Genomic DNA, 57,671 nt, shown 5'->3' with positions numbered 1-57,671 from the left:
TTTATGCCCAACAGATGAAGATATAATGCATCAATTATCTCACAATTCAGAACTTTATCCAACATTTTTTCATTCTATTATTTAATAAAAGATGCTTTTTAAATACATCTTTTTATAGTATGATAAGAAATAAAGATGAATATTCATAGATTTTTACTAGAAAGGGGAGATGATGAATCGTGAAATTACGAAATTCATTAACTTTTCAACTTGGAACGATCATTGCTGGTATCTTAGTGGTGATGCTAGGAATTACATCGTTCGCTACATACATAACTGCTTATAATAAATTATATGATGCGGCGGGAATCGAGGCATATGGATGTGCCAATATAACAACGGGCTTGATTCGCCCAGAAGATATGGAACAAGCACTGAGTGGGGAGCAAGCGGCAAAAGAGCGAATTGGCAAGGATTTAAATTGGACAACAGGACACAAAGATATCTTTCAAACTCAATATATTTTAACGCTAGATGGTACGTTGTTAGCCTTAGACGATCATTTGGCAGAGAAGGGCTTTGCACCTGGAGATACGTTTTACATGGACACAGAGGCAATCCAATTATTACTTGAGAATAAGCACCCAACTTACTCGGAACCTTATACATATGGTGGAATGGAGCGATTATCAGGCTATGCACCTATTTTTAAGGATCATGACACAAGCAAGGAAATCATTGCCATCAGTGTCATTGATTTCGATGCTACTATTGTGAAGGAGCGAACTTGGGATGTTGTGCGGAGTGGTATTTTAATTAGTATTTTTCCAATGTTAATTGCTTCAATTATTACAGGACTTTTAATCCGTCGTAAGGTTAAGCCTATTACCTTACTAATTCATCAGGCTAAGCAAATAGCAAATGGTAATTTAGCAGTAGAAGAAATGAAGGTAAAAAGGAATGATGAGGTAGGAGATTTAGCAAGCACATTAGATCGTATGACTGTAAACTTACAAAATATGATTATGACGATGCGCGCTACTTCTATTACATTAGCCACGAACGCTGATGAAACCGCTAACACATTAAATGTTATGTCAAATACGATTCAAGGCGTTGCGCACAATATCTATGAGGTAACAGCGACTGTAACGGAAGGTCTGCACCATGCGGAAAATGCAACAGGTGTACTTACATCCCTCGCAGAGGATTTACAAGCTATAAAAGTGAAAGCAGATACAAGTGTTGAAACCTCTCGAGGGACAATGAAAATTGCCGCAGAAGGAGAGCAGCTTGCTAAAGATATTAATAATGATATGACTTTAATCCGTAATGGCTCTGATATGGTCAGTAACACCGTCAGCAATTTAGTCACATCAGCAACGCGAGTTCAAGCTATTACGACATCCATTGCTGGTATTGCTGAACAAACCAACTTGCTGGCTTTGAATGCCTCCATTGAAGCAGCAAGAGCAGGCGAACATGGCAAGGGCTTTGCAGTCGTAGCAGAGGAGGTTCGAAAACTTGCAGAGCAATCTAATCAAGAAGTATTAAAGGTTGACCAGCTTATACAAGAAATTATGGGGCATATTCGGCAGGTTACTTCTTCGACGCAGGATAATACAAAATATATCGAAAAGGGAACAAAAACAGTTCGTTTAACTGCTCAATCATTAGGAAATATTTCAACAGCTGTTTCACATACTGTAGAAGAAATCATTGAAATATCACATGTTATGACATTGGAAACAGACAAATCAGATCATGTTGTTCAGATGATTCAACAATTAACGCAGTCTATTCAAGAGATTGAGGAAACATTGAATACGATTACAGCGGCAGCCCAGCAAACAACAGCAAGTATTGATGAGGTAGCGCATAGCTCAAATGGAATGAATCAAATGGCACATACACTAGAACAACATGTAAAATCGTTCAAATTAAAAGAATGTTAAAAGTTTTTTTAGCCTTTGTATTACATGATAAGCACTCCTTTTCTCTCGAAAGATGGTAAACTACCAATAAGACTTTTCTTTTGGTGAAGGTGAGGATTTTTATAGTGAAACAGTTTGATGAGCAAGTCCAACAGATTAATGAACTATTTGTAAATGGGAGCGTGAAGGAAAGCTACCAGTTAGCCAAAAAAGTTGTAGCTGATAGTGCATTTGCAGAGCATGCCGCATTTGCGATGATTCAGCAGCATGTTGCGTTATTGGAGGCGAATGGCTATGCGAATATGCCTACTCCTACAGGTGAAAAGGTCAAGCAAAGTATGGAACGAGCAGATGGCTCCTATCCAGAGCGCGATGTCCTTTCGGCTTATACGGGAAGCCAGGATGATGAGCAGTTTGGTAAAGTGGTGGATGAATTGCTAGCTGGGTCAATTGAGGCACAGGCAAATGCTTACTATACGATGGCTGAATATTTTGTTTTGGCGAAAGAGCATGATAAGGCAATGATCCAATATGCTGAAGCAATCAAGCTACAACCGAATAAGGCACTTTACTGGGGAGCTTTCGCTCAATTTCTGAATCACACTGAGGGCAGTCCATATTTAGCACTTCGTCTCATTGAAGAGTCGATTCAGTTAGATAGCATGAACCCACGCTGGTATTATATTCAAGGTAATATTTTTTTACAGCTTGTTGCAGCTACAAAAAATTTAAGCTATTTACCTGCTTTAGAGGACGCATGGGAAAAGGCTAAGAAGCGTTGCTCTGCTAAGCAGGTAATATTAAAGATGGACATAGCAAAATCCAATGACATTCTGGCTCAGTGGAAAAAGCAAATGCTTTAAGGGAAAAGGGCATCTCTTACCTGAGGGATGCCTTTTTCACACTAGAACAGGTTATGAACTAGCATCCTTTATATGTATAGCGATATTAGGCTTATTTAAATTTTCATTTTCAAAGCTTACAACCCAGTTATTTGTTTGTTTTTCATACTCTATTTTTGTTAGAATTGGGGAATAATAATGCTCTCCAGTGATTATGTTAAGCTCGTTTACAGCTTGCTGAATAACTTCTTTTTCCGTTAACACCGTCTCTTGTTTTTCTTGTTCTTCTACAACAAATTTAGTAGCATCTGCATGTCCTGGATACGATAAAAAAGAAGCTCCATACCAAACATACATATAATCTCCAATTTCTACACCTTCACTTTCCTCTGAGGAAAACCAGATGGCATCAAAATACTCATCACCGTTATCTTGATACTGTGGCTCATGATCCACGACTAAAAATCTTCCTTCCTGTAAAGCTGTTACATATCCAGAAATGGATGCAGATGAATAATCTTTTTTTATAGATTTTTCAGGGTGAGAACAGCTGCTCAAGCCTATTAGGACCATCAACAATAGCATTCTTTTCAATTCAAATATACCTCCTACATACATACATATAGTTTTAGTTTATAGTGGAAGAGGAAACCTCTATTGATAGAAGATTACTTTATTGAGAATAATATGAAATATAGTTTTGATTTTCAATATTATTCTATAAAGATGAATAATTATTAATAATACCTTACAATGTCGTATTTTTATGCTATAATCAAACAAACGGACGTATGAAGCTTATTTTATAGCATGAAAGAAGTGTTTGTTTGAGTTTATATGTAGCATATGTATTGGTAGGACTTGCGATTGCCATGCCAGTTGGGGCCATCACCGTCGAAATGACGAAGCAGGGTTTAAAGAATGGCTTTATCCATGGCTGGGCAGTTGGACTCGGTGGCATGACGATTGACGTAGTATTAGTATTTGCATTGTATATGGGATTAGCCTCGATTTTAGCAATGCCGATTATTCAAATTCCAATGTGGATAATAGGGGCAGGCTTTTTATTCTTCTTGGGGCTGGATTCAATAAAAAATGCGGACCATGATATTACGCTAGCAGGCGAGAAAGTAACGAAATCGTTTTTTACTTCTTATCGTAATGGACTACTAGTAGCTATTTCGCCTGGAAATCTCGTATTCTGGGTGAATGTTTTCGGTGTGGTTCTAGCCAAATCATATGGTCAAGGCGAGTCAACCAGCTTTTTAGTCATTGCAGCAGGTGTTCTGAGCGGTATATTATTGCATGATATTGGCTTAATGGCCATTGTTTCAGTGACCCGTAAAGCGATGAGCCGTAAGGTTATTAAGACCCTTACAATGGCGGCAGGTGTCTTACTAATTGGCTTTGCAGGATATTTTATCTATGAATTTATACAAGCTATTAAGGTCTATATATGAAAAAAAGTGCGATTCACAAGGGTCGCACTTTTTTGTAGAAGTCAATCTGGGTTATGCGGAAACTTCTGTACGCTCCTTGATACAAGCGATAATTTCCTCAGCTACTTGGTGTGCTAACGTAAGCTCAGAAGTAAAGCCTACACAAGAACAATTCATCTCACCTAAAATATAGCAATCTTCTCCAGCTGCATCTGTATCTAACATAAAATCAGCCGTCCATATTAGTGGTAAATCATAGCCACCAAGCAGATTAGTTACAAGAGGTAACTGTGTTAAGAAATTTTGTACCAGCTCTTCCCAATCCTCTGGAGAATCATAGCGGTACTTCGCGCCAGAAAATAATGTAGCGCTAAAGGCATCCTCAGAATCAGCAGGTTTTTTATGTACGACGTGTACGGGTTTATCACGTAGCATAAATAAGCGAATCTCACCCTCTGTAATACGTGGCAGGAAGCGCATATCTATGAGCATGCCATTTGTACCTGTAATGTACTGCTCACAAAACGTCATAAATTCACCAAGCTTCCAATATTCTACATGATTATCCTTGGCTTCCGTACATTTAATTTGAGCATCAAGTGGTACTTCTGTGACTCCTTCTGCAAGAGGTTCCACCAATTTTACTCGCCAAATACCTTCTCCTGTTGAACCACGATTTTGCTTTAAAACGCGTTCTGTGATAGCAAGCGAGCTAGGGAATTGAGCTTTAAATGCTTCAATCGTATAATAGGCAAATGTATCATCAGGCACTAAATTGGTAGAGACCAATTTTGATAAGACATCTTTTGAGCCATAACCAATCATGGCATCAGGATGTGGCATACCGATGACACCAGCATGACATAAGTCTCGTAACATTGCAAAATATTCTTCCTCATGCTGTAAATTTCCAGGATTGATACGTGAAACATAAGCGATTCCATTTTCTTTCACATAATTAAAAATTTCTTCTTTTCTTGTCACATCAAAGAAAATAACCTCCGCATCCTGACCACGTTGTTTTAACGCATCCACCATTGGCATTGTATCTTTCCGATAGCCATCTGGTCCCTTATCTGAACCACCGCGAACCTCAAAAAATATAACTTTTTTATCCATAAAAATACCTCCTTAGTATGATGATAGTTTCAGTATAATTGACTGTTAGGGATAAAAGATATATAAAATATGTAAATTTTATGTATTAATTTGAATTTTATCCCGTATAAACAGACAGTAAGAAGAGTAAAGCAATATGCAGCCTATGTTCCTCAACATTGAAAATTTATTAATCACCATTAGTTTGTAATGGTTGTTGCTTTTTAGGGAAGACCGTGAGATATAAAATCATACAAAGGATTAGCATCGTTCCAAGCAGTTGATAACCTCCAAAGTTTATTTTGAGCCATAATACACTTGTGATAACAGCTGTTAAAGGTTCTAAACTTCCCAATAAGCTTGTTTCTTTCGGAGTTAAATAATGCAGGCTAGCAATATAAAACCAAAAAGCCAGCATCGTTCCAAAAATAACGATAAACAAAAAATACACAATAGTTGATAATGCCCAATTAGATATGTTAATTTGCCATGGCTGATGAAATAGGCTCATCACAATACCGCCAATAACCATCGACCAGCCTACTACTAACAATGAATGAAACTGCTGTAAAAGTGGTAAAGCATATAACGTATAAAAAGCTGCAGAGAGACCAGATAAAATACCCCAAAACACTGCCATACTTGGAACAGAGAGGGTGGAAAAGGAGCCATTTGTAAGTAATAAGAAAGTACCGACCAATGTCAATGTGACAGCAATACCATCCTGTCGTGTTAATTGACTATGCCTCGTTAGTAAATAATAGCCCATAATAAAAAGAGGGGCTAGGTATTGAAGTAATGTCGCAACAGCTGAATTACCGATTGAAATCGACATCATATACGTATATTGAACCGCAAGCATGCCAAGTAAACTAAATACTATTTGTCTTACTGCATTTTGCTTTGTACGGAACATAACAAAAATAGAATTTCTCCAATGTGTTAATTTATAGATACCGATTAATAATAGGCCTGCTGTAAGAAGACGACTTGAAACGAGCCATCCTACTTCGATATTTTCCTGCTGAAAAAGCTTTTGTGCAACAGTCCCGCCAATGCCCCAAAAGCTTGCCCCCAGAATGACGAGAATAAAACCAAAAGTACGTTTGTTAAGTTGTGTTTGATTCACTTTGACATCTCCTAAACTATCAATATAAAGTAATTATAAGGATTAATTAGTGTAATAAATATCGATTTAATGGTTAAAAGTATCAATATATTGAGGTGAACAAAGAAATGGCCTTAACACATATAAAAATTGCAAAGGATTTACAAGAACTAACCTCACATGGAACGAAGGCATTTCCAGTTGCTTTGTATGAGACGACTTTGCGACTAGAAAGCTTAGATTTTTTGCCATTGCATTGGCATAAAGAAATTCAATTCGTTTATGTGAAGAATGGTCGTATAGAATATCGAGTAGGAGCGGATGTTTTTATACTTGAGAAGGGAGATGGACTATTTGTCAATGCTTTAGGGCTGCACGAGGCAAAGCCATATGAAATAGATTTGGCAAGGATTTACTGTGTGAATGTGGATCCAATGTTGCTAGGAGGGCATGAGGGGAGTATAGTTGCCGAGAAATATGTAAAACCATATATTACAAGTAATCGCTTACCTTATGTGAGGCTTTCAGGTCCGTTATCGCAAAAGGTAAAAGGAATCGCATCCATATTACAAAAGAAAAATGATTTTTATGAGTTAACAGTTTGGCGAGAACTTGTAGCCATTTGGGAAGCAATGCTAACACAATCCATGCTGACAGTAGAAATGCTAGAACCTGCGAAAATTGTCCAGCATGAACGAGTGAAGGAAATGTTGGATTATTTACATGTGAATTATGCAGAGAAAATAGTATTGGAACAATTAGCTGCACATGTTTATTTAAGCAGGGCAGAATGTAGTCGTTTGTTTAAAAAAATGGTGGGAATGTCACCATTCAGCTACTTATTACAGTATCGTCTTCGTAAAAGTTTGCAGTTATTACGAGATAGCGAGCAATCTATCACTACCATTGCAGCAACAACAGGTTTTAGTACAGTTAGTTATTATATTGAAAAATTTAAGGATTATACAGGATTTTCTCCATATGTCTATCGTAAAAAATTTTGTAAAAGTTAAAGATTAATTAATATGAAAAATTTTTGACAAAATAGTAGAGTAAAAACATCCATTTTCGCTGAGGCTATTGACAATAATAACCATGAATAATAAGGTAATATTAATAGTGAAGATGACTTTACTATTAATATTACTTTAAGGATTGAATGAAAATGATAAAAGATGAAGAGCATCTGTATCGTCTTGTTCAGGAGATAGATGAAGCGGTTTATTCAATGGATAGTCATTTTATCAAGATACATCAAGAATTATTGACCGATGATCTAACGCCTAAACAAATGATTTTAATCGATTTTGTTGATAAAAATAGTTCTGTAACAATTGGACAAATTGCTAGTTATATGAATATCACTTCTAGCGCAGTGGGACAATTGGTTAGTAAATTGGAAGAGCAGCATTATGTTTCTCGAAGCATTAATCCTGAAAATCGTCGAGAAATAATTGTACAGCTGGGTACAACAGGTATGAAGTATGTTGAAAGGGAAGAAGAAATCAAACGGTTTATTATTTCTAAATATTATTCAAAACTTGAACTGGATGAATTAGTGCAACTAAAGGTGATTATTCAGAAATTAAGTCAAATTGTGTTAGAGGAAGGATTAATGGATGAATTTCAGGTAACTAAAAAAAGGAGTGATAAAGAATGATTGCTTTAAAGAAAAAGCAAAATGTATGGCTAGCTTTTTTATTAGTTGTTCTTGCCAGCAATTACACACTTTATAACACGGGATTTGGATTATCCATTTTACCAGCAGAGACTAAAGGAGTAGTCATCGGCTCATTAATTGATTTTGTTGTTGTTATGCCGATTTTGTATATGCTGTATAAAGGTAAGTATTCTGTAAAACAAACAATACTGTTAGCTGCTGCTGGTTGTATTGCAGCCCGTTTTATCATTCCAATCGATCATCTTCAGCCATTTGTAGCCATTACATGGGTTGGGTTTGCGATTGAAGGTTCAATTATTCTATTAGAAATTTTGCTTGTTGTAACACTTGTCCGTTATATGCCTAAAATTCTAGCGGATGTAAGATTAAGTAATCTACCAGATTTATTCTCCTTTTCGAAAGCAGTTGAGAAACATGCACCAAAGCATCCGATTATCCAAATGCTGTGCACAGACTTTTTGATGTTTTATTATGCTTTTGCAAGCTGGAAGAGAAAAGAGGGCCCAGGTTTAACCTTGCATAAGAGCTCTAGTTATATCGCCTTTCAAATTATGCTTATTCATGGCATAGTTATTGAGACAATTGGCATCCATTGGTGGCTACATGAGAAGTCGATGCTACTCTCTATTCTTTTGCTAATTTTAAATATCTACTCCGTTATATTTTTTATAGCGGATATGCAAGCTGTTCGTTTAAATCCTGTGTACGTTACATCTGATAAGTTATATCTATCATTAGGTCTAATGAAACGTGCAGAAATTCGCTTTGATAATATAAAGGAGCTTATTGAGGATAAACATGTGTTAGAAGGAAAATTATCGAAAGATACTATTGATTTTGTGGCCCGTGATTTCGATGTGGCATATCCTCAGTTTATCCTAAAGCTGAAGGAGCCAATAGAGGTTACATTTTTGCTAGGCATTAAAAAGAAATATCACAAAGTAGCTATTAAAGCAGACCAAAAACAAGAATTTAAAACAATTCTTGTACAAAGAATGGGTGTAAATTAATAGTTCTACAAACTTTAACTTCTTTCAGCAGAAGTCTCCCACCTCTATAGATGGTGAGATGAATGCGAATTTAAGCTACTTTTCAGAGGGTGTCCAAACACCCGCTGAAAGAAGTTAAAGCCTCCGGCGGATGTCACGGATTTTCAAAGGAATGAATTGTGCGGGCACAATTCAAAATCCGGACGCAATTACGCTAAGGCGAAATTGATTTTTGTTTCTAGGCTGAACGATAATAAATCGTTCAGCCTTTTCTATCTATCTTTATACATAATGAATATTCTTTATGACGTTCAATTGATATATATCATAATTTGCCTTCTATGGATATATTCTCATATCATTTAGAAAATTTACATACTATTTAACCAGATTTTAACCTTCATCTTTTATAGTGATTTATGTATAAAAGTAGAGGAGTGTTATTTTTGAAGGTAGTTAAAACAAACATTGTTGATTTACAGGAAGGATTGGTTCTTGGGCAAGATTTACATGTCGAAAACCGTCTGTTGATGAAAAGTGGAAGTGTATTAACATCGAGAATTATAACATTATTGAAAAATCACCATGTTCACGATGTTTATATTCAGACACCGATTGTAGAAACAGACCTTCATGCTGAACAGGATGTATTGTTAAGGGAAGATTACGATAAACAGCGTGATAATACCTTAATAAGTAGTAAGCCAGACAATTCTCTTTTTCTACAGGCATTAGGAGAATTGAGCACGGAGATTCGGTATGGTCATGTATTAAAAAATATGGACGATATACAGTTTATACGTAATTTATTTCAGCGCTATATGGAAAATAGCCATAATCGAAAACTGCTTACTGCGCTAAAAAATTATGACACATACACATATATGCATGCTATTGACGTATTTACATTATGTACTCTATTTGCTAAAAAAGAAGGCATACAAAATTTAGAACATTGTGCCTTGGGATTTTTATTTCATGATATTGGGAAGCTGAAAATACCGCTAGCTCTTATAAAAAAAGAGGGGAGACTTTCACCTAGTGAGTTTGAAGTCATGCAGACGCATACACAGTTTGGCTATGAATTATTGTGCGATTTAGGACTTGAATCTATTGCCTATCTGGCTAAGTCACATCATGAGCGAATCGATGGCTCAGGATATCCAGAGGGGCTAGAGGAATCTGAAATACCTAGGGAAGTATTCATATTACAGCTAATCGATATATACTCAGCAATTACCTTAAATCGACCATATAAATGCGAGGTTGGAGCCGCAGAAGCAATGGCAATTATCTATAAAGAAAAGCATCTTCTTGATGAAAAGCTTCTTGCCAGATTTGTTGATTTTATTGGCATATATCCAGAAAATTCAATTGTGCTACTATCAGATGGTTCTCATGCTCTAGTAGACAATGTCAATAATATGTATCCACTTCTACCTATTGTGAGAAGGTTAGATACAAATACAGTCTTTAGATTACCATTTGATTTCCAGCTTAAAGTAGTCAAGTTAATTTCCTATTATGTTGAAACGCCAGAAAAGCTATTTCAGAAATTCTCTGAGTATCTCATGAATGGTGAAATTAATTTGATGGAAAAGTACTACCATCAGTTAATGGATCAGTATACGTTATATGAGTGCTTTACTAAAATATATATTCCAATCTACCAAATTTTTGATGTCATTGAACATCAACTAGTGATGGAGGATGTGCGCTTAAAGGCTATGCGTGAAACTCTAAAGGTACTGTTGCATAATATGCTGCTTCAATTACGAAGTGAAACAAGAAAAAAGGATGCTATACTTTTTATGGTAGACCAAGATTTACGAACAAATATTTTTATTCAGTTATTAGAAGGTTTATTTTATGCAAAAGAAATTTATCCATTTGTATTAGAGAGCTCAACTAGTAAGGAGGAGCTATTGAACATCGCAGATTATTGTGAGGCATCGGCAATTTGTGTATTTAGTAATGAATGTCTTGACCTTCATGGAACTACTCGAAAATTAGTGCAGTATCATATCACTCCAGAGAGGTTAGAGAGCTTTGTCTTCAGCTTTGCTGGAGAGTCACATAAAGAAGTAAATTTAAAAGATAAATTACAAAAATATAAAGCGGTTACAAAATTAATCGCCACATAAATGAATAAGGGAGGTACATACTGGTGAATGATTGCATACTTTTACAAACGAAAGAAGATTGGAATTTGCAAAGAATGTATATAAATAAATTCAATAATTTAGTACTAGTAAAAAGTATTCATCATAATTCAGCTGAAAAGAGAGCTAGGCTGCAATATGAATTTTCATTGTTTGCGAACGAACAAAATCATTGGTTGTTAAAGCCAATAGCCATTGATTATATTGACAATCAATACGCAATCATTTATGAAAATTTTAATGGAGTACCCTTACATGAGTTTAGAAATAATCATATTTCTTTACACCAATTTTTACAAATTGCGCTTGAACTTGTGAATGCCTGTATTAAAATGCAGCAAAGTGATTTACTCTATCTTGATTTTAATCCTAGCCAAATTTTAATTAATCCAAATTCATTAAAAGTAAAATTACTGAGTTCTGAATTCAGTTTAAAATATGGTGCAGAATCTCCCGTCATTATTGAAAATCCTTATGAACGACTTGAACAACTGCCATATTATTCACCAGAACAAACTGGAAGAGTTAATTTAGAAATTGACCATCGTTCTGATCTATATGCGCTTGGAATTATTTTTTACGAAATACTCAGTGGTCAATTACCTTTCCAAAAAAAAGACTCTGTTGATCTTATCTATGAAATTCTGACAAAAGTGCCGTATTCATTGGTAAATCTTCAGCCTTATTCCCATCCTATTATTTGGAGTATAGTAGAAAAATTATTAGCGAAAAATCCAGAATTACGCTATCAAAGTGCAGTTGGATTAAGAGAGGATTTATTACAAATTCAACACAAACTGTTAACTGATGAACCACTTCATGACTTCCAGTTGGGTACATATGACATTCATTTAAATGCGGTGCTTTCTACAAAGTTGTATGGTAGGAAGCAACAAATCACAGAACTTGCTTCTATGTTTCATCAAGTGGCAAATGGCGATAAAAAAATAGTAATGATTTCAGGCAAAGCTGGGTCTGGAAAATCTAAACTCGTTTATACATTAAAGGGAGACATTGCTGCTGCTAAAGGGTATTTTGTAGAAATGAAGTATGAGCAATTACAACTAGAAAATGACTTTACACCTGTTGTACAACCTTTAAGAAATTTATTGAAGCTCGTTTATGTCGAAGGCGAAAAATCTGTTCAGACATTACGTAAACTATTTCATGATGTAAAGTTAATGGTAACAGATCGACTCGTTTATTTACTACCGGAGCTTCGATGGTTTTTTAAAGAAGAAGTAGGTTTTCAGACAGATGTACGTGAAAATGCCATGCAGCTACATACGTATATATTTAGTTCATTGCAAAAAATTTTATTAGCCTTTGCTATGCAAAAGAAACCGATCGTATGGTTAATGGATGATTTACAATGGGCAAATGGTAGTACACTCGAGATGATGACTCAGCTATTTGAACAACATCGAGCGGGTTATTTTATGTGGGTAGCTACGTTTCGTTTGAATGAGGAGGGAGATGTAAAAAAGAACTACAAGTATTTAAATAATTTCCAAGCAAATCAGCATATTGAGATAGATTTTCTTGAGGAAGAAGATGTACAGTTATGGCTGGAGGATTCATTACATGCTAAGCCAAATACTATTAAACTGATTTCTACACAATTATTTCGTTTGACAAATGGGAATCCGTTATTTGTGAAAGAAGCTTTTCGCTCCTTACAGCAAAATAATACTATTTATTTCAATACAGAAACAAAAGAGTGGCAATTTAGTATTCATAAATACAATCAGTCCTTTTTTAATAATGAATTACTGACTTTTATCGAAAATAGAATGGCTACACTAGATAAAGACGCCCAACGGATTTTGAGAATCATCTCTTGTTTTGGTCAAAGCTTTGAGTTTAGTTCCTTATTAAAGCTAGTTTCTATCTCAGCCCAAAATTTACTGAAGCTTTTGGGTGTACTTGTAGAGCATGGCTTTATTGTGCCAATGGATGCCCATTTTAAATGGGCTAGTAAGTTCGAACATGAAGGTATTTTACATACATTTCATATGAAGTTTCAATTTGTACATGATCGTATTCAGCAAGTAGCTTATCAAGATTTATCTGAAAAAGAACGGACAAAGCTTCATTATCAAATCGGGAAATTACTAACCAGAAATATCCCGAATATAGTGGATGGCTATCATTTAAGTGAAGTAGTGAAACATTTTAACTATGGTCAGCAATTGTTGAATGCTGACGAAAAACAAAATTTAGCAATATGGAATTATAAGCTGGGTATTGAGGCAAAAAGAATTGGGCTGTTTGACAGTGCCATCTCCTTCTTAACTACGAGTATAGAGCTGCTTCCAGATAATCATTGGAAGTCTTTTCGTGAAATGTCTGTAAAAATATATGCTAACTTAGGAGAGTGCGCATATTTAGTTGGACGTTATGATATATCAGAAATTCATTTATCAGAAGCATTACAGCATTCAAAAACAGTTTTAGAAAAGCTATTAATTTATAATTTAAAAACCTTGCTATATATCGAATCAGATAATCCCTCAGTAGGAGTTGAGGCTGGCATAGAAGGTCTGCAAATTACCAATATGAATATTGCAGAACATCCCTCAAAAATTCAACTTTTAAAGGAATACCTATTATTAAGAAAAGCTTTGCACAATAAGACTGATGTAGATCTTTTAAAGTTTCCACCAATTCAAAATAAAGAAATGGATACGTTAATCCATTTAATTATCAATATGACGGCAAGTACATTTTTGCTCAATCCTAATTTAACGGGTATTTTATTAATGAGAGGGCTGCGACTACAGCTTAAATATGGGAACGGAACTAAAAGTGGTGTTGTGTATATTAACTATGCCATGCTTTTAAATGCTGGCTTTAATAATATTCAAGATTCTACACGCTTTGGAAAAATGGCAATCGCCTTTGCTGAGAATCAGAATAATATTTATATCAAAGGCCGTATATATTTTGTCTATGGCATATTTATTAATCATTGGACAAATCCATATGAATCCAGTCTTCAATATATTCAAAAGGCTCAACACAATAGTCAGGAGATTGGCTTGCATCATTTGGTCTCTGCTGCTTCTTGTTTTATCGTAGCCATCCAATTCATTAATGGAACGCCTATTCAGGATTTACAGCAGGAAATTCAGCGCCAGCAGCAGGAGTTTTCCATTCATGCAAGTGCATTATCAATAGACTTTTTAGCTGAAATGGGGTTATGGATGAATGTGCTTCAAAATCCTGACTATCCTATTAACTGGTCATATCCTTTTGCTATATTAGACCAGCCCGTTATTAAAATGATGCATTATTCTGTTCGATTGCAAATGTCATTCTTATTGGGTGATGAACAGCAAGGGAAAGAGTTACTGGAGATATTGAAGGTGATAGAAAAAGAAATGTATACTTTGCCAATCACGCCTATTTTTTATTTTTATCGTGCTCTATGGCAATTTCATTTTATTCATCAAAAGCTATATTCCTCGAAAACAGAATTAAGAGCATATAGAGTGGAGATCAGTAAAAGTATTCGCGAATTTAAAAAATGGGCTCAATATGCACCTGAAAACTATGAACATCTCTATTGTTTATTAGTAGCCGAGAATTATCGAATGAAAAAACAGAGTGAGAATGCCATTCTTTATTATGATCGGGCAATCCAGCTTGCACAAATGAATAATTTTCTTCAAGATGCAGCTATTGCTTATGAACGAGCAGCTAACTACTATCATTCTATCCATAATAAAAAAACGGCCAGACATTATATTTTATGCGGTATACAGCTAATACAGGAGTGGGGAGCCAATACGATCGCTAGGCATTGGGAAAAGGTGTACCATGCCAATCACGTACCAAAAGGCCAAAGTAGTGGAACCGTATCATTTGATATGATGACTGTTTTCGAGACGACTCAGTCCTTAGCAACAGAAATCCGGATGGAGGATTTGCTTCGTAAAATATTATTTGCCTTATTAAAACATGCTGGTGCAGATATCGGGTATTTTATCTATAGACATCATGAGCAATTACAAGTGTTAGCACAAGCTGAGGCCAATGAAACTAAATTTACGATGTTTCATGACCAAAAGATTGAAGAATTCAGTGAAACCATGCAATCCATTGTCTATTTTGTTTTACAAAGCGGAGAACAACTGATTATTCAAAATACACAATCACAGAGTGTTTATCTGAGTGCATTTTCAGCGGCTAAGTCTATCTTATGTGTGCCGATTCATCTTAAAGACGAGATTATAGCCATTTTATATTTGGAGAACACATTAATTACTAATGCCTTTCATCCAACGCATGTAAATTTGTTAAAAATGATCTCTGGCCAAATTGCAGTATCGATTGAAAATGCAAAAATATATGGTGAGTTAGAAAAACGTGTTCTTTCACGGACAAAGGAATTGGATGAAACAAATAGTCATTTGAAAAAGGTCAATGACCGATTAGAGAAAAATGAATTAGAAAGGAAAAAATTATTGCATAGTATTTCACATGAACTACGCTCACCTATCACTTCAACCCTAGGTTATATCGAATTAATATTAGACGGGGTTATTAAAGAGGAATCAGAACAAGAGAAATATTTAATCCGTAGTAAGGAAAGGCTACTATCGTTAAATTTATTAATTCAAGATTTATTTGATTTAGCTAATCTAGAAGCGGGAAGAGCAGAATACACCTTTACAGAAGTAAGGGCTATTAATTTATTTCAACAATTTCGATTTCGCTTTGAACGAGAGATAAAGCAATTGGGCTTAGACTATTATGCCGATTTTTACGGTCATCAGGAGGCTCAGCTGCTAATCGATCGTGCTCGAATAAATCAGTTGATGGAAAATTTAATGACAAATGCCATGAAATATACTTCAAATGGCAGTATTCAATTTTTAATGTATGTGGAGGACACACATCTAATCTGTTCCATTTCAGATAGCGGCATAGGTATCCCACAGAGCGATATTCCCTTTATATTCGATAGTTATTATCGAGCATCCAATGTTGATAAAGTAGATTCACACGGAATTGGCCTAGCTATTTGTAAGCAAATTGTGGAACAACATAATGGGGAAATATATGTGGAAAGCATAGAGGATGAAGGGTCCATATTTAGCTTTACATTGCCATTAGTAACAGAAAAGATAACTGTTTAAAAATAAAGTGTTGAGCATTTTACGCTGCTCAGCACTTTATTTTTTATAAACAAATTGGTAACCGAAGCCCCGAACAGTTTGAATCCACTTAGGCTTAGCTGGAACGTCTTCGATTTTACGTCGGAGTGTACTTATATGGACAGAAACCGTTTTTGAATCAGTCACACCATCCTGTCCCCAAACGTTATCTATCAGTTGGTCTACACTAATTACCTTATTAGCATGTTCGATTAGGAAAAATAATAGTAGCTTTTCTTTCGTAAAAAGATTTAAACGTTTACCGTTTTTATAAACATTTTTTTCATCAAAATGAATAACTAAGTTATCAATATGTAATATAGGATTTCTTATGGACGTTGTCTTTCTTTTTAAGTTTGCTTGTATACGAGCAAGTAATTCTTTTGGAATAAACGGCTTTGTTATATAATCATCTGCGCCTACTTCAAAGCCTTCTAGTTTATGGTCAATTAAGTGATTGACAGTCACAAAAATAATAATGGCGTCCGAAACTTCACGAATCCTTCTCGCCAATTCAAAGCCATTGCCATCAGGTAAATTGACATCCAATAAAATTAAATCAGGCTTTTGCTTTACTGCTGCTTCCCAACCTTCGTAAATGGTTGATGCCTTGAAAACTAAATAATTTGCATTTGCAATAGTAAGAGATAGAACCTCCATTATGTCAATATCATCTTCTACGATTAAGATTTTTTCATTTACCACACCTATGAATCTCCTTTCTCTATCTTCTAATATATCAATTTTTAGATAGAAAGGGAAAGAAAACTTCTAGGACATTCGTTATTTTTGACTAGGAAAAATCACATATGAAATACTTATGACGGCATCAATAGTTAATACGATGCTCCAAATTTTCATCATTTGAAATAGGGAAGATGTATCAGTTTGAGGTCCGATATAAAGACTCATTATATATAAAAGTCCAACACCAATGAGAAAAGCTATAACATGTCGAATAAGCATTTTTATCTCATGTTTACCTTTAGCAGCTCCTACAAGCCGTACTTTCTTGTCTTCGGTTTTGAAAAACCAACGCTGAAATCGCTCATCTGCCCAACTAATCATAGTTTTACCATAGGCAATAGAAACACCAATATAAATAGCAGCAATCCCATGTGATATAGAAGCGGGAGTTCCTTTTTTTAAATCTACCGCAGTTAGCAATATCAGTAAGAAATCGATAACTAGTGTTAAAGATAATAAGAAGAGACTTAGCTTTGGTTTTTTTAAAATATAACGGGCTATCAACCCGAGTAAAATGACAATCCAAAAAGCAATTTCTGCTGCAATAATCCATGCAATCATAAAAAACCTCCGACATTTAAAATAAGAAAAACATAGGCTTTTAACAACTAAGAAGAGATTCCGCTCATGATGTATCCATGCAATTGCCACCTCTTTAATCAAGGTGGGCAATTGCAAGAAGTATATCTTCACTGACAGCTTCCCAAAATTGCTGCTGTACAGTACTACAATACATATATAGCTCTTTATTTTGAAGATGATTAAAGAGCTCGGCAATCACTTCTTTTTGAAATTGAAGTCGGTGATTTAATACCTCTCGCTCTTCTTCCAGACAAAAAGATTTATATATATCTGTTAGACGCTCCAGCTTTGCCAGTTTTTGTTTTGTTACATCATATTGAGATTGGTGAAAGCGTCCCACAGCTGTAGTCATGGATCGCTTTGCACGATGCTCAGCATTTAACGTTCGATATTCTTCTAAACGCAACGCCACACGATACCAAAATTCGTAACGGCTAGGTAAGTCTCTAAGTTCATAGGTGAGCAAGGACTTTAAAATAAAAGCTACTTGTTCATATGTATCTATCAATTTTTCTGATTCTTTAAAAAGGCCAAACATACAGCCACCCCCGTTTAGTTTAATACAACAAACAAGCAGTGAAATCCTCTAAATTATTAATAGTATTCGTAAATAAATAAACAGTTCTAATAGACTTCAGCAACAATCACTGTGTTTTACGGGTAGCACTTTCTTTGTTATTGCAAAATTTCTTATTTTCTGCAAAATAATAACGTGTTTTGGAAGAAATATTGAAATAGCATTTACAAAATAAAAACATATGTGTTAACTTAAAATATGTTAATGGTTAACTAAAAAGAGGGGGAGGTTAACGATGCAACATTTTTGGGTTGTTGGAACAGATACTGATGTTGGTAAAACAGCGGTCACCACATTGCTGATGCGTCAATTACAGCGGCAGAACCTACGCGTCACACCTTATAAGCCAGTACAAACTGGTGAAGTGCATGAAAATGATTGTTGCTATTACTATGATACAGCAATATATGAAAAGTATTCTTTACAGGTGCTGAAGCAAGAAAATTTGAATGGATATTCGTTTAAAGAGGCTGCTTCACCACATTTTGCTGCGCAACTGGAGGCGCAGGAAATAAATGTGAGCTATTTATTGCAGCAAATACAGTTGTTACAGCTATCAAACGACATAGTAATTTGTGAGGGAGCTGGAGGACTGTTTGTGCCCTTAGATTTAAAAAGTGAATTAACGCTTCTTGATGTCATTGTTCAAAGTAAGCTTCCAGTTGTTCTTGTTACTCGAACAACACTTGGAACAATTAACCACACATTACTTACAATTGAGGCCTTGCTTACTCGGAATATTGATATTCTTGGCATTGTATTTAATGGAGATTCAGGGAGTTTGATAGAACAAGATAATATGAAAACCATATTACAGTTTCAAGATTTGCCATATGCAAGTATTCCGCAATTCCAAGAGATTTCGCAGCTTGTTGATTATTCCATTTCGCATACTTCATTGTTTGAAAGGTTGGTCAATTATGAAACAAGTGCTAACTGATCTGCAGGCAAGAGATTTACGGCATGTTTGGCATCCTTGTTCACAAATGAAGGATTATGAGCAATTTCCACCTATCGTCATTAAAAAAGGACAAGGTGTATGGCTCTATGATGAAAATAATCATCGCTACTTAGACGCTGTCTCTTCCTGGTGGGTAAATTTATTTGGACATGCAAATCCTAGAATAAGTCAAGTGTTAAGTGATCAGGCATTTACATTAGAGCATACAATCTTTGCAAATTTCACACATGAACCAGCGATTAAAGTAGCTGAAAAATTAGTAGCTTTAACGCCAGAGGGTCTGAATAAAGTATTTTTTGCAGACAATGGTTCGTCCGCAATAGAAGTCGCATTAAAGATGAGTTTTCAATATCATATGCAAACTGGAAAAACGGCGAAAAAACGCTATTTAGCTTTAACGGATGCCTACCATGGTGAGACACTTGGTGCATTATCTGTTGGGGGAGTTGGGCTTTATAATGAAGTATACCAACCATTGTTATTAGATACAGTACGTGCACAAGGACCAGATTGCTTTAGATGTCCTTTTCAAGACAAGCTAGAAAGCTGTCATGCTCAATGTATTCAATTTGTTGAAGAAGAGCTTAACACGCATCATGAAGAAATTACAGCTGTGATTATTGAGCCGCTTATTCAAGCAGCAGCTGGCATGAAAATGTATCCGCCAATCTATTTAAAGCGATTACGAGAGCTTTGTACAGCATACGATGTTCACTTAATTGCAGACGAAATTGCCGTTGGATTTGGACGAACAGGAACCATATTTGCCTGTGAGCAAGCGGGGATTGCACCAGATTTTATGTGCTTGTCTAAAGGTTTAACAGGTGGCTATTTACCGCTATCGGCTGTATTAACCACTGATGACATTTACAATGCCTTTTATGATGATTATGGAACAATGAGAGCTTTTTTACATTCTCATAGCTATTCTGGAAATCCGCTTGCTTGTCGTGTAGCACTTGAGGTATTGACAATGTTTGAAGAGGAGCAGGTTATCGACATGATTCAAAATAAGGGAGAACGAATGCGTGCGTTAGCATTGGAGGCATTTGAGAGATTACCCTATGTTGGAGAGTATCGACAGATAGGATTAGTAGGTGCGATTGAGCTAGTAGCCAATCATCGAACAAAGGAGCCATTTCCAAGTGAGGCGCGTATTGGCTATCAAATTTATCAACGTGCTTTAGCAAAGGGCTTACTGATTCGCCCGCTTGGCAATACATTATATTTTATGCCGCCTTACATTATTTCTGACGATGAAATGCACTTTATGGTTCATACAACAAAAGAAACGATTGTACAATTTTTTGAGGAGTGGGAGGGGTTAAATTGTTTAAACGACAATCAACACAGTCACTTGTCATGATCGCGATGTTTGCAGCTTTAACGGCAATAGGTGCATTTATTAAAATACCCTTACCTGTAGTGCCCTTTACACTACAAATTGTCTTTGTTTTTTTAGCTGGAAGCTTACTTGGCAGTCGTAATGGATTTCAAAGTCAGCTCGTTTACATAGGGGTTGGTTTAGTTGGATTACCTGTTTTTACACAGGGGGGAGGCATTACCTATGTATTGCAGCCGACATTTGGCTACCTTATAGGGTTTGCACTAGCAGCATTCATAATAGGTTTCATCATTGAAAGAGTAGATTCGCCAACGAAAATACATTTTATTGGTGCAAATATTGTGGGGCTTATTATTATTTATGCGGTTGCAGTACCTTACTTATATTTATCATTGAATTTTTGGCTTCACATGAAAACGAGCTGGTCTCATATATTTGTAGTCGGCTTTTTAAATAGTATTGTTGCAGATTTTTGCTTAGCCATTGCTTCTGCACTGCTAGCCGAACGCTTATATAAGGTATTTCAGTCAGTTAGAGCAGCGAAAATTATGCAAATAGAAAGGGAGAATGTTTAGTGGATTGGTTACAGTTAGCAGAGGGCGTTATTGCAGGAAAGATGATTAGTAATGACGAGGCTCTTGCCATGTTAAATAGTGATGATGATGAGCTTTTAAAGATAATAGATGGTGCATTCGCCATTCGTAAGCATTATTATGGCAAAAAAGTAAAATTAAATATGATTATGAATGCGAAAAGTGGTTATTGTCCAGAGGATTGTGGCTACTGTTCACAGTCATCCAAATCATCTGCTCCGATTGAAAAATATCCATTCATTACGAAGGAGGAAATTTTAGAGGGTGCCAAACGAGCATTTGACAATAAAATTGGTACCTATTGCATCGTGGCAAGTGGACGAGGACCAACACGGAAGGATGTCAATGTTGTAAGTGAAGCAGTCGCTGAAATTAAAGAGAAGTATGGCTTAAAAGTATGTGCTTGTCTTGGCTTATTAAAAGAAGAACAGGCACAGCAATTAAAAGAGGCGGGGGTAGATCGCTACAATCATAATTTAAATACTTCAGAGCGTCATCACTCATTCATTACAACATCGCATACCTATGAAGATCGTGTGAACACGGTAGAGATTGCAAAAAAGCATGGTATTTCACCGTGCTCAGGAGCAATCATTGGGATGAGGGAGACTAAAGAGGATGTCGTCAACATTGCGCGTGCACTCCATCAATTAGATGCTGATTCGATCCCAGTCAATTTTTTAAATGCTATTGACGGCACGAAGCTGGAAGGAACAAAGGAATTAAATCCTCGTTATTGTTTAAAGGTTTTAGCATTGTTCCGCTATATTAATCCAACAAAGGAAATTCGTATTTCTGGTGGTCGTGAAGTCAATCTTGGGTCGCTTCAGCCACTTGGGATGTATGCAGCAAACAGCATTTTTGTCGGAGATTATTTAACGACAGCAGGTCAAGAGGCAAATAGCGATTATCGTATGCTTGAGGATTTAGGCTTTGAAATTGAATTAACAGAAAAGCAGGAAGAAGTATTCTGCTAAGTACATGCTTCTGAAATAAAAATCTACTACTACAATTTAATGGGCATGTATGTGATAAACTGTATGGACGTTATGGAAAAGCGTCCATACGGTTTTTCTATTTGAGACAAATTAGCAGGATGAGACGTAAGCAATTTCTACATATTGAAGTTCCACTTTATGCCTAAAAAACATGGCTTTTCACAGAATGTTCAATGAAAGCGTTTTGAAATTGAACAGTTTGTGAAGGGCTTCACATAAGGCTTTATTTTTATAAAAATCAGCGTAAAATAAGAATCAGGTAAGGCAATGATAAAATATAGTTTACAGGAAGTATCACATTGTTCGGTGATTGTTATAGTAAAAAACAAGTTTGAAGGGAGATTTTTCTATGTGGGTTATTACAGTATTTGATAAAAAGGATGTTCGAATTTTTGAATACACAAACAAAAGTGAGGCTACACAAGCTTTGGCTAAATTCAAAAAAAATGCCGTATTAACATATACAAAATAAATTTGAGGTAGCAACCCTTTTCGACGCTATAGCGTACGAGAAGGGTTGTTTTTTGCTAAGATTGAACGAGAATTGAAATCGCACTGTACACCAATAAAAGAGCCATGATGATATTAAAAGGTTGTCGGTATTGGTGAAGAATTTTTTGAAAAGCTGAACCAAACAGAGCCCAGCTGCATGTACTGAGTATGCCGATGATTCCTAAAAATACAGCGAAAAGAAAATAGCTGAAATAAGATGAATAATAAGGGAGAATATAGGTTGCTACTACAGTAATACCAAACAATATCCCTTTAGGATTTATAAATTGTAATAAAATACCTACTAAAAATAAATGTCTGTTGTTGTCTCCTTCTTTGTCAAGATCACTGGCTTTGCTTGTTACTATTCTAAAGGCTAAATACAACATGTAGCCAACTCCAAATAGGGTCAAGGGTAACTTTATAATGGGCATAATATTTGTCAGGGCAATATTAAATAAGCTACATAAGCCAATCAGCATAAAAAAGCCTGCACCGACACCTAGAGAAAAGGGAATCGTTTTTGTAAAACTTTGTTTATTGGCAAATAGCATGGCCATAAAGTTATTAGGACCTGGGGTAAAACTTGTAATGACAACGAAAGTTAAAAAAGAAAATAATGGCACTGTAGTTCCTCCTTTTGATTGTATGTTATAATGTTCGAAATAAACAATATAACGTTTATACTTTTTATTATACAAAACGTACGTTATATTGTACATTTTAAAGGGGTGATTAGTCATGGAGGAAATTCATCTTGTATTTGCAAAAAATTTAAAAGCTATTCGAGAGAAGGAAAAGCTAAGCTTAGAGAAAGTTTCCCAGCTTTGTGGGGTGAGTAAGACAATGATAGGGCAAATTGAACGAGGGGAATCGAGCCCAACACTTACAACCATTTGGAAGATTGCAAATGGTCTAAAGGTTTCGTTTACGACGCTTATTAATCAACCACAACCTGAGACGGAGGTAATTTTACAAGAGGATATTCAAGTTTTAAAGGAGGATAACGGACGATATAGGGTATATCCTTATTTTCCTTTTCAAGAGGATAGCCGTTTTGAAATTTATACTGTGGAGATTGACCAGGAAGGAAAGGTAAGTGCAGAGGCACATAGAGACGGGACGGAGGAAATTATCACTGTTTTTGATGGTGAATTAGTGTTGACTATCATTGACAAGCCATATATCTTAAAGGCTGGTGACTCTATTCGATTTAAAGCAGATCGGCCACACACCTATTATAATGCAGGTCAGTCTTTAACACGGATAAGTATGACAATCTATTATCCTGAATAAACAAAACCTTATGAGCGAAACTAAATAGCTCATAAGGTTTTGCTTTGTCTGTGGATTATAAAATGCTACCTAATCGTTTAATACCTTCACGAATAATTTCAGGGGTTGCATTTGTATAATTAAGACGCATTGTACTTACTCCCGTTTTTGCTGTATAGAATGGGTCACCAGGGACAAATGCTACTTTTTGCTCCATTGCTTTGTGGAAGACATCAAGAGCTGATGCACCATTGTTCATCGTAGCCCAAATAAACATACCACCCTCAGGTCTTGTATACTCCACATGTGCTGGAAAGAATTCCTGCATCGCATCTAGCATTGCTTCAGCTTGATTTTTATATAATGTTATAATTTTCTGAACATGCTCAGTATAATCATTGTTTGCTAGATAGTCATAAATTACATATTGAGCAAAAATATTTGTGTGTAAATCAGTCGCTTGCTTTGCTGTTTCAATATGCTGCATTAGTTCTTTATTTTTTGTAATGATAAAGCCTAGACGCATTCCTGGCGTAATTGTTTTAGAGAAAGAACCAAGTAAAATGCTGTTCTCTAATTTGCCGGCACCGATGTATGGCAGTGGCTCGCCCTGAAAGCGCAATTCTCCATATGGATCATCCTCAATTAACGCCACATCATATTTTGAGATGATGTCGTAAATCTGCTGACGCTTTTCTTTAGAATACGTTAGCCCAGTTGGATTTTGGAAGTTTGGAACTGTATAAATAAATTTTACATTTGGTTGTTGTAGGGCTTTCTCTAACTCTTCTAAATTTAAACCATCATTTTCAAGTGTTACACCATGGAATGTTGGCTCACTTAATGTAAAGGCTTGAATGGCGCCTAAGTAACCGGGCTCTTCAATAATGATGCCATCTCCTTTGTTAATCAGTACTTTTCCAATTAATTCTAGAGCTTGCTGTGAACCTGTAGTGATAAAGACATCATCAGCGTTAACGTCTAATCCATGTAGACGTTGGTATTTCGCAGCAATGTACTCACGTAATGGTGCATATCCCTGCGTAGAAGAATATTGGAATAGTCGGCTACCATTTTCTGTGATGGCATGATCGACAGATGCTCTTAACGCATCAATAGGGAAAGAGATTGGGTTAGGAAGCCCCCCTGCAAAGGAAATAACGTCCTCTGCGTCTGTTACTTTCAAGATATTTCGGATGAATGAAGATGGTGTTTTTAAGATTTTTTCTGAATATTGCATAATTAATCGTTCCTTTTTTCTGATTTTTTAAAAATTATAGCATTGAAATCATATGCATACAATATTATCATTGTATGCAAGACAATTAAAATATTGTATGCAAAAGTGACGAGAAAAGGAGCATAGAGAATGCCAGTAAATTCATTTGAAGAGTATCCAATGAGCTGGAGACCAAATATCAGCAATATTTCTGCACCATTATATATAGCCATAGCTGAACAGCTTGAACAAGATATAAAGGACGGGAAGCTCTTACCAGGGACAAAGCTGCCCCCACAACGGGAATTAGCTGACTTTTTAGATGTTAATTTAAGTACAATCACAAGAGCATTTAAACTTTGTGGTCAAAAGGGGCTCATCTATGCTTCAATTGGAAGCGGAACATTTGTGTCATCCGATGCCGCAACCAATAAAATTTTATTGCCCACTAGTCATTCCCCTCATATGATTGAAATGGGCTCTGTTCTGCCAGATAACTATGTAAATGAAGACATTACCCGTTATATGAAAAAGATGATGAGTGATTCTAATTTTAATAAATTATTTCAATACGGAAGACCTGAAGGGAATGCCTGGCAAAATGAGGCAGCATTGAAGCTTTTAGAAAAAGTCAATTTTCAAACGGATCAGCCAATTTTGCTTGGAGCAGGAGGACAAAATGCGATTGTTGGAACATTAGCTGCATTGTTCCAAGCAGGAGATAGAATTGGCACAGATCCTATCACATATGCTGGAATAAAAACAGCTGCCAATATGTTAGGTATTCAATTAGTAGCAATTCAGCAAAGGAACGGAGAAATGACAAAAGAGGGGCTACTATATGCCTGTAAAAATGAGCATATTAAAGGTCTCTATGTGATTCCTGATTTTCACAATCCTACTACCCATACAATGTCTTTAGAAACAAGAAAAATGATTGCCGAAGTGGCGAGGGACAGAAGTTTAGTTATTATTGAGGATGCCATCTATAGCTTTTTGAAGGAGCAGCCTCTTGCACCAATAGCTTCCTATGCACCAGAAAAAGTTATTTATATTGCCAGCTTGTCTAAAACCATTTCACCTGGATTACGATTATCTTATATTGTTACACCTCCAGCATTGCGAAAAAGAATAATGGAGACGCTTTATAATATTAATATTTCAATATCGCCAATGATGCTAGAGCTTGCCACAAGATTGATTCATGATGGAGTAGCAGAAACGATATTAGAAAAACACAAACTGTATGCAAAGCAACAAAATGCATTGGTTAATCAATACTTAGGTGATTACAATATTTTAGGTGATGAAGCTTGTATTTTCAGATGGCTTATACTTCCTGATCAATTTACAGGTGTACAGTTTGAATTGCTTGCAGCAAAGGCTGGTGTTCAGGTGTACGCTGCGGAGCGTTTTGCAGTGGGCAATGCAAAGCCGATTAATGCAGTTCGATTAGCCATTACTGCACCAGAGAATCAACTTGAACAGGCACTGCTTATTTTGAAGGATTTACTTGAAAGCAATGGAGATTATACATTTGTTGATTAAAGGAAAGAAGACTTATAATAAGGCTATGTAAGGAAAAGTGGTGATCGGATGACGCATAAAGGGCGTATTATTTTTCATGTAGATATGAATAGTTTTTATGCTTCAGTTGAGCAGGCACATGATCCAAGCTTGAAGGGCAAGCCAATAGCGATAGCTGGAAACCCAAAAGAACGTCGGGGCATTTTAGTAACCTGTTCGTATGAGGCAAGGGCTCTAGGGATTTACACAACAATGACTGTTCATGAGGCAATGCGAAAATGTCCTGATTTATTGTTATTACCACCAGATTTTCAAAAGTATCGTGAAGCATCTAAGCAGATGTTTACCATACTACGTAGCTATACCGATTTAGTGGAGCCTGTTTCCATTGATGAAGGGTATATGGATGTAACTGAATTAAGTAAAGAGCAACATGCACTTAATATTGCCCAGGAAATACAAGAGCGAATTCAGACAGAGCTTGATTTACCTTGCTCTATTGGCATTGCGCCTAATAAATTTTTGGCGAAAACAGCCTCTGATATGAAAAAACCAATGGGTATTACCATATTACGAATTCGTGATATTGAGCAAATTCTTTGGCCTCGGGAGGTTGTTACTATGCATGGCATTGGTGCTAGTACAGCCAAAAAATTAAATGCACACAGTATTTTTACAATTGGTGATTTGGCTAAAGTTGAGGAATATGCGATAAAGCAGATTTTAGGAAAGAATGGCGTACGTCTCCGAGCGAGAGCAAATGGAGAGGATTCAAGAATGGTGGATCCAGATGCTATTTTTGATACAAAAAGTGTTGGCAACTCCACAACCTTACCAGAGGATGTAGTGGACATTCGGATTCTTCATAAAACAATCAATGGACTTTGTCAAAAGGTTGCAGAACGATTAGATGCCAAACGTCTGGCGAGCTCTACAGTGAGCATACAAATTCGAGATGCGGATTGGCATAATCATACACGCTCAAAAACGGTGTCTAATGCCATTTATCGTTTTGAAGATATTTATCAAGTTGCCTGTGAACTTTTTGATAAGCATTGGGATGAGACACCTGTTCGATTATTAGGAGTAACCGTGTCAAATGTTGTGGATCGTAAAGATTTTTCACAGCAGCTTTCCATTTTCAATTTTGAAGAGCATGTCAAGGATGAGCCTATTATTAAAATTGTTGATGAAATCGAAGCACGCTTTGGGAAAGGTATTATTAAGCGAGGGGTTGATACAGTCAAACGCTCAACCTATCAATCGCAAACGAGCTTTAGTAAAGATTTTTTAGATGATCATGAGTAGCGATTATTATGAGGTGATTAAGTTATGGATTATCAAGAATATGGTAGTGATCATAATAATTTTATGATGTTTATTCATGGTGGAGGTGTAGGAGGATGGATGTGGGATAAACAAGTCAAATATTTTTCTAACTTTCACTGTATTGTGCCAGAATTAATAGATGATGATATTGATTTTTCAATTGAAGAGTGTGCAACGAAACTACTAAAAATAATAGAAGAAAAAGCACAGGGTAAACATGTCACAGTAATTGGTTTTTCTTTAGGTGCACAAATTATCGTAAAAATGCTAAGCTTAAATGCTCAATTGATAGATAATGCGATTATTAATAGTGCTTTAGTAATACCTTCTCCAATTACAATTAAACTGATGGGACCATTCATTACATTATCTTTTCCTTTAATAAAAAATAAATCGTTCGCAAAACTTCAAGCTAAAACATTGTATATAAATCAAGATTATTTTCACCAGTATTATCAAGATAGTTTAAAAATGAAAGTAGAAACACTTACGAATATTCTGCGAGAAAATATGTCCTTTGCAATCCCTGAAAATTTTTCTCAAGCTAGCTGTGAGATTTTGGTAACTGTTGGTGAAAAGGAAAAGGGGATCATGAGAAAATCTGCTAGACTGCTAGTCAATCGTAATCCCAATTGTAAAGGTGTGGTGCTATCTAACGTGGGTCACGGTGTATCTTTGGCAAATCCTACGTTCTTTAATCATTTTGTTGAGAATTGGATGAAGGAGGGGCGATTACCAGAAGGAAAAATTATTCATTAAAATGAACCTACATAACTTTTAAAGCTAGTAGATTCAGCAAAGTTCTTTATTTAAAATAGTGAAGGTATAAGTCTTTATGTGCCCTTATCCAATGCTTCATTTCAAAGACCATCTCTTCATAGCTAGGGACAACAAATGAAAAATCGTTTCGAGTATTGACAAGCGTTTTATCAACATTTAGATGCTGACATGGAAGGATGGTTACTTGATTGTCCTTAAAGTGTTTATTGAATAGCTGCAAAAGATCGTACTTCGAAATACTCTGATTGTTAACAAGATGATATATGCCTGTAATGCATTCAGATGTAGCATGCTCTATCGCCTTTGCTAGCGTAAGGGTAGTAACTCCTGTCCAAATCGCACCAGTATAGCCGCTTATCATGTCATGCTGTTTCATAAAGCAGTTGAAGAGTCCAATACCTTCCACCTTCATATCCGGTCCAATAATAGAATTACGCAGTGTTAAATGTTTTGTGTTTTCGATTTCTCCTAGTGCCTTCGTACGATCATAAAAGGTTTCCCCATCGCTAAGCTATTTTCCTGATACGGAGATGTCTTTCCTGAGAATACACAATCCGTGCTTAGATGAATAAGCTTTGTTTGACGATTTTCCAATAATGAAACAATGGCATGAGGTAAATAGCTATTGATATAAATACTATCTTTCTGATTCACCTCACAGGCATTATTTAACATACCAATACAATTGACGATAGCATCATAGGAATCTTCTAGTAAAAGTGACTGTAAAAAAATAGGATCTGTTATATCTCCTATCCTATTACTTCCATATGGAAAGGCAGTTCTAGAATAGGTTGTCACATCATGCCCTTGTTCACATAAATAGATGGAAATAATGTGACCAGCTATTCCAGTAGTACCAAGTACTAAATACTTCAAGGCTTTCCTCCTGTCCAATGTTGTAGTTCTTCTTGTAGGAGAGGGAGCTTTAGTAATTTTTCTTTTATTTCAGCTACTTTCATTATTTTTGTATTAGCAGAGTTGTACTCATCCGATAATGTTATTTTCGGAGAGCCTTCTTCTAAGTACTTTCCATAATTTAAATCGCGATTATCAGCAGGGATTCTATAAAAATCGCCCATATCGATGGCCTTTGTAGCCTCTTCCTTTGGGAGCTGCTGATATTACCCATCATCAACGATTCGGTACGATTTATCCAACGCATGATTGGGAAAGCGTAGCACAAACATTACAGCAAGTAACAAAACAGGAGCAATTACTAGCAGATACATGTGAACAACTCCAAGCATTTGCAAGAACAGAATTAAATTGGGAGCATATAGTGAAAAGAGTTGCTCAATATTTACAGGAAAAACCCCTCTAACGTGATATTCGCTCGAATTTGTGAAGAATTCTTTTCTTTATCCGATTATTTCCTTTATAATGAGAGCTAGATTCATATTTTTTGACAATCATGGGTAGACATAAGGGGAGAGCAGCATGAACATATTTCAAGCAACAATGAATGAATTAGAAGAGGTAGCAGTACTTTTTGATGAATACCGCCAATTCTATGGTATTGAATCAGATCAAAGCAGTGCTAAGGCATTTTTACAATTACGAATGGCCTTAAAGGAATCTATTATTTTTATAGCTGTAGAAAATGACAAGGCAGTTGGATTTACACAATTATATCCTACTTTTTCTTCCATTGCTTTACAGCGTGCATATATTTTAAATGATATATATGTGAATGAAGATGCAAGGGGCCAAGGGGTGGGCACGGCATTAATGCATAAGGTATTTCAATATTGTGAGCAGCAATCTGCTCGTTATGTCACACTTCAAACAGCCACTGATAATATTAATGCAAGAAAGCTATACGAAAATCTTCATATGAAACAAGATCAATATTGTAATTACGTAAAGTATTTTGATTAAGAAATAAGCATCTCGCCATGATAGGACGAAGATGCTTTTCTAGTTTAATTGGTGGTTTCTGAATTAAATGCAAGAAAAAACGCTAAGGTATGAAGAAAAAAGCTCGGCTCCTTCTAATAAACGCTGAGGTGCAAAGATAAAGAACTCAGATTCCCCCAAGAATCGCTCAGGTGAGAAGACAAAGAGCTCAGATTCCCCCAAGAATCGCTCAGGTGAGAAGACAAAGAGCTCAGGTTTCCTCAAGAATCGCTCAGGTGAGAAGAAAAAGAGCTCAGGTTTCCTCAAGAATCGCTCAGGTAAGAAGAAAAAGAGCTCAGGTTTCCCCAAGAAATGCTCAGGTGCGAAGGCAAAGAGCTCGGGTTTCCCCAAGAAATGCTCAGGTGAGAAGAAAAAGAGCTCGGGTCCCCTCAAGAATCGCTCAGGTGAGAAGAAAAAGAGCTCAGGTTTCCCCAAGAATCGCTCAGGTGAGAAGACAAAGAGCTCAGATTCCCAAAGAATCGCTCGGGTCCCCTCAAAAAACAGCTCAGATACAGATCCTCAAATCTGCTCAATCAGTTTCTGTAAATCATCCTTTGAACGAGGTAGCTTAATGTTTTCCTTCAATAGTTTTTTACTCTGTAAAGCAAGTGTCATTTCAAAGACCCAGGGACGTTCCAGATGGGCTCGTTGAATTAACTCCTCCTGATAAAACATCTCAACAGGGTCCCCGTTATAGATGATTTTGCCACCTTCCATAACGATAATTTGATCTGCCCATTCATAGGCTAATGGGATGTCATGGGTCGCCATTAAAATGGTACGATCCCCATTTTCTAATTTGGCTAAATACTGTAAAACTTGTGCAGCATAATAATTATCGAGTCCAGCGGTTGGCTCGTCTAATAATAAAACAGATGGTTCCATCGCTAGTACACCTGCCATGGCTACTCGTTTTTTCTGACCCACACTTAAAAAATGTATTGGTTTATCGAGTAGCGCTTCCACCTCTGTTTGTTCTACTGCCCAAGCAATTTTCTCTTCAATTTTTTCAGTTGTCCAACCGAGGTTCAAAGGTCCAAATGCAATATCCTGCTTCACTGTACCCGAAAATAGCTGATTGTCTGCATCCTGAAAAACAATGCCAACCTGTTGACGTAATTCTTTTAATGCTTTTCTGCTATACTGTAGCTCCTTGCCGCAAAAGGCTATATTTCCAGTAGTTGGCTTAAGAATCCCATTGAGGAGCTGAAATAATGTAGATTTTCCCGCTCCATTATGACCTAGTAGGGCGATTTTTTTGCCTTTCGGAATTTGGAGTGTAATATCTGTTAGTGCGTGTGTTCCATCTACATAGTCGTAAGAAAGCTGATTTAGTTCAAAGTATAAGTCTGTTGTCATTAGAAAAAACCTCCATACACGATGAGGAATAGTAAGATAGCGGCAATACCGAGCCAGTTTTTCATGCTATAGGTTGCTTTCTCCTGCCAATATACCGCTTCGCCACCACGTGCTTGCATGGCATTATTAAGCTCGCGGCTTCGTTGGAACATTTCAGCAAATAAAGCGGCGATAAGCATAGATACAGAGCGTAGCCACTGGGCAGGTGAGCGATAACCAAGTCGAGCCTGCTGAGCAAGGTGAATTTTTTGCATACTGTCTAAAAAAATAAAAATAAATCGATATGTTAATTCCACTAGCTCAACAAACAACGCAGGAATTCTACATTGTCGTAACACATGACAAATAGATTGTACGGATGTTGTTAGGATTAAAAAATATAAACAACTGACACTTCCAAGAACGATGAAAAAAAGTTGCTGTGCTGTAAATAAGCTTACATTGCCCACAAAAATTGTCCAATGTTTAAAAGAAAATGACCAGATATGTGCAGGTAGTTTGCTAGTCGCTGGTGCTATTGAAATTAAAATAGATAGTAAGCTAGATAGTAAAAAAAATCCGGGTAACAATAATAGTTTAAAATAATATTTAACAGGGATTTTAGCGCCTATAATGATAAAAGCACTCATTACAATAAATGTAATGAGTGAAATTCGTTCATCTCTCATGATAAGCGACAATAATAATAGTCCAAAGGAAAACATCATTTTTTCTAGCGGATGAACAGACGCTAGCTTATTCATATATGCATACTTATCAATGAGTAACATACTTAACCTTCTTTATGTTTACCGCGCATATAGCCGATGAAATAGCCGATGAAACCGGCACCAATAGCAGCTTGTAGTGCGAATAATAAGCTTTCAATTTCTCCACTTGGTGGTTCCCATAAGCTTTCAAACCATGGTTCGTAGTCAGCATTTATTTCACCGATTGCTGCCTCCGCTTCACCATCTGCTCCTCCGAATTCAGCACCTTTTTGTATGAAAAGTGGGATAATGGCTAATAACACAACGATTGCAAGCAGTAATAAGTTTTTTTTCATCCTAATGTGCCTCCTTTGTTGAGAAAACACGTAATGCTTTTAATTCGCTTACATTGTATTTTTTTAAGAAATTCATCACGACTACTGTTAAAATTCCTTCACTAACAGCAAGAGGAATTTGTGTTAAAGCAAAAATACCCGCAAATTTTGAGAATGAAGCCATAAAGTCACCAACCTCAGAAGGGAAAGCAAGAGCTAGCTGTACAGAAGTGACAATATATGTACCTAAATCACCAAGCATAGCAGCTAAAAATACAGCTAAAGAAAATGATAGACCCATTTTTTGAGAGCCTTTAAATACATAATAAGCAATAATTGGACCAACGACTGCCATAGAAAAGGCGTTAGCTCCTAAAGTTGTAAGCCCTCCATGTGCTAAAAGTAAAGCTTGGAATAATAATACAATCGTTCCGATTACACTCATTGCTAATGGTCCAAAAAGAACTGTGCCGAGCCCAACACCTGTTGGATGCGAGCAGCTTCCTGTTACAGACGGAATCTTTAATGCTGATAACACAAAGGCAAAGGCACCTGATAGTCCTAAAATCATTTTTGTTTCAGGGTTTGCATCAATCGTTTTGCGAATTGAACGTAATCCTAAAATAATAAATGGAATGGATACAACCCACCAAAAAATGGCCCACTCGATTGGCAAAAAGCCCTCCATTATATGCATGGCAAATGCACGATTTGGCACAAATAAAAATGCCAATAAGAAATAACTAAGCTTCCAGCCTGAGAATTTCAAAACTTCTCCTCCTCACTTATAGTTTTTGAATTAGCGTGCGAAAATAAAAAAACACTTCTCCATATTGGAAAAGTGCATAGCTAAGACAAATAGAATTCGATTCTACTAAGCCGCACACCTATCCTCGTAGGTTGAAACGTTCACATACTTTTCGGCAGGTCTCCTGGCTTTAGTTCCTCGTTTTATAGGCCTTCCCATCCGTTGGACAGTGACATTCTCTATAAAACTCCCTAGTACAGTGGCGGGACCGCGCCGGACTTGAACCGGCTTCCCTTTTAAGCGAAATGATAAGCACTTCGCACCGAAAAAAGATGAAGTTGTGAGATTTCACGACACAGTGTAACATGATTTTTCATCTTGAGGCTATCTTTTTTAGAAAAAATTTTTAAAATTGAGGTGCAATCTAGAAAATTCTGATAAAATAAAAGAGAAACTTTTCTTTTTTCTACGAATTTTTTGATGAAATTTTAATGAAAATGTCATAATTTTAGAGAGAAATATTGAAATTTTAAAATTATAAGATATGATAGAGACAGTTTTCAATTCGTGTTAAACATACAAATTTGATATAAAAACATACATAAGTGCTTGAATATTTTCAAGATAATAGGGAAATTGGTGAAAATCCGATACAGCCCCCGCTACTGTAATAGCTGATGAAATCGCAAATGCCACCTAGTGCAAACTTGGGAAGGCGCGAAAGTAAATGGAAGCTTAAGTCAGGAAACCTGCTTATGTAATCATGCATGCAAACTTTTCGGAGGGAGAAGTTGAAGCAAAGGCGAGTACCTGTAGTTTATTCGACTTTATTTGGCTTCTACAAAACCTTTACTCTTCGAATTAGAGTAAAGGTTTTTCTTTGTTCCTAAAAGTATTGAGGGGGAGAACAACGATGACTACTTGGAATTTAGAAGGGATGCAAACACATCTTTTTATTTGCAATGGCAGTAGCTGTATGAAAAAAGAAGCGGAGGAAATTACGCAAGCTATTCGTGATGAAATACAGTTACAGGCACTTGATAAAACAATACATACAACACGGACACGCTGCAATGGCAGATGTAAGGATGCGTGTGTTGTCATTGCGTATCCACAAGGAAATTGGTACCGTGTGCCAACAACAGAGCATGCAAGGGCACTTGTACAGGATTTACATCATGAGTCACTGCATGATGAACATGTCTTTACGCTTCGTGAGGGCACGTTACAGCGGACAGCACAAACAACAGCCATTAAAGGCATCGAAAAGGTGAAAGAGGGGTAACAAAATGGCGCAAAAAGGGAAGATTTTCGTGGTTGGCTTTGGGCCTGGTGATTTTAATCATATTACACATCGGGCAGTGGAGGCATTACAACAGAGTGATATGATTATAGGCTATAAAACATATGTAGAGCTTATTCAAGACTTAGTTAATGCAAAATCCATTGTTAGCACAGGTATGACGGAGGAAGTATCTCGTGCACAGGAAGCGGTACGCCAAGCGGAGGCAGGGAATATCGTATCTGTTATTTCCAGCGGTGATTCTGGTGTTTATGGCATGGCAGGATTAGTGTATGAGGTATTGATCGAGCTTGGTTGGACGGAAGCAACTGGTGTAGAGGTAGAAATTGTTCCAGGTATTTCAGCTATCAACTCATGTGCAAGTTTACTAGGTGCTCCAATTATGCATGATGCTTGTACAATCAGTTTAAGTGACCACCTAACACCTTGGAATTTAATTGCGAAGCGTGTAGAGGCAGCAGCGATGGCGGATTTTGTGATTGCGTTGTATAACCCAAAAAGTGGTCGACGTACTAGACAAATTGTGGAGGCCCAGCGCATTTTATTAGAATATCGTTCACCTGATACTCCAGTGGGGCTTGTCAAAAGCGCGTATCGTGACCGTCAGGAAGTTACAATGACAACTTTAGCAGAAATGCTAGAGCATGATATTGGGATGCTGACAACGGTTATTATCGGAAATTCATCAACGTTTTTCTATGATAATAAAATGATTACACCACGCGGCTATCAGCGTAAATATACACTCGGTGAGGAAAAGCAGCCATTACGTCCACACCAACGTTTAAGGGAAGAAAATGAACCATGGGCAATGAATCAAGAAACAGGGGAGGCACGCAATGACTTTGCAGCAGATCCTAATGCTAATCGTATTGAGCCCAGTGTAGCCATTACACCTAATCCAAAGCAAAAAAAAACTTCACTTGAGATGGCGACAGCAGCGTTAGCGATGGTCAAAGGAACAAATGAGGTAAAGATAACACCAAAGCTTGTGCAACAAAAAATCGAATCTATCTTTGAATTAGCTGTAAGCCCAGGAGTAGCCAATAAATTTTTCACTCCGCAACAGATGATCACGCTGGCAGAAGTTGTTGGAGAGGATGGAACGATGGAATACACACCTGACCATCAAATCCATTTAAAAATCCCAACGACAGAGCCAGAAAAAATTACAGCCAAGCTTCGTGAGGTTGGATTTTTACTGACACCGATTGGAGATGTATTATCATTAAAGGCTTGTGACTTCTGTTACGGAGAAAAGGTTGATTCGATTCCATATGCAGAGGAGATTCAGGAGAAACTTGGTGGTATGTCTTTACCGAAAACTTTGAATATTGGCTTTAATGGCTGCGGTATGGCGTGCTATCGAGCAGTATTTGATGATATTGGTATTGTTTATCGTAAAAGCAGGTTCGATGTTTTTATTGGGGCAAAGCCAGTAGGACGTACAGCACATGCTGCACAGCCAGTTGTAGAGGGACTAGAGCCTGAACAACTTATTCCACTCATTACGGATATCATTGAGGAGTATAAAGCAAATGCCCACCCAAATGAACGTCTGTTTAAGTATTTTAAACGTGTTAAAAAGATTCTGCACTTTACGTATCAGGATATGTCTTCAAAAATAAAAGTAGAGCCCGCTCCATGCGGTGACTAGTGAGGAGTTATGAGATGAAAGCAATTTTATTTGTCGGCCATGGAAGCCGTTTAGCAGCAGGAAATGATGAGGTACGTACATTTATTGAGCAAATGACACCTCGTATTGATGATAGCTTCTTAGTAGAAACGTGTTTCTTGGAGTTTGCTTCTCCAAACATTGAAGAGGGTATAACAAATTGTGTGAAGAAGGGTGCAACAGAGGTGCATGTGATTCCAATTATTCTTCTTCATGCTGGGCATTCAAAGCTACATATCCCAGCAGAAATCGAACATGCGCGTGAGCATTATCCACATATTACATTCACATATGGTCAAACGATAGGTGTCCATGAAGAGATATTTGCTATTTTAGAGGATCGTTTAGCTGAAATCGGCTTCAATGCTGAAGAGGAACAACAGGATACAGCTATCTTGTTAATTGCACGAGGCGGCAGTGATTCATCTGCAAATGGTGATTTTTATAAAATTACACGTCTGTTATGGGAAAAGTTGCCTGTCAAATATGTTGAAAGTGCCTTTATGGGGGTAACGGACCCTCGTGTCGAAGAGGGAATTGAGCGCTGTGTTAAGCTAGGTGCTAAAAAAATCATTATGCTTCCGTACTTTTTATTCACGGGCATCCTGATGGAACGTATGAATGGTATGTGTCAACAATTTAACGACAAATATCCAGATTGTGATATTCAAATTGCTGACTATTTTGGCTATCATGAACGTTTGCAAAATGTGCTACTAGAGCGTATTGAGCAAGCTGTAAATGGGACATCAACAGGTATGCAGGATTTAGAAAATTATCGAGCATATGCAGCGGTGCATGGTCATGCGCATCATCATCACCATCATGACCACGATCATGATCACGACCATCATGATCATCATCACGAACATGACCATCACCATGAAGAGGAGTCTGTGAAATGATTTTCATGTTAGCAGGGACGAGTGATGCTAGAGACTTAGCTCTTGAAATACAGTCAGCAGGATATGATGTAACGGCAACAGTCGTTACTGAATCAGCAGCCTCTAGCCTTGCTGAGGTGGGTCTGCCTCATTTAATTGGACGATTAACAGCTGAAGAAATGGCGACTATTATGACAGAACAAGGCTATCGTTTAGTTGTAGATGCCTCTCACCCATTTGCTGAGGAAGCTTCCAAAAATGCCATGGCAGCAGCGGAGCAAGCAAATGTACCGTATATTCGCTATGAACGAGCACATGAGCACTATTCTCATCCTCTTATAACAGTAGTAAAAGATTATGAGGAGGCTGCACACTTAGCGGCAGAAAAACGTGGTGTCATTATGCTAACGACAGGCAGTAAAACGCTTGCGACATTTACTAAGGTTTTACATGGCCTGGAGAATACAAGAGTGATTGCACGTATGCTACCTAGACTTGATAACATGGAAAAATGTGAGGCACTTGGTGTTGCTCAAAGGGATATAGTCGCTATACAGGGACCCTTTTCAAAGGAATTAAACGAAGCGCTTTTTCGTCAATATGATGTGACATTGATGATTACGAAGGAGAGCGGCAAGGTTGGCTCAGTGGATGAAAAGTTAGAGGCAGCACTTGCATGTGGCATTGAAACACTATTAATTGCAAGACCAAATATAAAGTATGGCCAGCAATATTCTACATTTACGGAAGTACTACAGGCTGTACAACACACACTTTAGGAGGCAATTCAGATGGATTTTAAAACAGATTTCAAACCTTTAACGGTAGACCCAGACAAAATTTACGATTACAGTTTTTCTATTATTGCAGAAGAAATGGGCGAACATGATTTCTCAGAGGATGAGTGGAAGATTGTTCGTCGTATTATTCATGCATCTGCTGATTTTGAGCTAGGTCGTAGCGTTATTATTACTCCAGGAGCGATTGAAGCAGGTATCAAGTCAATTCTTGCAGGTCGCCATGTGATTGCTGATGTACAAATGATTGAAAGTGGCTCAGGAAAAAAACGTTTCCAAAAGCATGGTGGGGATTTACACTGTTATATCGCAGATGAAGATGTTTCAGTAGAAGCTAAAAAACAAAATACAACACGTGCTATTATCTCCATGCAAAAAGCTGCTAAATTACATGAAGGCGGTATTTATGCCATTGGTAATGCACCAACTGCATTGCTAGAGTTAATCCGTTTAATTAAAGAAGGCTTAGCAAAACCAGATTTAATTATTGGTATGCCAGTTGGCTTTGTATCTGCTGCTGAGTCAAAAGAGGAATTATTAAAACTAGAGGGTATTCCGTATATTACGAATGTTGGCCGTAAAGGCGGTAGTACAGTGACGGTTGCCGCATTGAATGCCATCTCACTTTTAGCGGATGAACAGGCGAAAAAATAATGGAGCGGAAGCCAAAAAAGGATCCCAAGGACATGCGTCACGGTTATACAACGGGAGCCTGTGCAACTGCCGTGGCAAAGGCAGCATTGCTCGCCCTAATTACAAATGAAGAGCAGGAAACTAGTACAATTCATTTGCCAATTGGGCGAGATGCAACCTTTACGATTGAAAATTGTACGTTTGAAAACAATACGGTAAGCTGTGAAACCATTAAGGATGCTGGGGATGATCCAGATGCTACACATAAAGCACTTATTATTGGCACAGTGAGCTGGGCGGATACTCTTGGCATTCATCTTGATGGAGGAATTGGTGTCGGGCGCGTAACGAAGCCCGGCTTACCAGTACCAGTTGGAGAAGCGGCTATTAATCCCGTACCTCGTAAAATGATTCATAGTACTGTACAGGGTGTTCTTGACGATTTTCAAATTAATCGAGGCGTCAACGTTATTATTTCTGTCCCAGATGGTGAAGAAATTGCGAAAAAGACCTTGAACGGTCGTCTGGGGATTATAGGTGGTATTTCCATTTTAGGCACAAGGGGAACCGTCGTGCCTTTTTCGAGTTCCGCTTATATGGCAAGTATAGTGCAAGCAATAAGTGTTGCTAAGGCGGCTGGCTGTGAGCATTTAGTCATTACAACAGGTGGACGCAGTGAAAAGTACGGTATGGCGCAGTACCCTGATTTACCAGAAGAAGCATTTATTGAAATGGGCGATTTTGTTGGTTTTACCTTAAAACACTGTAAACGCCTTGGCATTAAGCAAGTTTCTCTTGTTGGCATGATGGGGAAATTTTCGAAGGTCGCGCAAGGTGTGATGATGGTCCATTCCAAAAGTGCTTCGATAGATTTTAATTTTTTAGCACAATTGGCTAAGGATATTGGGGCAGACGAGGAAACAATAGCTGCAGTACAGGAGGCCAATACCGCTTCACAGGTAGGCGAAATTATGGCAGAAAAGGGCTATGATGCATTTTTCCATCATTTGTGTGAGGCTTGCTGCTACTCCTCCCTACACCATATTAGAGGCGGTTTAACGCTTTCCACATCGATTTATTCGATGCAGGGACAATTATTAGGAAGGGCTGATGACATTGCATCGATCGATGAAATTGATTGGGATCGGGGATAACGGACAGGAAAGCTTATTGCCACAATATTTACAGTGGATTGAAAACTGTGAGGTACTTGTTGGTGGAGAGCGTGTTCTGGAATTTTTCCCGACCTTTAAAGGCGAAAAAATAATGATTAAAGGCGGCCTTTCTGCACTTGTTACTAGATTATCTGAGGAAACAAGAAATACGATAATCCTAGCATCTGGTGATCCATTATTTTATGGAATTGGCAGTTACTTAGCGAAAAAGCTAGATATAGAGGTTTACCCATATATAAGCTCAGTGCAGCTTGCCTTTGCAAAGATGGGAGAAAGCTGGCAGGACGCCTATGTCACAAGTATTCATGGGCGCTCCATGAAGGGCTTAGTACAGCGTATTGATGGCAAAAAGAAAGTTGCACTTCTAACAGATGCGGAAAACAATCCGAATGCACTAGCACGTTATTTAAAGCATTTTGACATGACAGAATACCGAGCATTTGTTGCGGAAAATTTACAAGGCATAAATGAAAGATTCGGCTGGTATTCGCTTGATGAATTAGAAGAAGCGGATTTTTCTCCTTTAAATGTCGTTATTCTTCAGCAATTTTCAGAGCCAAAGCGTTATGCTCTTGGCATTGAAGATGAAGAATTCTCACAGCGAAAGCCAGATAAAGGGCTAATTACGAAAAAAGAAATTCGAGTATTAAGTTTGCAGGCAATGCAGCTTCAAAAGGATAGTATCATCTGGGATGTTGGAACTTGTACAGGTTCAATGGCAATTGAGGCTGGCAAGCTTGCGCCAGAAGGCCAAGTGTTTGCGGTGGAGAAAAATGCTCCAGATTTAGAAAATTGCCTGCAAAACCAGCAAAAGTTCCGTGTCGATATTACAGCTATTCACAGTAAGGCGCCAGCAGGGCTTGAAAACTTCCCTGACCCAGATGCTATTTTTATCGGCGGTACAGGAGGCGAAATGGTTGAGTTACTGCAATTGTGTTGTAGACGCATAAAGCCAAATGGACGTATAGTCCTGAATGCTGCAACCATCGAAAATTTATATAAGGCAGTGGAAGCATTTAAGGCATGTGGCTTTGCTGTAGACATTTTACAGGCACAGCTTGCACGCAGTAAACCAATCTTAGATATGACACGCTTTGTCCCATTAAATCCTATTTACATTATTTCAGCATATCGAAAGGAAGAAAATCATGAGTAATCTTGGTATTTTATATGGCTTGGGAGTAGGTCCTGGCGACCCAGAATTAATTACGGTGAAGGCATTTCGTGTTATTCAGGAATCGCCGGTTATTGCCTATCCAAAAAAGTTAAGAGGCAGTAAAAGTTATGCACATCGAATCGTGGATGTTTATATTAATCCAGAAGAAAAGGATATGCTTGGCCTAGTATTTCCAATGACGAAGGATGAGGCTGTATTAGAGCGTGAATGGACAAAATCTGTTGAGCTTGTTTATGAAAAATTGAAAGAAGGCAAAGATGTCGCATTTGTTACAGAGGGAGATCCTCTATTATATAGTACATTTATTCATATGATGAAGCTGATGCAGGACAAGCACCCAGAGGTTGAAATTCGTACAGTTCCAGGTATTTCTTCATTCAATGGTTCTGCATCACGCTTAGGTATTGCTCTAGCGGATGGAGATGACAAAGTTGCCATTATACCTGCCCATGATGACTATAATGCAATGCGTGAAGCCATTGAAAGTCATGATGCAGTTGTGTTTATTAAAGTAGCGAAGGTGATTGATCTAATGCTCCAGGTGCTACGAGATTTAGATTTACTTGATAAGGCGTCAGTTGTAACAAAGGTAACGTCTGACGAGGAAGTTATTTGGGATGTGCGTGAGCTAGACGGTGTCGAGTTAGAATATTTAACATTAATGGTGGTGCGTAAATAATGAAGAAAATCTATATTGTTGGCGCTGGTCCTGGTGACCCAGATTTAATTACAGTAAAAGGCTTACATATGCTACAAACAGCAGATGTGGTGATGTATACAGATTCATTAGTTAATGAGGAGTTAATTGCAAAAGCAAAGCCAGATGCTGAGGTAATCCGTACGGCTGGCATGCATTTAGAGGAAATGGTAGCGGTTATGGTGGATCGCGTTAATGCGGGAAAGGTAGTAGCTCGTATGCATACAGGAGATCCTGCAATGTACGGCGCTATAATGGAGCAGGTAGCTCTATTAAAGAAAGAAGGCATTGGCTATGAGGTGATTCCTGGTGTGAGCTCAGTCTTCGCTTCTGCGGCAGCTATTGGTGCAGAATTAACAATTCCAGATTTAACGCAAACACTTATTTTAACACGTGCTGAAGGGCGTACACCTGTACCTGAATTTGAAAAGCTACGTGATTTAGCAGGTCACCATTGTACAATTGCGCTATTCCTCAGTGCAACATTAACGAAAAAGATTGTCAAAGAGTTACAGAGTGCTGGCTGGGCAGATGATACACCAGTAGCTGTTATTCAACGTGCATCTTGGCCAGACCAAAAAATCGTACGTACAACATTAGTTGAATTAGATGAAGCGATGCGTGTTAACGGTATTCGTAAGCATGCGATGATTTTAGCTGGCTGGGCATTAGATCCTACTATTCATGATAAGGATCAATACCGCTCGAAATTATATGATGCAACCTTTACTCATGGCTTTAGAAAAGGTGTGAAGACAAGTGATTGAATTACAAGAGGGTATTTTACCTGAGGTTGATCAACGCAATCCTTATGCTGTTGTAGCCATCACAAAACATGGTGTACAAATTGGACGTCGTTTACAGCATACCTTCGCGGCAAGTGATTTATATTATATGAGTAAATTTGAGCAAGGTGAAGAAGCAGACAAGCATATTCAAATGTTTACAGGTACTGTGCGATTGCTATTGCCAGCTCTTTTTAAGCAATATAAAGGCTTAATTTTAATCATTTCACTTGGTGCAGTTGTACGTATGATTGCCCCAATATTAATAGATAAAAAAACTGATCCGGGTGTTGTTGTCATTGATGATCGTGGTGAGAATGTCATTAGTGTGTTATCTGGACATTTAGGCGGTGCCAATGAGCTAACACATGAAGTAGCTGCAGCACTAGGCGCCAATCCAATAATTACAACAGCTTCCGATGTACAAAAAACAATTCCTGTTGATTTATTTGGTGCCCGCTTTGGTTGGGTATGGGATAGTGCAGATAAATTGACACCTGTTAGTGCTTCTGTTGTGAATGAAGAGCATGTCGCTATCGTTCAGGAAACGGGTGAACGTGATTGGTGGATGCGTGATACACCAATGCCAGAGCAAATTAAAATTTATCCGTCCACTCAGGCAGCAATAAAGGCTAAGCCACATGCGACTTTGTTAATTACAGATCGTATGATAGAGCCTGAAGAAGAAGTACTGCTTGAAAATGGTGTGATTTATCGACCACAATCGGTAGTGCTAGGGATGGGCTGTAATCGTGGGACATCTCTGGAAGAAATTGAGCAAGTCATTGATGAAACGCTGGCGGAGCTAAAGCTTTCAAAAAAAAGTGTGAAAGCATTATGCACAATCGATTTAAAGAAAGATGAGCAATGCTTCTTGGACATTACAAAGAAATATGATTGGGAATTTGTAACATATTCACCAGCTGAATTAAACGAAATAGATTTCCCATCACCTTCAGAAACAGTTTTTAAATATACAGGAGCTTATGGTGTCAGTGAACCAGCTGCTTTGCGTTATGCTAAGGTAGATTCGCTTATTTTAGAAAAGAAAAAATCAGGCAATGCTACGATTTCTGTTGCTAGATTACTATTTTAAGGAGGAAACCCATGCAAACAAATCGTTTTGTACTGGCTGGTACGGGAAGTGGCGTAGGTAAAACAACTTTCACTATTGGATTGATGAAGGCTCTACAAAATAAGGGAAAAGTGGTGCAGGGCTTTAAATGTGGTCCTGATTATATAGATCCAACCTATCATACGACCGTAACGGGAAGAGTATCACGAAATATTGATAGCTGGATGTTTTCACAGGAGGCTGTACGAGATATTGTTGCGCGCGCAAGCATGGATGCAGATGTTGCCATTATTGAAGGCGTAATGGGCTTCTATGATGGTAAAAGTCCTTTATCTGATGAAGGCTCTGCTGCAGATATTAGTGTTATCACAGAAAGTCCTGTCATTTTAATTGTTAATTGTGCAAGTATGGCTCGAAGTGTTGCAGCAGTTGTAAAGGGCTTCCAATTGCTGTCTGATAAGCCGAATATAGTTGGTGTGATTGCGAATCAGGTTGGCAGTGTTGGTCATTATGAAATTGCGAAAGCTGCGATTGAGCAGGAATGTGGTATCCCTGTTATTGGATACTTAAAGCGTGAGAAGGGGATTGATATCCCTAGTCGCCATTTAGGACTAGTGCCTGCCATTGAACGAGGAGAACTAGATTCATTTTTTGATAAGCTTGGTTCATTAATGGCAGAGACAATAGATTTAGACCAATTATTGAACTTAACTAAGGCTCCTATTTTACAAGAAACAGGACAGCTATTTGCAGAAGAACCATCTCAAAATATTTGTATTGCTGTTGCAAAGGATGCGGCATTTAATTTTTATTATGAAGAAAACTTAGCGCTACTACGTGCCAAAGGAGCAACACTGCAATATTTCTCACCGCTTGCCAATGAAGCGGTGCCTGTGGAGGCTGATGGGCTGTATATTGGCGGAGGCTTCCCAGAGGAATTTGCAGAAGCACTAGCTAACAATGTAGAAGCTAAAAATTCTATTCGTGAAGCAATCTCCAAAGGTTTACCGACATTAGCAGAGTGCGGGGGCTTTATGTATTTGACAGAGGCCATAACAAATAATGATGGTATTCGTTTTGATATGGTAGGTGTTATTCCTGGAGAAGTGGCCATGCAAACAAAGCTAGCCGCTCTTGGCTACCGCGAAATTTTTGGCACTCAACATAATTTCTTAATCGGTACTGATGAAGTAGCTAAGGGACATGAATTCCACTATTCAACATATAGCGGCACACATAATACGCCTGCCTATCAAACGAAAGGTCGTTTTGGGAAAAAGCAAGAGGGCTATCAAGAAGGTAATCTAGTAGCTGGCTATACACATTTTCATTTCGTATCAAATCCAAAGCTTGTTGACAACTGGCTAGCAGCTTGTAAGAAGGTGAAAAATCATGACTAATTATTTTCCAATTCATATTAATATAGAATACAAAACTGTAGTGATTGTTGGAGGTGGGCATGTAGCAACACAGAAAGTAACATCATTGCTTCCAGCTAAAGCAAATATTGTTGTAGTTAGTCCAACCCTAGCCGACTCATTACTGCCACTTGCGCAAGCAGGGCAAATTACATGGCGTGAAAAAGAATTTGAACCACGTGATTTAGATGATGCATCACTAATCATTGCCGCGACAAATGATACATTGGTAAATGAGGCTGTACAAGAAGCTGCTCAGCATTGGCAGCTTATCAATCGTGCAGATGCACAAACTGAGAGTGATTTTATTACACCAGCAACCGTACGTCGTGGTCCTTTAGTGCTCACAGTATCAACGTCAGGTGCTAGTCCGGCATTAGCAAGAAAAATCAAAGCTGATCTCGAAGAGCAATTTGATGAGGTATATGATGACTATGTATGCTTTTTACAACAGGCACGCTTAATGATTGCTGCAAAGTTTGAAAAAGGTCAGCAAAGACGTGCCTCGTTACAAGCTTTACTAGACCCAAACTTACTAGAATGGACACGTCGTGGTGAGATAGATAGACGTGAAGCCTACTTACAACAATTATTGATGGGAGAAGTGCAATGAAGGATGGAATGGTGTATTTAGTGGGAGCTGGGCCAGGAGACCCCAAGCTTATTACAGTGTATGGGCTTGAATGTATTCAGAAAGCAGATGTTATTGCCTATGATCGTCTTGTGAATCCCAAATTGCTAGAATTTGCGAAAAAGGATGCGGAGCTTGTGTACTGTGGTAAATTACCTGGCAAGCATCACCTTATTCAAGACGAGATTCATGCACTACTTGTTGAAAAAGCGCAAGAAGGCAAGATTGTCACACGATTAAAGGGAGGAGACCCATTTGTTTTTGGTCGTGGTGCTGAGGAAGCCGAGGTATTAAAAAATCATGGGATTGCCTATGAAATCGTACCTGGCATAACAGCAGGAATTGCTGCTCCGGCATATGCAGGTATTCCTGTCACACATCGAGACTATGCGACAAGCTTTGCGCTCGTAACGGGTCATGGTCGAGAAGAAAAGGGACAAGATTATTTAAACTGGACTGCACTTGCAACAGGTATTGATACAGTTGCCTTTTATATGAGTGTTGGCAATATTGCCTATATCTCTAGAAAATTAATTGAACATGGTCGTAAGGCATCTACGCCAGTTGCTGTCATTGAATGGGGCACAACAGATCAACAACGTACCATTACTGGCCAGCTTGATGAAATTGCTAGCATTATTGAACGAGAGGGCTATCATAACCCTTCTATGATTATTGTTGGTGATGTCGTCAATGTTCGAGAAAAAATTCAATGGTTTGAAGAGCAGGGACTTGCTTTTTCATAGAAGATTTAAATGGAGGGAACAGCATGACTGTAATAGAGGCATTAAAAAATCGTCGAGCGATTCGTAATTATACAACACAGCCTGTTGAGAAAGAGAAAATTGAACAAATTTTACAAGCAGCCACTTATGCGCCCAATGACCGTATGCGTGAGCCCTGGCATTTTTATATCATTCAAGATGATGCCATGAAACGTTATGAGGAAATGGCCAATGTTTATTTACAGGAACGTTTTCCAACTAAGCCTACTTTGGTAGAAAGCTCATTAAAAGTTGTGCAAACGACGCCTGTAGCCATTGTGGTAACGGCAGATATAGTGGAAGATGATGTTGATGCAACAGAGGATAATGTCTTTGCTGTTTGTGGTGCAATTATGTCCATGTGGCTGGCAGCAGAGGAGCTAGGGCTTGGCTTTGTCTGGCGTACACGTGGTGTGGGGCTTGTTCATGATGAAAGAATGCATAACTTTATTGGAGCAAGTCAAACGCAAAAAGTAGTAGGTACTATTTTCATAGGCTATCCAGAAGAGCAGGAGCTTAAAGACAAGAAGCGTACCCCGTTTGAGGAAAAAACAACATGGCTTTAAGGGAGGCTTAAAAAATGGCTAGAAAAGGCTTGTTTTTAGTTTATACAGGTGAAGGGAAGGGCAAAACAACAGCCTCTCTTGGTGTTACATTACGCGCAGTTGGAAGAGGGCTGAATGTACGTTATATGCAATTTATTAAATCACCAGAGCGTACATATGGAGAGCAAATTGCACTAAGTAAGCTTGGCGTGGAAATGGAGCAGATGGGTATTGGCTTTACTTGGACCAAAACGCCAGAAGAGCATCGCGCTGCATTAGCAAAGGCTTGGAAAAAAACAAAAGCAGCTCTGCAAGACGACACGATTGATTTACTCGTTTTAGATGAACTGAACAATGCGCTGGCAATCACAAAGTTTCCAATTGATGATGTGCTACCCTTAGCAGAAGTTATTGAAGCCATACAACAGCGTCCTTCTACCATGCATTTAGTCGTAACAGGTCGTAGTGCAAATCCAGCCCTTATTGCCATGGCAGATTTAGTATCAACTATTGAGGCGACAAAACACTATTATGATGAGGGAATTCCAGCTGTCAAAGGTCTTGAATTTTAACCAAAGAGGACAACAAAAATCTGTTAAAGACCTGCTTCAATTATTAAGATGGAGGAAAAGACTATGCCAGCAAAATCAATCATGATTCAAGGAACGGCTTCTGATGTAGGAAAAAGTATGATTTGTACGGCGCTATGCCGTATTTTCTCAGATGATGGTCTTAAGGTAGTACCCTTTAAATCACAAAATATGGCACTCAATTCATTTGTGACACAAGAGGGCGGTGAAATTGGCCGTGCACAGGGAGTACAAGCGGAGGCAGCACGTGTTATTGCTACGACAGATATGAATCCGATACTGCTAAAGCCCAAGCAGGATATGGTATCTGAAGTCATTGTGCATGGTAAGCATTTTTTAAATATGGATGCCAAAAGCTACCGCAATCAATTTGTTCAGGAAGCAATGCCCATTGTAGAAAAATCTGTTCGAACTTTGCAAAATACATATGATGTCATTGTACTTGAAGGAGCTGGCAGTCCTGCAGAAATCAATTTAAAAGATCGTGATATTGCAAATATGCGAATGGCCCATTTAGCCGATGCAGCAGTTGTACTAGTTGCAGATATTGATCGAGGTGGAGTCTTTGCATCGATAGTAGGGACACTGGCACTGCTTGATGAGTCAGAGCGTGCACGCGTGAAGGGACTCATCATTAATAAATTTAGAGGCTTGCGAGAATTACTCGATGATGGTATTGAATGGGTAGAACGTGAAACGGGCATCCCTGTATTGGGTGTTGTGCCGTATGTCGATGTCAATATTGAAGCGGAGGATTCCCTCGCATTATCTGCTCTGCGCTTTAAAAAGCCTAAACCTGGAGAGTTCGCCATTGATGTAGCAATGATTCGTTTGCCACGTATTTCAAATTTTACAGATGTAGATCCATTTTTTGATGAGCCAGAGGTCGGTGTTCGTTTAATTGGTAACGTTCAAGAGCTAGGTACACCTGATTTACTGATACTACCTGGGACAAAAAATACGATGGATGATTTAGTTTGGTTAAAGGAACAGGGCTTCGACCAAGCAATCGCTAACTTACGCCATCAAGGAACAAAAATTATTGGCATATGTGGTGGCTTTCAAATGCTTGGCGAAACATTATTAGATCCAGAGGCTGTAGAAGGAAACGGAGATTCAGCGCAGGGGCTAGCATTATTGCCAATGGAAACAGTTTTTGTTGGAGATAAAAAAACAGTGCAAATGACTGGAAAAAGAGGTCAGGATACACTTTCTGGCTATGAGATTCATCTTGGACGAACAAGGATTTTGCGTGACGAAGTGTCACCATTCTTACAATTAGCCGATGGTCGTGTAGATGGTGCAGTAAGTGCTGATGAGCAAGTAATAGGTACGTATTTTCACGGCCTATTCCATAACCGTCACTTTACACGACAGCTTATCAATGATCTGCGTATAAAAAAAGGGCTACCTGCTTTAGCAAGTGATGTTAAAAGTGATGCAGAGCGTCGGGAAGATGCCTATAATATGCTCGCTAAGCATGTTCGTGCGAATCTTGATATTAAAAAGATATACGAAATCATGAATATAGAGGTATCTGTATGACAAGAAAAGGACCGTTAGCCATTGATTATGAGGCATTATGGCAGGAAGGTATGAAGGATTGGCATGGACAAATGCCTGAAAGAATGGTCGATGATCAGCTGGAAGAGCAATTCTGGGCACAGTCCATTGCACGTAAAAAAACGGGAAAGACAGATCCCTATGCTGCAAAGATTTTTCAAGAAATAAAAAAGAGTATTCAACCAGAGGACTCTGTATTGGAAATTGGTCCCGGCTGGGGAAATTATACATTTCCATTTGCGGACTATGTGCAAAGGGTGACGTGTGTTGATAGCTCAGCCAGTATTCTTCGCTATCTTCAGATTTGTATGCAGGACAAGCAGCATGTTTCTTATATCCATGCAAAATGGGAAAGTCTTGCGGACGATGAGGTAGAGGCTCACGATATTGTGATTGGCGTCAATTGTTTTTATCGAATGTATGAAATCAAATCGGCACTTCATCATATGAATCGTCTCGCTAAAAAGCGAGCGATAATCGGAATGACAACAGGACCAATTCAACCCCATTATGAAGTTTTGCATGAAAAATTTGGCTACGAAATTAAGTTCCCACGAAGAGATTATATAGAATTTTTAAATTTGCTTTATGAAATGGACATATATGCTGCGTGTAACATCATCCCATTAGAGCGAGTATATGAATATGAAAGCTATGAGCAGCTTGTTACAGCTCAAAGTAAAAAAATATTAAATACTACGTTTAATAGAGCACATGTTGAGGAGTCACTCAAGCCCTTTATTGAAGAAAAGAATGGACGTTATTATTATCGCCATGATTTTCATGCGGCACTTGTCTCATGGGAGCCAAAATAATGATCAAACCTTTGGGGAGAAAGCTTGTCACCAAAGGTTTTTCTTATTGTTAACAATAAGGTACAATAAAGCGATAGACATTGAAGTGAGGTGGCATATGTGCAACTACATTTTTTAGGAACAGGCGCAGGAATGCCTTCAAAGGAACGAAATACAAGTGCCCTGATGGTTAAACTTTTGGATGAGATAGGAGAAATGTGGCTGTTTGATTGCGGAGAGGCGACCCAGCATCAAATTTTGCATACTCCTCTAAAACCTCGTAAAGTTACGAAAATTTTTATTACACATTTACATGGTGATCATATTTTAGGTTTACCAGGCTTTCTAAGCTCTCGTTCATTTCAGGGCGGAGATGAGCCATTAACAATATTTGGTCCAAAGGGTTTACAGCAATGGATTGAGCAAACCTTTGCCTTATCAAAGACTCATTTAACGTATGACATACAGTTTATTGAAGTACATGAAGGTGTAATTTATGAGGATGCACATTTTAAGGTGAGTGCAGGGGAACTTCAACATGTTGTTCCATGCTTCGGCTATCGGGTTGAACAAAAAGATTTGCCTGGTGAGCTGTTAATGGAAAAAGTGCAGGCTTTTGGAGTTCCCAAAGGTCCATTACTAGGACAATTAAAAAATGGGAAAGATGTGGAGCTCGATAATGGCACAATTATTCATGCGAAAGATGTTGTCTCTCCACCCAAAAAAGGCTTTACGCTGACTATTTTAGGCGATACTAAATATTGTCAGGAGTCAGTTTTATTAGCAAATAATGCTGATATTATTATTCATGAAGCTACGTTTGATGGCACTACATCGGATTTAGCGGCCAGCTATGGACATTCCACGAACGTTGAGGCAGCAAAGGTAGCACAGCAGGCAGATGCAAAATTTTTATTATTGAACCATTTGAGTGCACGTTTTATGCCGTATGATTTACCAATTTTTTTAGCAGAAGCACAGGCAATTTTCCCTCAAACTGCTCTTACATCTGACCAAGAAGTGTTTACATGGCATAACAATAAATTATTTTGATATAACAAAATTATTGGGAAGCACCTTTTGAATGAAGTTTCATTTAGAGGTGCTTTTTAATATTTATAATTATAAATATAGGTAAAAGCTCATGCTTAATCTTTTTGTTAAGTTACTTCCAATAGCTCAAAAATAACAATCTAATAGAATTTATCACTTTTATGAAATATTTAGCTCTGTTAAAAAAATAGACCAAACTATTTAGATTTTTTCATGGCTTAAAAATCGGACTATTTATTACAAAATTGTGACATTTTATTTTCCCTATAAAATTATTATTCTAGATTTAATAAAAAATTAATGAAACCGTTTGAATTGATATTGTATGATGAAATGGAAATAATCGTATGTTTTTGGGGGGATTTATGGATATGCGGAAATCTATGAAATGGAAAATGTTACTAGAAATTATGGGTATTGTTGTCGTAATAATTGGTGCTTTTTCTATTTATATTTATCAGGCAACATACAAAAGTGTAAAAAGCAATGGGGAGGCGCTTGCAAGTTCTATCGTTATGGGAATTGAGGGTGCTATTCAATCAAGAGAAAAAGCTGAAGAAATCATGGAAAAGGAAATGATTGCTGAGTCAGTCATGGCCTCCTATATTATTGATCAAGGGGCTACATATGAAGATTTAAAGGCTATTGCTGAGCGGGGAGGCATAGATGAAATATGGAGTACGGACGATAAAGGAAATACAACTGTTACCTCTGTGGCACCAACAGTTGACTTTAACTTCGGCTCTGATCCAAACGGACAAGCAGCAGAATATATGCAACTTTTAGATGGTCGTGCAAAAGAAATTGTACAAAAGGCGCAAGTTCGTGATGTGGATGATGAATTCTTTAAATTCGTTGGTGTAAGCAGTTGGAATCCAGCAACCCCACAAATTATACAAGTTGCACGGCATGGGCAGCAATTATTAGATTTAGAGGCCAGTATTGGAAGTGAGTATTATATAAACGAATTAAATAAATATTTATCCTCTACCGTTCTATTTGCAGCTATTGTGGATGACAAAGGTGAGACAATAACAGCAACGGCGGATAAAAATCTTGAATCCATTGGCTTCTCAACCGCACAATTTTCATCAACAGATGCTACGGAGTTTTCAGGGAAATATGATGGTACTCGTGTGACTCAATATGTGAAGCCTCTTTCAAATGGCACTTACTTAGCTGTTGTTGTTTCTAATGTCGTACTATCACATATTTTAATGGGGACAATTGTTGCTTCACTTATCGTTGTATGTGTTATTTTCTTAACAACAGGTATATCCATTTCAAGGCAGGTTACCCGAATTTTAAGTGTTCGTAACTCATTAGAAGAAATTAGCAAAGGTGAAGCCGATTTAACCAAACGTATCAACGTCAAAGCTAAAGATGAAATAGGTCAGTTAGTAGCATCTTGTAACGGTATGATGGAAAATTTCCAACTGATTATGAGAGACTTAAAGCAGGAGGCAAGCCAAATTAAAGAGGCTACATACATAATTCAAGAGAATGCCTATCAGACACTTAATTCATCAGAAACGATACAGGAAGAATCTAGTCAGGTTGCTCAAGCCTCGTTTCATCAGCAAAAAAATACGGAAGATAGTGCCCATTCTATGGAGGAATTGGCACGGAGTATACAGCATATTTCAGAATCAATCACTGAAATATCTACTATTTCTCGTAATACGGAAGAAAATGCGAGTAATGGCTTGCAAATAATGAATAATCTCCAAAATCAATTAGTTCAAATCCATGATAAAACAAATCTTTCTGTTGAGAGTACGCATGAATTAGAAAAATTATCAAGCATGATTGGTGAATTTACAAATGTTATTACTGGCATTTCAGACCAAACAAACTTATTAGCTCTAAATGCGTCTATTGAGGCAGCACGTGCTGGAGATGCAGGTAAAGGATTTGCGGTAGTGGCAGAAGAGGTACGAAAATTGGCTGAGGATTCAAAAGTAGCAGCTGATCGAATATCTGAGGTCGTGATAAATGTTCAAAGGGAGACAGCTAATATTGTAACTATCATCCATTCAACTGCAGAGGTTTTACAGGCTGGGCGGGACATTGTCCATGAAGTGCAGCATTCTTTTGAGGGTATTACGAATGATGTACAAGTATTAGCGGAACAGGTAGATTTAGTTTCTAGTTCTACTGAGGAAATTGCAGCAAGTACAGAGGAAGTGACAGCTACGATGGAAGACGTTTCATTACTGGCAAAACAGACATCTGAAAGTGTTGATGCAGTTGCTCAAAAGGCTAAAGTTCAAACTACGAGTATGAATGAAATGACAACGATTATTGATAGGCTAAATACAACAGCAGAGAATCTACAACATTCAGCAGGAAGATATAAGGTTTAAAATAACTGACAAACATTTGGTATAAACAAGAAATATAGTGAAGTTAATAGATGATTTTCGTATAATGAAGTGAAAGGGGAGTGGTTTATATGAATCAGCAAAAAATGCCACCAGCACTTTTACGATTAATCGTTATTTTTCCAAATGTGCTGAGCTATTTATTACTAATTGGCCTTATCATTTTTGTTTTTACAAATTATGAAACATTAAAAGCTACGGATAATTTAACAGTTTGGCTTATTTTTATTGTAGTGCTTGCACCTGCTGCAGCCTACACTACCTTTAGTATTGTGAAGAAAATTCGTGCAGGACATATGTAAATGCAATCACGTGTCATTGTTTAATTGGCGAACGACACGTGATTTTTCTTTTGCTATACTAGTAAATGAAAAACTTAGGTATTAATGGAGGAGGTCAAATGAAAAAATACAGTCTAGCGCTGCTCATTCTTGTTGTCTTCTTTATTACTCCAACCAAATCCAATGCGCAAGTTAACTGGGATGGAGCAGAAATCGTAAAGGGACAAACAGGAAAAATGACATTTTCAAAGGATGTTAAAGTCTATAAGAAAAATTCTAACGGTACTTACAGCTCTATGACTGTTAAACGAAATAATTTTTTCCGTGTCTATAATATTGAAAAATATGACCAAAAAACGTTCTATTGGATGAGCTCAGGCTACCGCGTTCAAGCAACAGATTTAGTCATTTTTAAGGAAGTGCCTACAGAAATCCGCTCTTCTTTTTATAACAATCCCGCTTATATTGTTAGCAATCATCAAGGAACAAAAGCCTATTTTGAAGAAAAATACCCAATGATAGATTTAGCATATGGACAGCATTTACTGAATGAGCATGTACCAAGAAATTATTCTGCAGAGGTCTATTTTGACAAGGGGAAATTAAATTACTTTTATAGTTTAGAAGAAGGAAATGGAGTAAATGGTGCTGTTGATGGTACCGATATTAGAATTGTAGAAACAACGACAAGAGATAAAGGCTATTATGCAGTAACAACAGATACACAATTGCTAATTGGTCCAATGAATGGTGCTAGAGCAATCGAATGGAATCCACCGTCTACATTAAATGATTTATATTCCCTGAAAAAAATGTTTACTTATCCAACGGGATCTGCTTTCCAATCTTTAGGGATAGAGGTTAACGGTTATCTTCAGGTACAATCCATGACAGGGGAAAGAGGCTATATGCCAGCAAAACTATTAAAGCCTGTGAATAATCAAGGCAAACGTTATATCCGCTATGGTGTTATTGCTAAAGGTATAGATCATTCTCAACAGGTAGAGCTGAAACGATTTGATGAAGTATCGTTCTATACAGAAAATGAATATAGCGCATTAATCGCAGTTAACGGAAAAATGTATACCGTTCCTAAAAATGTGCTAGCCATAAAAATGCCGAATGAATCTCCAGTGATTACGTCCTTTTTACCAAATGAGAGGCTACAAAAGCTAGAATATTGCAGGAAATAGAGTCTATAAAAGAAATGCCAATAATCACTTTGAATCAGGGGATTACTACATTACGTATCATGAAACAGATCAAGCCTTTAATTTTGAAATGGATGGGGTCAAATACTCTTTTACAAAGCCTTTAAAGGAAGGGGCAATCATTACTCGCTTAAGCGGAACGGCTCAAGATCAAGGATATGTACGTGCCATTCATTACTCGCTCACTACACAAGCAGGGACCTTTGAAAATATAGTTGAAACATCCTTTGGTCAGTTTTTTGCACCAGGCTATGGATTACTAGCAAACATTAATGATCGACTAATATCTTTTTAAAAGCTGAAGGGTAGTTTCTTGGTTACATAACAAGAAACTGCCTTTTCTTTGTTATGAGCGAATAAAAATAATCTATCTAGAGAAACTAAAAAAGATATTTGAAAGTGAGGTATGCTTTTATGGATCCAATAAATTGTGATCTTTCACCAATGAAACAAACATTAAAAGATGAGCTTTTGCAGGTCATCGTTACATTACAGCAAAGTGTAGAAGCCATGGATATAGATACAAATTGTCTGCTTGGGAATTTTGAAAAGATTAAAGAGAAATTTATTACGATTGAAATGAAAGCAGCAACGTTTTATTTAAATTGCTATCTTTCTCCGTTTACTGAAAAATATCCGGAGCTTTCACATTGTGTTCAGAATATGTCTATGCGAAGACATGGAGGATTAATTGTTATTGAACGAGAAGACTCCTTAAAATCACTTATACAGCCCGGGGTTCATATAGGGGCCGAGTTAACCCATTCTTTATTAGAAACTATTTTCTTTCCAGGAAACCCTCTACATGATGGCGCTGTTTTAGTAAACCAAAATCTAATTGAATCGGCGGCAAATGTCTTACCACTATCAGAACGTTATATGGGGGAGAAGAAATTAGGAACAAGGCATCGAGCAGCATTAGGATTAAGTGAAGTAAGTGATGCATTAATTATGGTGGTATCTGAAGAAACGGGAAGGATTTCATTTGCTTTTAAAGGTAATTTATATCCGATTACCACACATGGCATTATATAGTGTGAGCTTCACACTGAATTTTATCTTGAATTCGAGATGTTTTTCTTGCTTGTTTATCACTTGCGTGGTAAAGTGATGATTGAAAGGAGGATGAAGCGATGCGAAAACATACACTTGGGTCACTGACTTGGATTAGAATGATGCGCTTTACAACACAAAGTAATCAGCTATCTAATGAATTTTTAAAGAGATTTGATTTAACAACTGCTCAGTTCGATGTTCTTATTCAAATCAAGACTTATGCACCGATTACACAATCACAATTGGCAGAGAAAGTAACCGTCACGCAAGGCGGGATGTCTCGAATGCTTGCGAGACTTGAAAAAGAAGGACTTATTGAACGCAAGCAAAATTGGAAAACGAAAACAATTTCATTAACTGCAAAAGGCGAGCAATTGATTGATGCTGCGACACCAAGTCAGCTACACTTTCAATCCTCATTTTTTGAAGAGGTATTAACAGAAGAAGAAATGAAATCTTTATATACACTTATGTCTAAGCTTGAAAAGTATAGTCGTGAAAAAAAATTACCGCCGCTGTGATTTTTTTTAGATTATCACTTGCTTAGTCAAGTGAAAACGAGGAGGAAATGAATGATGAACAAATTAAGTGGACACCACCATATATCCATGCTAACGAAAAATGGCAAAAGCAATAATAATTTCTATACAAAAATTCTAGGTTTACGTCGAGTGAAAAAGACAGTGAATCAGGATTCGCCATCGATGTATCACTTATTTTATGGAGATTTAACAGGAGCAGCAGGTACTGAATTAACATTTTTTGAGATGCCTGTCGCAGGACGTACAGTTCGAGGCACAAATGCCATTACTCGCATTGGCCTACTTGTGCCAAGCTATGCTAGTTTGCAATATTGGCAAGAACGTTTTCAACAGTTAGAGGTCAAACACAGTGATATTGCAACCTATGCAGGAAAAGATGCATTGTTTTTTGAAGATCATGAAGGCTTACGGATGGTGCTTTTAAACCATCATGGTCACGAAACACCAGCCCATTGGCAGACTTGGGATGGTACTGAAATTCCTGAAGAGCATCGTATTCTAGGAATGGGCACAGTGGAAATAACAGTTCGTTACTTACAAAGAACGGTGGATTTATTAAAGAATTTATTTGGTTATACAGTTATTACAGAAGATGAAAAAGAGGTAGTGCTGCAATCCATTGCAGGTGAAGTACTAGGCGAAATTATTGTCAAGGAATTAGAAGGACCAAGTGAAAAACCAGGACGAGGTAGCATTCATCACCTTGCATTACGTGTGGAGACAGTCGAAGAATTACAGGAATGGGATGTCAAAATTAAGGAGCGAGGCTTTGATAGTACGGGTGTTGTGGATCGTTATTATTTCCAAAGTCTTTACTTTAGAGATCGC

59 protein-coding genes and 2 riboswitches (1 of these 61 only partly in view) are annotated in these 57,671 nt (G+C 37.6%); of the genes, 44 read left to right on the top strand and 15 right to left on the bottom strand.

Annotated elements, in window-relative coordinates:
* The first annotated feature begins 179 nt into the window (after positions 1-179).
* Together AC1RNS_RS02785 and AC1RNS_RS02780 are read left to right on the top strand one after the other, a co-directional pair.
* Positions 180-1,895 (top strand): methyl-accepting chemotaxis protein, encoded by a 1,716-nt coding sequence (locus AC1RNS_RS02785; RefSeq protein ID WP_492990624.1) that lies wholly within the window; start codon positions 180-182, stop codon positions 1,893-1,895.
* A gap of 104 nt (positions 1,896-1,999) precedes the next feature.
* Positions 2,000-2,737 (top strand): tetratricopeptide repeat protein, encoded by a 738-nt coding sequence (locus tag AC1RNS_RS02780; protein ID WP_492990623.1) that lies wholly within the window; start codon positions 2,000-2,002, stop codon positions 2,735-2,737.
* Between the two features lie 51 nt (positions 2,738-2,788).
* Here AC1RNS_RS02780 and AC1RNS_RS02775 read toward each other — a convergent pair whose 3' ends face one another.
* The gene (locus AC1RNS_RS02775; protein ID WP_492990849.1) at positions 2,789-3,301 is read right to left on the bottom strand and encodes a DUF3221 domain-containing protein; all 513 of its coding nucleotides are present in this window, start codon (positions 3,299-3,301) and stop codon (positions 2,789-2,791) included.
* A gap of 242 nt (positions 3,302-3,543) precedes the next feature.
* Here AC1RNS_RS02775 and AC1RNS_RS02770 point away from each other — a divergent pair, with 242 nt between their 5' ends.
* Positions 3,544-4,176: a LysE family transporter gene (locus tag AC1RNS_RS02770; protein WP_427539245.1), complete on the top strand. Its 633-nt coding sequence runs from the start codon at positions 3,544-3,546 to the stop codon at positions 4,174-4,176.
* 51 nt (positions 4,177-4,227) lie between these two features.
* Here the strand turns inward: AC1RNS_RS02770 and AC1RNS_RS02765 are convergent, their stop codons facing one another.
* Positions 4,228-5,274, bottom strand: a complete 1,047-nt coding sequence (locus tag AC1RNS_RS02765) for a Cj0069 family protein (RefSeq protein ID WP_492990622.1) — start codon at positions 5,272-5,274, stop codon at positions 4,228-4,230.
* Between the two features lie 169 nt (positions 5,275-5,443).
* The gene (locus AC1RNS_RS02760; RefSeq protein ID WP_492990620.1) at positions 5,444-6,382 is read right to left on the bottom strand and encodes an EamA family transporter; all 939 of its coding nucleotides are present in this window, start codon (positions 6,380-6,382) and stop codon (positions 5,444-5,446) included.
* Between the two features lie 107 nt (positions 6,383-6,489).
* Between AC1RNS_RS02760 and AC1RNS_RS02755 the strand changes: the two genes are divergently transcribed.
* The 5 genes from AC1RNS_RS02755 to AC1RNS_RS02735 all read left to right on the top strand — a co-directional run bounded on the left by AC1RNS_RS02755 (position 6,490) and on the right by AC1RNS_RS02735 (position 16,337).
* Positions 6,490-7,374 carry an AraC family transcriptional regulator gene (locus tag AC1RNS_RS02755; protein WP_492990618.1) on the top strand — a complete coding sequence of 295 codons (885 nt, stop codon included), beginning with the start codon at positions 6,490-6,492 and terminating at the stop codon, positions 7,372-7,374.
* Between the two features lie 152 nt (positions 7,375-7,526).
* Positions 7,527-8,021 (top strand): MarR family winged helix-turn-helix transcriptional regulator, encoded by a 495-nt coding sequence (locus AC1RNS_RS02750; RefSeq protein ID WP_492990617.1) that lies wholly within the window; start codon positions 7,527-7,529, stop codon positions 8,019-8,021.
* Complete coding sequence (locus tag AC1RNS_RS02745; protein WP_492990615.1) at positions 8,018-9,052, top strand: beta-carotene 15,15'-monooxygenase; 1,035 nt, start codon at positions 8,018-8,020, stop codon at positions 9,050-9,052. The genes AC1RNS_RS02750 and AC1RNS_RS02745 overlap by 4 nt, the downstream gene beginning before the upstream one ends.
* 425 nt (positions 9,053-9,477) lie before the next feature.
* The gene (locus AC1RNS_RS02740; RefSeq protein ID WP_492990614.1) at positions 9,478-11,175 is read left to right on the top strand and encodes an HD-GYP domain-containing protein; all 1,698 of its coding nucleotides are present in this window, start codon (positions 9,478-9,480) and stop codon (positions 11,173-11,175) included.
* 23 nt (positions 11,176-11,198) lie between these two features.
* Positions 11,199-16,337 (top strand): ATP-binding protein, encoded by a 5,139-nt coding sequence (locus AC1RNS_RS02735; protein ID WP_492990613.1) that lies wholly within the window; start codon positions 11,199-11,201, stop codon positions 16,335-16,337.
* Between the two features lie 36 nt (positions 16,338-16,373).
* On the opposite strand, the gene AC1RNS_RS02730 is transcribed toward AC1RNS_RS02735, so the two are convergent.
* The 3 genes from AC1RNS_RS02730 to AC1RNS_RS02720 all read right to left on the bottom strand — a co-directional run bounded on the left by AC1RNS_RS02730 (position 16,374) and on the right by AC1RNS_RS02720 (position 18,222).
* Complete coding sequence (locus AC1RNS_RS02730; protein ID WP_427539221.1) at positions 16,374-17,060, bottom strand: response regulator transcription factor; 687 nt, start codon at positions 17,058-17,060, stop codon at positions 16,374-16,376.
* Between the two features lie 78 nt (positions 17,061-17,138).
* Positions 17,139-17,663 carry a hypothetical protein gene (locus AC1RNS_RS02725; RefSeq protein WP_492990612.1) on the bottom strand — a complete coding sequence of 175 codons (525 nt, stop codon included), beginning with the start codon at positions 17,661-17,663 and terminating at the stop codon, positions 17,139-17,141.
* A gap of 94 nt (positions 17,664-17,757) precedes the next feature.
* Complete coding sequence (locus AC1RNS_RS02720; RefSeq protein WP_492990611.1) at positions 17,758-18,222, bottom strand: hypothetical protein; 465 nt, start codon at positions 18,220-18,222, stop codon at positions 17,758-17,760.
* A 274-nt stretch (positions 18,223-18,496) separates the two neighbouring features.
* Between AC1RNS_RS02720 and bioD the strand changes: the two genes are divergently transcribed.
* The 5 genes from bioD (at position 18,497) to AC1RNS_RS02695 (ending at position 22,630) form a co-directional block, all read left to right on the top strand.
* The gene (gene bioD, locus AC1RNS_RS02715; protein WP_492990610.1) at positions 18,497-19,201 is read left to right on the top strand and encodes a dethiobiotin synthase; all 705 of its coding nucleotides are present in this window, start codon (positions 18,497-18,499) and stop codon (positions 19,199-19,201) included.
* On the top strand, positions 19,182-20,588 hold the full coding sequence (bioA, locus tag AC1RNS_RS02710) for an adenosylmethionine--8-amino-7-oxononanoate transaminase (RefSeq protein WP_492990609.1): 1,407 nt from the start codon (positions 19,182-19,184) through the stop codon (positions 20,586-20,588). Before bioD ends, bioA begins: the two co-directional genes overlap by 20 nt.
* Positions 20,552-21,142: a biotin transporter BioY gene (locus AC1RNS_RS02705; RefSeq protein ID WP_492990607.1), complete on the top strand. Its 591-nt coding sequence runs from the start codon at positions 20,552-20,554 to the stop codon at positions 21,140-21,142. The genes bioA and AC1RNS_RS02705 overlap by 37 nt, the downstream gene beginning before the upstream one ends.
* Positions 21,142-22,137: a biotin synthase BioB gene (bioB, locus tag AC1RNS_RS02700; RefSeq protein WP_492990605.1), complete on the top strand. Its 996-nt coding sequence runs from the start codon at positions 21,142-21,144 to the stop codon at positions 22,135-22,137. The genes AC1RNS_RS02705 and bioB overlap by 1 nt, the downstream gene beginning before the upstream one ends.
* Before the next feature lie 370 nt (positions 22,138-22,507).
* On the top strand, positions 22,508-22,630 hold the full coding sequence (locus tag AC1RNS_RS02695; protein ID WP_283868523.1) for a hypothetical protein: 123 nt from the start codon (positions 22,508-22,510) through the stop codon (positions 22,628-22,630).
* Between the two features lie 55 nt (positions 22,631-22,685).
* On the opposite strand, the gene AC1RNS_RS02690 is transcribed toward AC1RNS_RS02695, so the two are convergent.
* Positions 22,686-23,276: a LysE family transporter gene (locus AC1RNS_RS02690; protein WP_492990603.1), complete on the bottom strand. Its 591-nt coding sequence runs from the start codon at positions 23,274-23,276 to the stop codon at positions 22,686-22,688.
* A 115-nt stretch (positions 23,277-23,391) separates the two neighbouring features.
* Between AC1RNS_RS02690 and AC1RNS_RS02685 the strand changes: the two genes are divergently transcribed.
* Positions 23,392-23,946, top strand: coding sequence for a helix-turn-helix domain-containing protein (locus AC1RNS_RS02685; RefSeq protein WP_492990601.1), 555 nt, complete (start codon positions 23,392-23,394; stop codon positions 23,944-23,946).
* A 55-nt stretch (positions 23,947-24,001) separates the two neighbouring features.
* On the opposite strand, the gene AC1RNS_RS02680 is transcribed toward AC1RNS_RS02685, so the two are convergent.
* A complete protein-coding gene (locus AC1RNS_RS02680) occupies positions 24,002-25,165 on the bottom strand; it encodes an aminotransferase-like domain-containing protein (RefSeq protein WP_492990600.1) in 1,164 nt (387 codons plus the stop codon).
* A gap of 129 nt (positions 25,166-25,294) precedes the next feature.
* Between AC1RNS_RS02680 and AC1RNS_RS02675 the strand changes: the two genes are divergently transcribed.
* Genes AC1RNS_RS02675 through AC1RNS_RS02665 form a run of 3 tightly spaced genes read left to right on the top strand, consistent with a single transcriptional unit; the run spans position 25,295 to position 28,759 of the window.
* On the top strand, positions 25,295-26,692 hold the full coding sequence (locus AC1RNS_RS02675) for an aminotransferase-like domain-containing protein (RefSeq protein ID WP_492990598.1): 1,398 nt from the start codon (positions 25,295-25,297) through the stop codon (positions 26,690-26,692).
* Positions 26,693-26,740: 48 nt separating this feature from the next.
* Positions 26,741-27,979 carry a DNA polymerase IV gene (locus AC1RNS_RS02670; RefSeq protein WP_492990596.1) on the top strand — a complete coding sequence of 413 codons (1,239 nt, stop codon included), beginning with the start codon at positions 26,741-26,743 and terminating at the stop codon, positions 27,977-27,979.
* Positions 27,980-28,003: 24 nt separating this feature from the next.
* Positions 28,004-28,759: an alpha/beta fold hydrolase gene (locus AC1RNS_RS02665; protein ID WP_492990595.1), complete on the top strand. Its 756-nt coding sequence runs from the start codon at positions 28,004-28,006 to the stop codon at positions 28,757-28,759.
* A 46-nt stretch (positions 28,760-28,805) separates the two neighbouring features.
* Here the strand turns inward: AC1RNS_RS02665 and AC1RNS_RS02660 are convergent, their stop codons facing one another.
* The 3 genes from AC1RNS_RS02660 to AC1RNS_RS02650 are packed head-to-tail and all read right to left on the bottom strand — an operon-like array spanning position 28,806 to position 29,862.
* On the bottom strand, positions 28,806-29,192 hold the full coding sequence (locus AC1RNS_RS02660) for a hypothetical protein (protein WP_492990593.1): 387 nt from the start codon (positions 29,190-29,192) through the stop codon (positions 28,806-28,808).
* A gap of 56 nt (positions 29,193-29,248) precedes the next feature.
* Positions 29,249-29,659, bottom strand: coding sequence for a sugar nucleotide-binding protein (locus AC1RNS_RS02655; RefSeq protein ID WP_492990592.1), 411 nt, complete (start codon positions 29,657-29,659; stop codon positions 29,249-29,251).
* The gene (locus tag AC1RNS_RS02650; protein ID WP_492990591.1) at positions 29,656-29,862 is read right to left on the bottom strand and encodes a hypothetical protein; all 207 of its coding nucleotides are present in this window, start codon (positions 29,860-29,862) and stop codon (positions 29,656-29,658) included. Before AC1RNS_RS02650 ends, AC1RNS_RS02655 begins: the two co-directional genes overlap by 4 nt.
* 26 nt (positions 29,863-29,888) lie before the next feature.
* On the opposite strand from AC1RNS_RS02650, the gene AC1RNS_RS02645 reads away from it, so the two are divergent.
* Together AC1RNS_RS02645 and AC1RNS_RS02640 are read left to right on the top strand one after the other, a co-directional pair.
* Positions 29,889-30,104, top strand: coding sequence for a glycosyltransferase (locus AC1RNS_RS02645; protein WP_492990589.1), 216 nt, complete (start codon positions 29,889-29,891; stop codon positions 30,102-30,104).
* A 116-nt stretch (positions 30,105-30,220) separates the two neighbouring features.
* Positions 30,221-30,661: a GNAT family N-acetyltransferase gene (locus AC1RNS_RS02640; protein ID WP_492990587.1), complete on the top strand. Its 441-nt coding sequence runs from the start codon at positions 30,221-30,223 to the stop codon at positions 30,659-30,661.
* Between the two features lie 537 nt (positions 30,662-31,198).
* Here AC1RNS_RS02640 and AC1RNS_RS02635 read toward each other — a convergent pair.
* From AC1RNS_RS02635 to AC1RNS_RS02620, 4 genes are read right to left on the bottom strand one after another with little or no spacing between them, the layout of a single operon-like run.
* Entirely contained in the window at positions 31,199-32,038 is an 840-nt protein-coding gene (locus AC1RNS_RS02635; protein ID WP_492990585.1) for an energy-coupling factor ABC transporter ATP-binding protein, read from the bottom strand.
* Positions 32,038-32,808, bottom strand: coding sequence for a cobalt ECF transporter T component CbiQ (gene cbiQ, locus AC1RNS_RS02630; protein WP_492990584.1), 771 nt, complete (start codon positions 32,806-32,808; stop codon positions 32,038-32,040). The genes AC1RNS_RS02635 and cbiQ overlap by 1 nt, the downstream gene beginning before the upstream one ends.
* A gap of 2 nt (positions 32,809-32,810) precedes the next feature.
* The gene (locus AC1RNS_RS02625) at positions 32,811-33,083 is read right to left on the bottom strand and encodes an energy-coupling factor ABC transporter substrate-binding protein (protein ID WP_492990583.1); all 273 of its coding nucleotides are present in this window, start codon (positions 33,081-33,083) and stop codon (positions 32,811-32,813) included.
* Position 33,084: 1 nt separating this feature from the next.
* Entirely contained in the window at positions 33,085-33,831 is a 747-nt protein-coding gene (locus AC1RNS_RS02620; protein ID WP_492990582.1) for an energy-coupling factor ABC transporter permease, read from the bottom strand.
* A gap of 136 nt (positions 33,832-33,967) precedes the next feature.
* Positions 33,968-34,152: riboswitch (cobalamin riboswitch) on the bottom strand.
* A gap of 244 nt (positions 34,153-34,396) precedes the next feature.
* Positions 34,397-34,581, top strand: a riboswitch (cobalamin riboswitch).
* 142 nt (positions 34,582-34,723) lie between these two features.
* On the opposite strand from AC1RNS_RS02620, the gene AC1RNS_RS02615 reads away from it, so the two are divergent.
* The 25 genes from AC1RNS_RS02615 to AC1RNS_RS02495 form a co-directional block, all read left to right on the top strand.
* Positions 34,724-35,095: a (2Fe-2S) ferredoxin domain-containing protein gene (locus AC1RNS_RS02615; RefSeq protein ID WP_492990581.1), complete on the top strand. Its 372-nt coding sequence runs from the start codon at positions 34,724-34,726 to the stop codon at positions 35,093-35,095.
* Positions 35,096-35,099: 4 nt separating this feature from the next.
* Positions 35,100-36,770: a precorrin-3B C(17)-methyltransferase gene (cobJ, locus tag AC1RNS_RS02610; protein WP_492990580.1), complete on the top strand. Its 1,671-nt coding sequence runs from the start codon at positions 35,100-35,102 to the stop codon at positions 36,768-36,770.
* Positions 36,771-36,784: 14 nt separating this feature from the next.
* The gene (locus AC1RNS_RS02605; protein WP_492990579.1) at positions 36,785-37,693 is read left to right on the top strand and encodes a sirohydrochlorin chelatase; all 909 of its coding nucleotides are present in this window, start codon (positions 36,785-36,787) and stop codon (positions 37,691-37,693) included.
* Positions 37,690-38,451, top strand: coding sequence for a precorrin-6A reductase (gene cobK / locus AC1RNS_RS02600; RefSeq protein ID WP_492990578.1), 762 nt, complete (start codon positions 37,690-37,692; stop codon positions 38,449-38,451). Before AC1RNS_RS02605 ends, cobK begins: the two co-directional genes overlap by 4 nt.
* A gap of 12 nt (positions 38,452-38,463) precedes the next feature.
* A complete protein-coding gene (locus AC1RNS_RS02595; RefSeq protein WP_492990577.1) occupies positions 38,464-39,123 on the top strand; it encodes a precorrin-8X methylmutase in 660 nt (219 codons plus the stop codon).
* Entirely contained in the window at positions 39,123-40,256 is a 1,134-nt protein-coding gene (locus tag AC1RNS_RS02590) for a cobalt-precorrin-5B (C(1))-methyltransferase (protein ID WP_492990576.1), read from the top strand. The genes AC1RNS_RS02595 and AC1RNS_RS02590 overlap by 1 nt, the downstream gene beginning before the upstream one ends.
* Positions 40,213-41,433 carry a precorrin-6y C5,15-methyltransferase (decarboxylating) subunit CbiE gene (cbiE, locus tag AC1RNS_RS02585; RefSeq protein WP_492990575.1) on the top strand — a complete coding sequence of 407 codons (1,221 nt, stop codon included), beginning with the start codon at positions 40,213-40,215 and terminating at the stop codon, positions 41,431-41,433. The genes AC1RNS_RS02590 and cbiE overlap by 44 nt, the downstream gene beginning before the upstream one ends.
* Positions 41,426-42,133 (top strand): precorrin-2 C(20)-methyltransferase, encoded by a 708-nt coding sequence (gene cobI, locus AC1RNS_RS02580; RefSeq protein WP_492447644.1) that lies wholly within the window; start codon positions 41,426-41,428, stop codon positions 42,131-42,133. The genes cbiE and cobI overlap by 8 nt, the downstream gene beginning before the upstream one ends.
* The gene (gene cobM / locus AC1RNS_RS02575; protein ID WP_492990574.1) at positions 42,133-42,918 is read left to right on the top strand and encodes a precorrin-4 C(11)-methyltransferase; all 786 of its coding nucleotides are present in this window, start codon (positions 42,133-42,135) and stop codon (positions 42,916-42,918) included. The genes cobI and cobM overlap by 1 nt, the downstream gene beginning before the upstream one ends.
* Positions 42,911-44,032 (top strand): cobalt-precorrin 5A hydrolase, encoded by a 1,122-nt coding sequence (locus AC1RNS_RS02570; RefSeq protein WP_492990573.1) that lies wholly within the window; start codon positions 42,911-42,913, stop codon positions 44,030-44,032. The genes cobM and AC1RNS_RS02570 overlap by 8 nt, the downstream gene beginning before the upstream one ends.
* Before the next feature lie 11 nt (positions 44,033-44,043).
* Positions 44,044-45,411: a cobyrinic acid a,c-diamide synthase CobB gene (locus AC1RNS_RS02565; RefSeq protein ID WP_492990572.1), complete on the top strand. Its 1,368-nt coding sequence runs from the start codon at positions 44,044-44,046 to the stop codon at positions 45,409-45,411.
* The gene (locus AC1RNS_RS02560) at positions 45,404-46,042 is read left to right on the top strand and encodes a precorrin-2 dehydrogenase/sirohydrochlorin ferrochelatase family protein (RefSeq protein WP_492990570.1); all 639 of its coding nucleotides are present in this window, start codon (positions 45,404-45,406) and stop codon (positions 46,040-46,042) included. The genes AC1RNS_RS02565 and AC1RNS_RS02560 overlap by 8 nt, the downstream gene beginning before the upstream one ends.
* Positions 46,039-46,806 carry a uroporphyrinogen-III C-methyltransferase gene (gene cobA, locus AC1RNS_RS02555; protein WP_492990568.1) on the top strand — a complete coding sequence of 256 codons (768 nt, stop codon included), beginning with the start codon at positions 46,039-46,041 and terminating at the stop codon, positions 46,804-46,806. Before AC1RNS_RS02560 ends, cobA begins: the two co-directional genes overlap by 4 nt.
* 23 nt (positions 46,807-46,829) lie before the next feature.
* Entirely contained in the window at positions 46,830-47,390 is a 561-nt protein-coding gene (locus tag AC1RNS_RS02550; RefSeq protein WP_492990566.1) for a nitroreductase family protein, read from the top strand.
* A 14-nt stretch (positions 47,391-47,404) separates the two neighbouring features.
* Positions 47,405-47,941: a cob(I)yrinic acid a,c-diamide adenosyltransferase gene (locus AC1RNS_RS02545; protein WP_492990564.1), complete on the top strand. Its 537-nt coding sequence runs from the start codon at positions 47,405-47,407 to the stop codon at positions 47,939-47,941.
* A gap of 63 nt (positions 47,942-48,004) precedes the next feature.
* Positions 48,005-49,504 carry a cobyric acid synthase gene (locus AC1RNS_RS02540; protein WP_492990562.1) on the top strand — a complete coding sequence of 500 codons (1,500 nt, stop codon included), beginning with the start codon at positions 48,005-48,007 and terminating at the stop codon, positions 49,502-49,504.
* Positions 49,501-50,337 (top strand): class I SAM-dependent methyltransferase, encoded by an 837-nt coding sequence (locus AC1RNS_RS02535; RefSeq protein ID WP_492990560.1) that lies wholly within the window; start codon positions 49,501-49,503, stop codon positions 50,335-50,337. The genes AC1RNS_RS02540 and AC1RNS_RS02535 overlap by 4 nt, the downstream gene beginning before the upstream one ends.
* Before the next feature lie 99 nt (positions 50,338-50,436).
* Positions 50,437-51,369: a ribonuclease Z gene (rnz, locus tag AC1RNS_RS02530; RefSeq protein ID WP_492990559.1), complete on the top strand. Its 933-nt coding sequence runs from the start codon at positions 50,437-50,439 to the stop codon at positions 51,367-51,369.
* Between the two features lie 371 nt (positions 51,370-51,740).
* Positions 51,741-53,735 (top strand): methyl-accepting chemotaxis protein, encoded by a 1,995-nt coding sequence (locus AC1RNS_RS02525; RefSeq protein WP_492990557.1) that lies wholly within the window; start codon positions 51,741-51,743, stop codon positions 53,733-53,735.
* A gap of 89 nt (positions 53,736-53,824) precedes the next feature.
* Positions 53,825-54,055 carry an acyl-phosphate glycerol 3-phosphate acyltransferase gene (locus tag AC1RNS_RS02520; protein WP_492990555.1) on the top strand — a complete coding sequence of 77 codons (231 nt, stop codon included), beginning with the start codon at positions 53,825-53,827 and terminating at the stop codon, positions 54,053-54,055.
* A 98-nt stretch (positions 54,056-54,153) separates the two neighbouring features.
* Positions 54,154-55,227: a hypothetical protein gene (locus tag AC1RNS_RS02515; RefSeq protein WP_492990553.1), complete on the top strand. Its 1,074-nt coding sequence runs from the start codon at positions 54,154-54,156 to the stop codon at positions 55,225-55,227.
* A gap of 88 nt (positions 55,228-55,315) precedes the next feature.
* Positions 55,316-55,540, top strand: coding sequence for a hypothetical protein (locus AC1RNS_RS02510; protein ID WP_492990551.1), 225 nt, complete (start codon positions 55,316-55,318; stop codon positions 55,538-55,540).
* A gap of 119 nt (positions 55,541-55,659) precedes the next feature.
* Positions 55,660-56,280 (top strand): sporulation-specific diadenylate cyclase CdaS, encoded by a 621-nt coding sequence (cdaS, locus tag AC1RNS_RS02505; RefSeq protein ID WP_492990550.1) that lies wholly within the window; start codon positions 55,660-55,662, stop codon positions 56,278-56,280.
* 98 nt (positions 56,281-56,378) lie between these two features.
* Positions 56,379-56,822 (top strand): MarR family winged helix-turn-helix transcriptional regulator, encoded by a 444-nt coding sequence (locus tag AC1RNS_RS02500; protein WP_427539103.1) that lies wholly within the window; start codon positions 56,379-56,381, stop codon positions 56,820-56,822.
* A gap of 54 nt (positions 56,823-56,876) precedes the next feature.
* Positions 56,877-57,671: the 5' portion of a ring-cleaving dioxygenase gene (locus AC1RNS_RS02495; RefSeq protein ID WP_492990848.1), read on the top strand. 147 nt of this gene lie beyond the right edge of the window; the window shows 795 of its 942 coding nt (coding positions 1-795); its start codon is at positions 56,877-56,879; its stop codon lies beyond the right edge, outside the window.

It is taken from the genome of Lysinibacillus sp. GW821-FHT14F06, from assembly GCF_058803665.1.
This window is presented reverse-complemented; position numbering and strand designations above follow the sequence as displayed.

Excerpts from the sequence above, each read along its gene's own strand:
- AC1RNS_RS02500 (WP_427539103.1), top strand. The coding sequence starts at position 56,379 with ATGCGAAAACATACACTTGGGTCACTGACTTGGATTAGAATGATGCGC.
- AC1RNS_RS02515 (WP_492990553.1), top strand. The coding sequence starts at position 54,154 with ATGAAAAAATACAGTCTAGCGCTGCTCATTCTTGTTGTCTTCTTTATT.
- AC1RNS_RS02750 (WP_492990617.1), top strand. The coding sequence starts at position 7,527 with ATGATAAAAGATGAAGAGCATCTGTATCGTCTTGTTCAGGAGATAGAT.
- AC1RNS_RS02720 (WP_492990611.1), bottom strand. The coding sequence starts at position 18,222 with ATGTTTGGCCTTTTTAAAGAATCAGAAAAATTGATAGATACATATGAA.
- AC1RNS_RS02625 (WP_492990583.1), bottom strand. The coding sequence starts at position 33,083 with ATGAAAAAAAACTTATTACTGCTTGCAATCGTTGTGTTATTAGCCATT.
- AC1RNS_RS02725 (WP_492990612.1), bottom strand. The coding sequence starts at position 17,663 with ATGATTGCATGGATTATTGCAGCAGAAATTGCTTTTTGGATTGTCATT.
- cbiQ (WP_492990584.1), bottom strand. The coding sequence starts at position 32,808 with ATGTTACTCATTGATAAGTATGCATATATGAATAAGCTAGCGTCTGTT.
- AC1RNS_RS02535 (WP_492990560.1), top strand. The coding sequence starts at position 49,501 with ATGACAAGAAAAGGACCGTTAGCCATTGATTATGAGGCATTATGGCAG.
- cobJ (WP_492990580.1), top strand. The coding sequence starts at position 35,100 with ATGGCGCAAAAAGGGAAGATTTTCGTGGTTGGCTTTGGGCCTGGTGAT.
- bioA (WP_492990609.1), top strand. The coding sequence starts at position 19,182 with ATGAAACAAGTGCTAACTGATCTGCAGGCAAGAGATTTACGGCATGTT.
- AC1RNS_RS02670 (WP_492990596.1), top strand. The coding sequence starts at position 26,741 with ATGACGCATAAAGGGCGTATTATTTTTCATGTAGATATGAATAGTTTT.
- AC1RNS_RS02755 (WP_492990618.1), top strand. The coding sequence starts at position 6,490 with ATGGCCTTAACACATATAAAAATTGCAAAGGATTTACAAGAACTAACC.
- AC1RNS_RS02595 (WP_492990577.1), top strand. The coding sequence starts at position 38,464 with ATGGATTTTAAAACAGATTTCAAACCTTTAACGGTAGACCCAGACAAA.
- cobI (WP_492447644.1), top strand. The coding sequence starts at position 41,426 with ATGAGTAATCTTGGTATTTTATATGGCTTGGGAGTAGGTCCTGGCGAC.
- AC1RNS_RS02680 (WP_492990600.1), bottom strand. The coding sequence starts at position 25,165 with ATGCAATATTCAGAAAAAATCTTAAAAACACCATCTTCATTCATCCGA.
- AC1RNS_RS02510 (WP_492990551.1), top strand. The coding sequence starts at position 55,316 with ATGGATGGGGTCAAATACTCTTTTACAAAGCCTTTAAAGGAAGGGGCA.
- AC1RNS_RS02665 (WP_492990595.1), top strand. The coding sequence starts at position 28,004 with ATGGATTATCAAGAATATGGTAGTGATCATAATAATTTTATGATGTTT.
- AC1RNS_RS02695 (WP_283868523.1), top strand. The coding sequence starts at position 22,508 with ATGTGGGTTATTACAGTATTTGATAAAAAGGATGTTCGAATTTTTGAA.
- AC1RNS_RS02605 (WP_492990579.1), top strand. The coding sequence starts at position 36,785 with ATGAAAGCAATTTTATTTGTCGGCCATGGAAGCCGTTTAGCAGCAGGA.
- AC1RNS_RS02590 (WP_492990576.1), top strand. The coding sequence starts at position 39,123 with ATGGAGCGGAAGCCAAAAAAGGATCCCAAGGACATGCGTCACGGTTAT.
- AC1RNS_RS02560 (WP_492990570.1), top strand. The coding sequence starts at position 45,404 with ATGACTAATTATTTTCCAATTCATATTAATATAGAATACAAAACTGTA.
- AC1RNS_RS02635 (WP_492990585.1), bottom strand. The coding sequence starts at position 32,038 with ATGACAACAGACTTATACTTTGAACTAAATCAGCTTTCTTACGACTAT.
- AC1RNS_RS02775 (WP_492990849.1), bottom strand. The coding sequence starts at position 3,301 with ATGCTATTGTTGATGGTCCTAATAGGCTTGAGCAGCTGTTCTCACCCT.
- AC1RNS_RS02660 (WP_492990593.1), bottom strand. The coding sequence starts at position 29,192 with ATGAAGGTGGAAGGTATTGGACTCTTCAACTGCTTTATGAAACAGCAT.
- AC1RNS_RS02540 (WP_492990562.1), top strand. The coding sequence starts at position 48,005 with ATGCCAGCAAAATCAATCATGATTCAAGGAACGGCTTCTGATGTAGGA.
- AC1RNS_RS02525 (WP_492990557.1), top strand. The coding sequence starts at position 51,741 with ATGCGGAAATCTATGAAATGGAAAATGTTACTAGAAATTATGGGTATT.
- AC1RNS_RS02685 (WP_492990601.1), top strand. The coding sequence starts at position 23,392 with ATGGAGGAAATTCATCTTGTATTTGCAAAAAATTTAAAAGCTATTCGA.
- AC1RNS_RS02550 (WP_492990566.1), top strand. The coding sequence starts at position 46,830 with ATGACTGTAATAGAGGCATTAAAAAATCGTCGAGCGATTCGTAATTAT.
- AC1RNS_RS02675 (WP_492990598.1), top strand. The coding sequence starts at position 25,295 with ATGCCAGTAAATTCATTTGAAGAGTATCCAATGAGCTGGAGACCAAAT.
- cobM (WP_492990574.1), top strand. The coding sequence starts at position 42,133 with ATGAAGAAAATCTATATTGTTGGCGCTGGTCCTGGTGACCCAGATTTA.
- AC1RNS_RS02565 (WP_492990572.1), top strand. The coding sequence starts at position 44,044 with ATGCAAACAAATCGTTTTGTACTGGCTGGTACGGGAAGTGGCGTAGGT.
- AC1RNS_RS02615 (WP_492990581.1), top strand. The coding sequence starts at position 34,724 with ATGACTACTTGGAATTTAGAAGGGATGCAAACACATCTTTTTATTTGC.
- cobK (WP_492990578.1), top strand. The coding sequence starts at position 37,690 with ATGATTTTCATGTTAGCAGGGACGAGTGATGCTAGAGACTTAGCTCTT.
- cbiE (WP_492990575.1), top strand. The coding sequence starts at position 40,213 with ATGACATTGCATCGATCGATGAAATTGATTGGGATCGGGGATAACGGA.
- cobA (WP_492990568.1), top strand. The coding sequence starts at position 46,039 with ATGAAGGATGGAATGGTGTATTTAGTGGGAGCTGGGCCAGGAGACCCC.
- AC1RNS_RS02765 (WP_492990622.1), bottom strand. The coding sequence starts at position 5,274 with ATGGATAAAAAAGTTATATTTTTTGAGGTTCGCGGTGGTTCAGATAAG.
- AC1RNS_RS02545 (WP_492990564.1), top strand. The coding sequence starts at position 47,405 with ATGGCTAGAAAAGGCTTGTTTTTAGTTTATACAGGTGAAGGGAAGGGC.
- AC1RNS_RS02640 (WP_492990587.1), top strand. The coding sequence starts at position 30,221 with ATGAACATATTTCAAGCAACAATGAATGAATTAGAAGAGGTAGCAGTA.
- cdaS (WP_492990550.1), top strand. The coding sequence starts at position 55,660 with ATGGATCCAATAAATTGTGATCTTTCACCAATGAAACAAACATTAAAA.
- AC1RNS_RS02650 (WP_492990591.1), bottom strand. The coding sequence starts at position 29,862 with ATGGGCGATTTTTATAGAATCCCTGCTGATAATCGCGATTTAAATTAT.
- bioD (WP_492990610.1), top strand. The coding sequence starts at position 18,497 with ATGCAACATTTTTGGGTTGTTGGAACAGATACTGATGTTGGTAAAACA.
- AC1RNS_RS02745 (WP_492990615.1), top strand. The coding sequence starts at position 8,018 with ATGATTGCTTTAAAGAAAAAGCAAAATGTATGGCTAGCTTTTTTATTA.
- AC1RNS_RS02520 (WP_492990555.1), top strand. The coding sequence starts at position 53,825 with ATGAATCAGCAAAAAATGCCACCAGCACTTTTACGATTAATCGTTATT.